This is a genomic window from Enterovibrio makurazakiensis, from assembly GCF_050336585.1.
GTDB lineage: Bacteria > Pseudomonadota > Gammaproteobacteria > Enterobacterales > Vibrionaceae > Enterovibrio > Enterovibrio gelatinilyticus.
On record NZ_JAKJSE010000040.1, the window covers coordinates 1 to 47,063 of the forward strand.

Annotated in this window: 46 protein-coding genes; 19 read left to right on the forward strand and 27 right to left on the reverse strand. The window is 47.3% G+C overall.

The genetic code is table 11. The features are described from left to right. Positions 1-3 precede the first annotated feature (3 nt). Both L4D06_RS23790 and L4D06_RS23795 read left to right on the forward strand, forming a co-directional pair. Complete coding sequence (locus L4D06_RS23790; protein ID WP_429741946.1) at positions 4-648, forward strand: lysophospholipid acyltransferase family protein; 645 nt, start codon at positions 4-6, stop codon at positions 646-648. Positions 649-774: 126 nt separating this feature from the next. Beyond that, positions 775-1,527: a TSUP family transporter gene (locus L4D06_RS23795; protein ID WP_429741879.1), complete on the forward strand. Its 753-nt coding sequence runs from the start codon at positions 775-777 to the stop codon at positions 1,525-1,527. Between the two features lie 152 nt (positions 1,528-1,679). Here L4D06_RS23795 and L4D06_RS23800 read toward each other — a convergent pair whose 3' ends face one another. Then, positions 1,680-3,230, reverse strand: coding sequence for a hypothetical protein (locus L4D06_RS23800; protein ID WP_429741881.1), 1,551 nt, complete (start codon positions 3,228-3,230; stop codon positions 1,680-1,682). Positions 3,231-3,433: 203 nt separating this feature from the next. After that, the gene (locus tag L4D06_RS23805) at positions 3,434-3,979 is read right to left on the reverse strand and encodes a peroxiredoxin family protein (RefSeq protein WP_429741883.1); all 546 of its coding nucleotides are present in this window, start codon (positions 3,977-3,979) and stop codon (positions 3,434-3,436) included. Positions 3,980-4,238: 259 nt separating this feature from the next. On the opposite strand from L4D06_RS23805, the gene L4D06_RS23810 reads away from it, so the two are divergent. From L4D06_RS23810 to L4D06_RS23820, 3 genes are all read left to right on the forward strand, one after another. Continuing rightward, positions 4,239-5,162: a DoxX family membrane protein gene (locus L4D06_RS23810; protein ID WP_429741885.1), complete on the forward strand. Its 924-nt coding sequence runs from the start codon at positions 4,239-4,241 to the stop codon at positions 5,160-5,162. A 144-nt stretch (positions 5,163-5,306) separates the two neighbouring features. Further along, positions 5,307-5,822 carry an RNA polymerase sigma factor gene (locus L4D06_RS23815; protein WP_429741887.1) on the forward strand — a complete coding sequence of 172 codons (516 nt, stop codon included), beginning with the start codon at positions 5,307-5,309 and terminating at the stop codon, positions 5,820-5,822. A gap of 2 nt (positions 5,823-5,824) precedes the next feature. Continuing rightward, positions 5,825-6,412 carry a hypothetical protein gene (locus tag L4D06_RS23820; protein ID WP_274165888.1) on the forward strand — a complete coding sequence of 196 codons (588 nt, stop codon included), beginning with the start codon at positions 5,825-5,827 and terminating at the stop codon, positions 6,410-6,412. Between the two features lie 148 nt (positions 6,413-6,560). On the opposite strand, the gene L4D06_RS23825 is transcribed toward L4D06_RS23820, so the two are convergent. The 6 genes from L4D06_RS23825 to nrfB all read right to left on the reverse strand — a co-directional run bounded on the left by L4D06_RS23825 (position 6,561) and on the right by nrfB (position 13,431). Next, entirely contained in the window at positions 6,561-8,309 is a 1,749-nt protein-coding gene (locus tag L4D06_RS23825) for an FG-GAP repeat protein (protein WP_429741889.1), read from the reverse strand. Positions 8,310-8,669: 360 nt separating this feature from the next. Continuing rightward, positions 8,670-9,098: a cytochrome c-type biogenesis protein CcmH gene (locus tag L4D06_RS23830; protein ID WP_429741891.1), complete on the reverse strand. Its 429-nt coding sequence runs from the start codon at positions 9,096-9,098 to the stop codon at positions 8,670-8,672. Positions 9,099-9,102: 4 nt separating this feature from the next. Further along, positions 9,103-11,049, reverse strand: coding sequence for a heme lyase CcmF/NrfE family subunit (locus L4D06_RS23835; RefSeq protein WP_429741893.1), 1,947 nt, complete (start codon positions 11,047-11,049; stop codon positions 9,103-9,105). A 131-nt stretch (positions 11,050-11,180) separates the two neighbouring features. After that, positions 11,181-12,146 (reverse strand): cytochrome c nitrite reductase subunit NrfD, encoded by a 966-nt coding sequence (gene nrfD / locus L4D06_RS23840; RefSeq protein WP_429741895.1) that lies wholly within the window; start codon positions 12,144-12,146, stop codon positions 11,181-11,183. Continuing rightward, positions 12,143-12,832, reverse strand: a complete 690-nt coding sequence (nrfC, locus tag L4D06_RS23845; RefSeq protein WP_274165883.1) for a cytochrome c nitrite reductase Fe-S protein — start codon at positions 12,830-12,832, stop codon at positions 12,143-12,145. Before nrfC ends, nrfD begins: the two co-directional genes overlap by 4 nt. Then, positions 12,829-13,431: a cytochrome c nitrite reductase pentaheme subunit gene (gene nrfB, locus L4D06_RS23850; protein WP_429741898.1), complete on the reverse strand. Its 603-nt coding sequence runs from the start codon at positions 13,429-13,431 to the stop codon at positions 12,829-12,831. The genes nrfC and nrfB overlap by 4 nt, the downstream gene beginning before the upstream one ends. Before the next feature lie 481 nt (positions 13,432-13,912). Between nrfB and nrfA the strand changes: the two genes are divergently transcribed. Next, complete coding sequence (gene nrfA, locus L4D06_RS23855) at positions 13,913-15,331, forward strand: ammonia-forming nitrite reductase cytochrome c552 subunit (protein WP_429741948.1); 1,419 nt, start codon at positions 13,913-13,915, stop codon at positions 15,329-15,331. Between the two features lie 68 nt (positions 15,332-15,399). On the opposite strand, the gene L4D06_RS23860 is transcribed toward nrfA, so the two are convergent. From L4D06_RS23860 to L4D06_RS23895, 8 genes are all read right to left on the reverse strand, one after another. Beyond that, positions 15,400-15,978 (reverse strand): TPR domain-containing protein, encoded by a 579-nt coding sequence (locus tag L4D06_RS23860; RefSeq protein WP_429741900.1) that lies wholly within the window; start codon positions 15,976-15,978, stop codon positions 15,400-15,402. A 196-nt stretch (positions 15,979-16,174) separates the two neighbouring features. After that, positions 16,175-17,890: a BatD family protein gene (locus L4D06_RS23865; protein WP_429741902.1), complete on the reverse strand. Its 1,716-nt coding sequence runs from the start codon at positions 17,888-17,890 to the stop codon at positions 16,175-16,177. Between the two features lie 114 nt (positions 17,891-18,004). Beyond that, a complete protein-coding gene (locus tag L4D06_RS23870; RefSeq protein WP_429741904.1) occupies positions 18,005-19,915 on the reverse strand; it encodes a vWA domain-containing protein in 1,911 nt (636 codons plus the stop codon). Then, the gene (locus tag L4D06_RS23875; RefSeq protein WP_274165878.1) at positions 19,908-20,873 is read right to left on the reverse strand and encodes a vWA domain-containing protein; all 966 of its coding nucleotides are present in this window, start codon (positions 20,871-20,873) and stop codon (positions 19,908-19,910) included. Before L4D06_RS23875 ends, L4D06_RS23870 begins: the two co-directional genes overlap by 8 nt. After that, entirely contained in the window at positions 20,866-21,369 is a 504-nt protein-coding gene (locus L4D06_RS23880; RefSeq protein ID WP_429741906.1) for a DUF4381 domain-containing protein, read from the reverse strand. The genes L4D06_RS23875 and L4D06_RS23880 overlap by 8 nt, the downstream gene beginning before the upstream one ends. Before the next feature lie 25 nt (positions 21,370-21,394). Then, positions 21,395-22,372, reverse strand: coding sequence for a DUF58 domain-containing protein (locus L4D06_RS23885; RefSeq protein WP_274165876.1), 978 nt, complete (start codon positions 22,370-22,372; stop codon positions 21,395-21,397). Further along, positions 22,369-23,325: an AAA family ATPase gene (locus L4D06_RS23890; RefSeq protein ID WP_274165875.1), complete on the reverse strand. Its 957-nt coding sequence runs from the start codon at positions 23,323-23,325 to the stop codon at positions 22,369-22,371. Before L4D06_RS23890 ends, L4D06_RS23885 begins: the two co-directional genes overlap by 4 nt. A 249-nt stretch (positions 23,326-23,574) precedes the next feature. Beyond that, positions 23,575-24,081, reverse strand: coding sequence for a DUF3087 domain-containing protein (locus tag L4D06_RS23895; RefSeq protein ID WP_429741909.1), 507 nt, complete (start codon positions 24,079-24,081; stop codon positions 23,575-23,577). A 295-nt stretch (positions 24,082-24,376) separates the two neighbouring features. Between L4D06_RS23895 and L4D06_RS23900 the strand changes: the two genes are divergently transcribed. Continuing rightward, entirely contained in the window at positions 24,377-25,333 is a 957-nt protein-coding gene (locus tag L4D06_RS23900; protein ID WP_429741911.1) for a hypothetical protein, read from the forward strand. A gap of 82 nt (positions 25,334-25,415) precedes the next feature. Here L4D06_RS23900 and creD read toward each other — a convergent pair whose 3' ends face one another. Continuing rightward, on the reverse strand, positions 25,416-26,852 hold the full coding sequence (gene creD, locus L4D06_RS23905; RefSeq protein ID WP_429741912.1) for a cell envelope integrity protein CreD: 1,437 nt from the start codon (positions 26,850-26,852) through the stop codon (positions 25,416-25,418). Between the two features lie 212 nt (positions 26,853-27,064). Between creD and L4D06_RS23910 the strand changes: the two genes are divergently transcribed. Then, a complete protein-coding gene (locus L4D06_RS23910; protein ID WP_429741914.1) occupies positions 27,065-27,433 on the forward strand; it encodes a hypothetical protein in 369 nt (122 codons plus the stop codon). Between the two features lie 140 nt (positions 27,434-27,573). Here L4D06_RS23910 and L4D06_RS23915 read toward each other — a convergent pair whose 3' ends face one another. The 3 genes from L4D06_RS23915 to L4D06_RS23925 all read right to left on the reverse strand — a co-directional run bounded on the left by L4D06_RS23915 (position 27,574) and on the right by L4D06_RS23925 (position 31,651). Further along, positions 27,574-28,257 carry a hypothetical protein gene (locus L4D06_RS23915; RefSeq protein ID WP_429741916.1) on the reverse strand — a complete coding sequence of 228 codons (684 nt, stop codon included), beginning with the start codon at positions 28,255-28,257 and terminating at the stop codon, positions 27,574-27,576. A gap of 47 nt (positions 28,258-28,304) precedes the next feature. Beyond that, positions 28,305-31,241 carry a vWA domain-containing protein gene (locus L4D06_RS23920; protein WP_429741918.1) on the reverse strand — a complete coding sequence of 979 codons (2,937 nt, stop codon included), beginning with the start codon at positions 31,239-31,241 and terminating at the stop codon, positions 28,305-28,307. A 269-nt stretch (positions 31,242-31,510) separates the two neighbouring features. Beyond that, on the reverse strand, positions 31,511-31,651 hold the full coding sequence (locus L4D06_RS23925; RefSeq protein ID WP_274165867.1) for a hypothetical protein: 141 nt from the start codon (positions 31,649-31,651) through the stop codon (positions 31,511-31,513). 501 nt (positions 31,652-32,152) lie between these two features. Between L4D06_RS23925 and L4D06_RS23930 the strand changes: the two genes are divergently transcribed. Further along, the gene (locus L4D06_RS23930) at positions 32,153-33,754 is read left to right on the forward strand and encodes a trypsin-like serine protease (protein WP_429741920.1); all 1,602 of its coding nucleotides are present in this window, start codon (positions 32,153-32,155) and stop codon (positions 33,752-33,754) included. A gap of 121 nt (positions 33,755-33,875) precedes the next feature. Here L4D06_RS23930 and L4D06_RS23935 read toward each other — a convergent pair whose 3' ends face one another. Next, positions 33,876-34,169 carry a DUF6506 family protein gene (locus tag L4D06_RS23935; RefSeq protein WP_429741922.1) on the reverse strand — a complete coding sequence of 98 codons (294 nt, stop codon included), beginning with the start codon at positions 34,167-34,169 and terminating at the stop codon, positions 33,876-33,878. A 256-nt stretch (positions 34,170-34,425) separates the two neighbouring features. On the opposite strand from L4D06_RS23935, the gene L4D06_RS23940 reads away from it, so the two are divergent. After that, positions 34,426-35,139 carry a phosphatase PAP2 family protein gene (locus L4D06_RS23940; RefSeq protein WP_429741924.1) on the forward strand — a complete coding sequence of 238 codons (714 nt, stop codon included), beginning with the start codon at positions 34,426-34,428 and terminating at the stop codon, positions 35,137-35,139. Between the two features lie 33 nt (positions 35,140-35,172). Here the strand turns inward: L4D06_RS23940 and L4D06_RS23945 are convergent, their stop codons facing one another. Genes L4D06_RS23945 through L4D06_RS23960 form a run of 4 tightly spaced genes read right to left on the reverse strand, consistent with a single transcriptional unit; the run spans position 35,173 to position 38,567 of the window. After that, positions 35,173-35,748, reverse strand: coding sequence for a hypothetical protein (locus L4D06_RS23945; RefSeq protein WP_429741926.1), 576 nt, complete (start codon positions 35,746-35,748; stop codon positions 35,173-35,175). Next, a complete protein-coding gene (locus L4D06_RS23950; protein ID WP_429741928.1) occupies positions 35,748-36,329 on the reverse strand; it encodes a hypothetical protein in 582 nt (193 codons plus the stop codon). The genes L4D06_RS23945 and L4D06_RS23950 overlap by 1 nt, the downstream gene beginning before the upstream one ends. Beyond that, entirely contained in the window at positions 36,326-36,871 is a 546-nt protein-coding gene (locus L4D06_RS23955; protein WP_429741930.1) for a sigma-70 family RNA polymerase sigma factor, read from the reverse strand. Before L4D06_RS23955 ends, L4D06_RS23950 begins: the two co-directional genes overlap by 4 nt. Positions 36,872-36,890: 19 nt before the next feature. Then, complete coding sequence (locus tag L4D06_RS23960; RefSeq protein WP_429741932.1) at positions 36,891-38,567, reverse strand: vWA domain-containing protein; 1,677 nt, start codon at positions 38,565-38,567, stop codon at positions 36,891-36,893. Between the two features lie 242 nt (positions 38,568-38,809). Between L4D06_RS23960 and L4D06_RS23965 the strand changes: the two genes are divergently transcribed. From L4D06_RS23965 to L4D06_RS23995, 7 genes are all read left to right on the forward strand, one after another. Further along, a complete protein-coding gene (locus L4D06_RS23965) occupies positions 38,810-39,163 on the forward strand; it encodes a hypothetical protein (protein ID WP_274165859.1) in 354 nt (117 codons plus the stop codon). Between the two features lie 145 nt (positions 39,164-39,308). Next, on the forward strand, positions 39,309-39,524 hold the full coding sequence (locus L4D06_RS23970) for a hypothetical protein (protein WP_429741934.1): 216 nt from the start codon (positions 39,309-39,311) through the stop codon (positions 39,522-39,524). A 160-nt stretch (positions 39,525-39,684) separates the two neighbouring features. Continuing rightward, positions 39,685-40,110, forward strand: coding sequence for a GNAT family N-acetyltransferase (locus L4D06_RS23975; protein WP_429741936.1), 426 nt, complete (start codon positions 39,685-39,687; stop codon positions 40,108-40,110). Between the two features lie 408 nt (positions 40,111-40,518). Continuing rightward, a complete protein-coding gene (gene nusG / locus L4D06_RS23980) occupies positions 40,519-41,034 on the forward strand; it encodes a transcription termination/antitermination protein NusG (protein WP_274165856.1) in 516 nt (171 codons plus the stop codon). Positions 41,035-41,435: 401 nt separating this feature from the next. Beyond that, a complete protein-coding gene (locus tag L4D06_RS23985) occupies positions 41,436-42,092 on the forward strand; it encodes an alpha/beta hydrolase (protein ID WP_274165855.1) in 657 nt (218 codons plus the stop codon). 197 nt (positions 42,093-42,289) lie between these two features. Continuing rightward, entirely contained in the window at positions 42,290-42,763 is a 474-nt protein-coding gene (locus L4D06_RS23990) for a 2TM domain-containing protein (protein WP_274165854.1), read from the forward strand. A gap of 157 nt (positions 42,764-42,920) precedes the next feature. Further along, a complete protein-coding gene (locus L4D06_RS23995; protein ID WP_429741950.1) occupies positions 42,921-43,106 on the forward strand; it encodes a TOBE domain-containing protein in 186 nt (61 codons plus the stop codon). A 144-nt stretch (positions 43,107-43,250) separates the two neighbouring features. Here the strand turns inward: L4D06_RS23995 and L4D06_RS24000 are convergent, their stop codons facing one another. After that, the gene (locus tag L4D06_RS24000) at positions 43,251-44,546 is read right to left on the reverse strand and encodes a hemolysin family protein (protein ID WP_429741938.1); all 1,296 of its coding nucleotides are present in this window, start codon (positions 44,544-44,546) and stop codon (positions 43,251-43,253) included. Between the two features lie 212 nt (positions 44,547-44,758). Between L4D06_RS24000 and L4D06_RS24005 the strand changes: the two genes are divergently transcribed. Both L4D06_RS24005 and L4D06_RS24010 read left to right on the forward strand, forming a co-directional pair. Beyond that, positions 44,759-45,352 (forward strand): LysE family translocator, encoded by a 594-nt coding sequence (locus L4D06_RS24005; protein WP_429741940.1) that lies wholly within the window; start codon positions 44,759-44,761, stop codon positions 45,350-45,352. A gap of 66 nt (positions 45,353-45,418) precedes the next feature. Next, positions 45,419-46,240: a helix-turn-helix transcriptional regulator gene (locus L4D06_RS24010; protein ID WP_429741942.1), complete on the forward strand. Its 822-nt coding sequence runs from the start codon at positions 45,419-45,421 to the stop codon at positions 46,238-46,240. A 154-nt stretch (positions 46,241-46,394) separates the two neighbouring features. Here the strand turns inward: L4D06_RS24010 and L4D06_RS24015 are convergent. Beyond that, positions 46,395-47,063 (reverse strand): ammonium transporter (locus L4D06_RS24015; protein WP_429741944.1); only part of this gene is annotated, 669 nt, incomplete at its 5' end.

The following is a 47,063-nucleotide window of genomic DNA, read 5'->3' on the forward strand; positions in this document are numbered from 1 at the left end:
ATTATGTTGTCAAAAATACCAAAAGTGTTGTTTGTTATGTTGGTGGTGAAGCCTTTGGTGTTTGTAGCACTTGGCTTAAACGTTATTAACAGAGACAAACTACCCCAAAATGGTCCAGCAGTGCTTGCGGCGAATCATAACAGCCATCTTGATACGCTGGTTTTGCTCGCTTTGTTTCCAATTAGTCAAGTTCACAGAGTTCGCCCCGTTGCCGCGGCTGATTACTTTTTATCAAATCGATTTGTTTCTTGGTTGTCACTCAATGTGATTGGCATTATTCCCATTAAACGGATGAATTCAGGTGCTGATAAAGAAAAGTTGTTTGATGAGTGCCATCGAGCGCTGAGTAATAACGATATTCTGTTGGTATTTCCTGAAGGCAGTCGAGGTGAGCCAGAAGTGATGAGTGGATTGAAGAAGGGAATTTACCATTTAGTGAAAGAGCATGATAAATGTCCCATTCTTCCCGTTGTCATGAGAGGTCTAGGGATGTCTCTTCCAAAGGGGACGGCGATGTTTGTACCGTTCAATTGCGATGTGGTTGTTGGTGATCCGATTGACGAATTTCAGAGCTCTGACGCTTTCCTTGTTGATATGCAGACAGCTTATGACGCGTTAAGTAAACATTGTGTGACTCAACTGCTTTAACTTATCTCGCGTTGTCACCTATTCACTGGCTGTTGTTGTCTACTGAGGTTTGTAAGTGAATTAAGTAAAGAAGATGTAGGCAATGCCTTGTCCATTGCGATGCGATTATCTCCGAGGGGTTGAGCTATGGAATTGGCTAACGAAATCCTGTTTTTCTTGTTTGTGACGGCTATTGTCGCTGGGTGTATTGATGCGTTGGCGGGTGGGGGCGGGCTTATCACGATACCTGCCATGTTGATGTGCGGAATCCCCCCTGTTTCTGCCATAGCAACCAACAAAGTGGGCGGTGTCGGTGGCACGTTATCAGCGTCTTTGCACTTCATCAAAACCGGAGACATTCAGCTCAGTGAAATAAAGTGGATGATGCTGACAACATTCCTTGGGGCGTTTTTCGGCGGAATGGTGTTAACCATGGTTGATAGTGATTTCCTATCGCTTATTGTTCCGTTTTTGCTGATTGGCTTTTCATTGTATTTTCTGTTCTCACCCAATCTAGGAGACGTCGACCAAGAAAAGAAAATATCGCCTTATGCCTATACGCTTGTTGTTGCTACCGCCATTGGATTCTATGACGGATTCTTTGGCCCCGGTACTGGCTCATTTTTTGCGATATCCCTGGTGTTTCTGCTGGGGTTTAACTTAGTTAAAGCGACCGCACAAACTAAAATCCTGAACTTCTGTAGTAACTTAGCTGCCTTGTTATATTTTATTTATGAAGGGAGCATTATTTGGGATGTGGGCTTACTGATGTTCATTGGGCAGGTCATTGGGGGGAAAGTCGGCGCGAAATTGGTGCTATCTAAAGGCAAGCAGCTTATAAAGTTCGCCATGATCGTCGTGACGATAGGGATTTCGACCAAAATGCTGATACTAGACTGATCTGAACGTGTTTTTGTATAAAAGGAATAAAGTCCCACACACCGCGTTGCGAAGCCCTCATTGGCGAGTCTGACCATTTCTAGTCTAAGAATCGATTACAGAATGTAAGCCACAGTGTCGTGGATAACCCGTTTTTGTTTTCCACCAACGGTTCAACATACAATCTTGTCAGGGCCAGGTAGGGCTGTGGGGTCAAATAGATATTGGTCACTGATCAGGCGCGAGGCTGGGTCAGTATAATCTGGTGGGGCGGATGTTGCGTTGGTGACCTTCTCTGCACCTGTTGTGTCGCTGGGGGCAGAAAGACTGGCTATGGCTTTGGGATTACCGATCATTTTAAACAAGGTGAACAACTGACGGTAAAGAGCTCGTATGTTTGGGTCATGTTTATTGTAGTGAGAAACAATTTTGTCGAGTAATTTCGGGTCTTGGGTGAAAGCGGCATATGCTGATGCGAAAAATTCATCGATGCCTTTCCAAGGGTGTCCGCCAGCACCTGACCAGACAGTGTCATGAACTGGGATGATTCCAGAAGCGCGTCGGTCGATGCCACTCTCCGAAGATTCATAAGGCGGCGGTGATTTTGGGTCAAACTTTTTCTGGGGCAGATCGGCAGGTTTTGTATTTCTCAGTTTGATATAGATATCTGCAACTTGCAGTATCAGGTTGTCTGGTACCCTTTGCGCTGGGTCATCATGCCTAGCAGTGGCGTGGTGCTCGAAGATGCCATGTGATGCTTCGTGGGCTGCCACGTCCACTATGTCGGTTGACAATGCGTTGGATGACAGGAACAGGACACCTTTTTTATCCATTGTCCGAAACCTATCAGACACATCTGGGGCGATAAAAATGTACTTGATCTTAAAAGTGGATGTGTCGGGGATGTTGCTATTCAGCTTTTCGACGGTAACCATCACTTCCCTTAGTTTTTTTACTGTCCCCACAAGATTGGGGTTTGGATGCTTCCCGCAATGGTAAACTTTCGACTTAGTTACCTCCGTTAGCTCCAAACCGAGGTTTTCGTTATACGTCAGGACGTCTTCTACTTTGAACTCGCTATAGTTCATCATGATCCTCAACACCAAATCGCCACTCCTTAGCTCTCCAACTATTACTTGGTGACCAATGTAAACGTCGTCCCAAGGTTTGTGTTGTTGCGCTGGGTATGCCAAAAGAGTAGGAACTGGGGCGTAGAAGGCTGACATGGGAGTGTGATGGGCTGTGGATGCCAATTCTTCAGCATGGCGCCTTGCAGCAGCGGAATTGTCCATTGGGGCGTGGCGTTGGTGGATGGCATGCAGATATTCATGGCGGAGTATGTCGGCTTGGGTCGAACGCTCCGCCTGAAAGAACATGGGCGAAAGCCCGACCTTTCCCCGATCTGCCCAAGCCGGCGTGTCTGGTGGAAGCCAAGCGGGAGGGCGGAGTAAAAACGCTGGAGGGCCAATCCTCGACATCACAGACATTCGAGATGCCTGTTGGGTTGGTGGGACGCCATCTCCCCCTTGCGCCCCCTGTGTTTGTCGGCCGAGAATGTTGTTTTGAGACAACCATTCTAACGCTTGTCCCCCGACTGCACGTAGCGGAAAAGAGTATGAATGTTGCCTTTCGTTAACGCCTCGTTGAAAGTGGAGTGGGCCGTGAGACTTTAACGGTTTAGCCAGCTTGGTGGATTGGGGTTTGTCGGCGAAAGTCCTCATCATTGATCTCCTTTCGTCAAATCATTGCTGAGAACCTAACTAAAGCATAAAACGCGTCAGACGGAATGCTCTTGATTACTGCGTCTCGTCATCGTGACCGTTGTCTCGTAGTGTTCTCGAAAGAGAAAAGCATTTAACAAAAATGCGGCCTATTTTGCCCCAGAACACCCTGTCTAAATTGGCAGGTCCTTGGCGTCAGCGCGAATTCAAATACGACAACCTTCATCATCACATCGTCCTGACGATTCATCGGCATCCTCGGTCTGTGTTTGGACCGATTTCTCATCTAACAGCGAGCCAATAATGGCTCCCAGTTGTAGCTCATTGATTGAGCCAAAGTGGTTAAGTCGCAATCTACCCTGTCGGTCAATGACCAAAAGCGTAGGCGTGCCGCCAAATTGATACGCTTTCATGGTTTCAGGCACGTTGCTGTGCTGACTTGGTGTGTCTACCGCAACGGGAAACGTCAGGCGGTATTCATGGATAAATGCTTCTAATGCGCTAGGTGTCATCACCTCATGGTGTTCAAAGACCGAGTGCAGACCAATGACCTGAACATCATCGCTACGAAAAGACTGCTGCAAGTTCTTGGCAAGTGGTAGCCCATGAGAGACACAACCTGGGCACAGCATTTGAAATACATAGACAACAACTACCTGACCTCTGAAGTCCGCAATTTTAATGTTTTTTTCAGTGTTAAACGATTTTGTTGCGTTGATCTCAAAGGGTCTACCAACGTGATTGTTCAACATACTCTACTCCTTAGAATCATCGTTAATGCATGACTAATTGTTTCGATGCGAAACAATCTAGCGTGTCTTATGTGCTTTTGTCAAATTGGGTTTTGGTAGCCACTTGGTTTGATGCTTCTCACAAGGTTGCTCCAATGTGGTTTCCAAATTGACCGCGAAAAAAAATGAATGGAGATGCAATCAAAATCGTGACTGGCTCGTTAGTGAAGGGAAACAGCATGTTTTCACATGTGCCCAATTCAATAACTCAGGATTTCCTATGAACAAAAACAGTACGCTTTTCGCAAACGCTGCCTTCGCATTACGTATCGGACTCGGGTTGGTCTTTGTTATTGGAGGTCTTTCAAAACTGAGCCTGCTTCTTTCAAGCTCAAAGCAAGCCGCTATGGTGGCTAACTACATGGGAACGACAGGGTATATTAATGAGCTGTTTCAAGATTATTTGTTCAGTAATGGCGTGCTCACACCGTGGCTCTTCTTAACATCACTATCCTCGTTTGAGCTGTTTTCAGGCGTCGCCCTCATTGCGGGGTTCATGGTGCGTCCATTGGCGTTGCTTTACGGGTTTTTGCTTTGGACGTTTGTGTTCTCATTGCCAGTAGACACTGTGCCTGGCGCGTCTGTGGGCGTGAAAACTTACACCTCACCTGCGATGTTTGTGCAAATTCGAGATATCACCTTATCCGGCATGATGTTCGTGTTGTTTAATCTAGGCGCGGGGGCAAGAAGCCTCGATGCGCGTCGAGGTCAGGGCGACGTTGGAGAGGCGCCAAATTGGGATGTGTTGGGGTTGCTGCTGCGTTTCTCGCTTGGGGTGACGTTTATTATTGGTGGCTTTTTCGGTGCGTATGCAAAGATTCCATCTTTCGCAACGTACCAGTTAGTTTTAGCGGCAATAGGTTTGGTGCTGATTTTTGGTCAAGGCACATCGCTAAAGGCAGCAGCAGGTGCGGTGGTGTTAGTTATGGCATGGTATATGTTGCAGAAATTCAGCGTCGACAAAGGTGTGATCGCGAATCTAAATGGCGTAAAGCGGGAATTTGCATTGGCTGCTGCGGGTCTGGTTCTGTTGAGATTGGGAGGCGGCGTGCGCTTTACCTTGTTTGATTGTGTACGAAGAACAAAAGAAACCTTAGGCTTTCAAACATCTCAGCCTGAGATTGGTTGTCAAAGCAAACAGTGATACTCACTCGCGGTGTGGCGGTTTACTACTCCTCACCCGACGTCATTGAATTACGAGAGAGGGATATTTCCTTTTCATGCTTGAAAGCGGGTGGACGTATCAGGCACCTGCTTTATCAATTTTGTCATGTGAAGGACACTCGCCATGCTGAATTTTTTTAGAAAGCGTCGAAGGGTTGTTTTCACGGAAGCTTTGCTCAATCAGCTTTATCGTTATGCATTTTCTTTGTGTCACCACGAACCTCAAGCATATGATTTAGTGCAAAGTTGCTGTGAAAAAATACTAAAGAATGAAGATGAAGCCACACATACCAAAGCGTACATGATGCGTGTGATCCGAAATGAATTTGTTGATCACTGCCGTCGCAATCAGCTAGAGCTGATCACGTCGTCTGAGTTCATTGAAGGTGATGAAAATGACAGCTATGCGTTTAATGCGCTAGAAAAAATGACGATTGACGAGCAACACGTTGATATCTTGCTGAACAGTATGTCCGCAAAGGAGCGGGAGCTGCTTTATTTATGGGCAGTAGAAGGGTTTAGCATCCAAGAGATTGCCACCTTAACGGATATTCCAAGAGGAACATTGCTTTCACGTTTGAGTCGAATGAAAGCCCGCTTGGCGGATGAATTTGGTCACATGTTAAAGCAGGTATCGTAGCCATGACTTATTCAAAAAATCGTGACGCGTTAAAGTCGCAACTCGCCAAACATTACAACGAAAAATCCTTAACAGCGGCACAAATAAGTGCTTTGAAGGAGTTGGAAGAAAAGTCATCAGATAAAGAAACATTGCCCAGATCATATGTGTGGGGAACTGGGATGGCGATGGCAGCAATGTTGATGCTGGCGGTGAGCGTTTGGACGTTCTGGTATAAAGGGTATGATTATAATGCCATTTCGGCCGAGATTGCTTACAACCACAATAGCCAGATGCAGATGGAAATACTAAGCAATTCATTTGTGGATATTGATTCTTACCTCAACCGTTTAGATTTTGCATTGATCACGCCTAAGCAACTTCCCGTAGATAAATGGACCCTGTTAGGGGCGCGTTATTGCAGTATCGACGGGAAAATCGCTGCTCAGTTTCAGGTGGAGGATTTGGACACCAAGCGGATTTATACTTTTTATCAAGCAAAACTGCCGCAAGGGGTTGATGCAAATTTGAATAACGTGGTGATTGATATTGATGGTGTGAGTGTCGCTTTGTGGGAAGAAAACGGCCTACTCATGGGATTGGCAAAGTAGCCTGAAGCGTTGCGCCGAGCTTAAATGGTACAATGTTATTGCGAAGCATTGTTATGCGATAGCATTGATTGTGAAAAAGAGACCGTTTCGCAGGCAGAGTACTTACCTGTCACCCAAAGCAGGTAAGCATACCGCTCTCGTATGGTTGCTAAAACAAATAGACAACGCCAGATTTAACATCGTTGATTGGCGCACTCGGCGCACTTATCAATAGTTCTTTTTGTAAGGCGCTAAAGGCGATAGCTTTTCCAAAGTAAGAGACATCTTCGGTGTTAGGTGATTTTAGGTAGTGGGTTTGTAGCCAACTGCCATTTAATTCGAAAATATAGGCGGCACCTGCATTATTGGCGGTATTTCCGTTGTCGCTAGGGTCTATTCCCGAGCTAGAAGCATCTTCATATTGTGCGCCTACCGCGAGCCAATTGCCATTGTTGCCTATTGCTACTGAGGTACCGAATGCATCGCCGTCCTCTGCATTTGAAGCGACCAAACGAGCATGATGCAGCCAGTTTGAACCATCATAATGCCAAAGATGCACTGCACCCATTAAATCCAACCCTGTATTGTCGGTAGATGCCACATCAGATTCATTCGATACTCCAATAGCGATAATGTCGCCTGTATGTGAAATGGCAGCGGCATTGCCAAACCCACTAAATTCAATGGGAAAGGTGGATTTGAGATAACCTTCTTCTAACCAAGTATTGTTGGGTTGTTCACGATACACATAGGCTGCGCCGACGTTGAACACAGAATCATCCGTTGGTGCACCAGTGTAAGAGTCTTCCCCTGTTGCTGTTGCCAATAGCACGTCCCCCAATTTGTTTAGGCGCACTTTTCTTCCAAATAAATCTGAGTTATCGGCGTTCGAGGCTTTAAACCGCCATTCAAAATCCCAGGTTCCGCTGTTATGTTTATATAAATACACACTGCCACTGTTGGGAGCTAGGTCGTTTGCTGGAAGGGTATTTGTAATCGTGGTTCCGTCGGAGTCTTCGTTGTATGCACCAATGGCAAGCACTGTCCCGTCGCCAGAGATCGAAACAGAGCTAGCAAAGAAGTCGCTGGTGGTGGGGGCGGGGTTTTCAATGACGCTTGTATTGCTCCATGTTGTACCAGACAAAGTAAATATGTAAGCGGCCCCAGCATTTGTGGTAGCAGATATTGTCTGTTTCCACGCACCGATAACAATCACAGTGCCATCATCGTTGATATCGAGGTCAAAACCAAAGCCCGTCGTTGGATCGGAAGCGGGAACTGACGATGTTAGCAACGTTTGTTGTGCCCAGCCGTCATCGCCACGTCGGTATACGATCACTTCGCCACTGTTAACGTCAGGATCAGAACTGATCAGGGTCGATATGATCATGGTTAGCCCGTCTCCACTAACAGCCATAACATGACCATGGTTTTGTCCGATGGCGGGATTTTGTGGTTCGTAGTGCCCAATGATGGTATCGAATGATTTGTAGACAACCTGAAGTATTTCTCCATCGACCGTCTCTGAATTAATGCGTGCTTGCACGTAATACCCATCTTCATCGGATGCTGGTATCAGTGTATCTAAATACAGGGTATAGCTAAGAGGACTTTCGAGTGGGTTAATCGCTGATTCATCGTCGAATGTATCTAGAACGCGGGTGGTAGTTAAAGCGTTTGAGGGGTTAATTACGGCAACTTGCTCACAGGTTCCCGCATTGTCTTTGCACAACACATAATCGTCAGCACTGGCATTCGCCCATGAGAAATTGAGTGTTTTGGTCGAGCTAACACTGACAGACAGTGCCAAATCCTCAGCAGTGATAGAAGTACCAGGAGTTGCGCCCGTTAATTGGCTGTTATCACACCCAACCAGCCATCCTACAAGCGCAATAGATAAGAGTATCTTTTTCCACATCTTGAAAACCACACCTGAAAAAGTACCGAATTAATAATGGGTTATGCCTTTTTACGAAAAGGCTTACATTTAATTATAGGATAATTTATTGATCATAATGGGGCGGTAAAAGTGTGAGCATTTAATGGGGAGCAAGATAAAGGGATAGTAACAAATGGCGGTAGGCTCTAAGAAAAGCACAAGCTCTTGGTACGCTAAACCAGTGATCTACTATTCTGGCAAGGCTGCTTTTCAGTTTCAGGTGAAAATTTAACGGGTGGTGCATATTTTACGTGTCGAGTTCGATCTGTCCGTTTGTATTATTAAGGATAATCATGATCTTAAATTGTTTATCTTGCTTATGTTTAGGCCATTTCATGTTCATTCTTGGCGAGAATGGCGGAATATAAAGAAACCGAAGCCAAACAATATCAATAATGGGGCGAGCCAAAGCGCGGCTGTTCCTGCTGTGAAGGGAGGCTGGTAATGCACCATGTGTCCATACTGGGAAACCATATTGCTGACCACTTCTTTTTCTGTCGCGCCAGCTTCAACCTGTTGATATACGGTCAGTAGCAAATTCTGTGCTACGGTCGAATTGGACTCAATGAGGTTCTGGTTTTGACATTCAGGACAGCGAAGCGTTTTTCCCAATTTTAGCGCCAGACGTTGATTTTCAGCCGAAGAAAACTGAAAGGTTTCGGCATTGTCTTGCTGCAACGGTGTGGTGTCGGATGTGCTCGCTGCTGATGAAAATGAGGTGCAAGAAAGCAATAAGCTGAATAGTGAGAAGAGATATATCTGTTTCATCGTCTTAGTGAATCCTCTCAGAGAGTGGTGAGGGTTCGCTTTGTCCAACGCGTGCAAGGCGCGCGCGTTTGTAGTGATAGACAGCCCCCCATAAACCTGCGATTAGCATCATAAATGCGCCAATCCAAAGCAAGTGAACGTACGGCTTTATCTGGACTCTTACTGCGAAAGTATCTGAATCAAACTTGCTGCCAAGCGTGACATACACATCGCTAAAATTATCTCTGAGTACGCCCGCTTCAGACATGTTCATTGTCCTGACGGTGTAGTGACGTTTTTCAGGGGTAACATGACCAATCTCAGTGCCATTTTTTGACACAGACAAAGTGATGCGCTCTGCGGTGTAATTGGGACCAATATGCCATGAACTTCCCTGATGAGTCACGGTGTATGGCCCTAAATAGACGTGTTGGTTCCCCTGCATTTTTGCGCTTATTTCACTGCCAAAACCATCAAGAAGCGCCGCCCCCATTATCGTGATGGCAAGGCTCAAATGCCCGAGTGTCATTGCAATAGGCGCCATAGTCCGCGAACTGTTAAACCAGTGGTAAACGGTAGCGATGATTAAGGAAAATGAGGCGGTCAGCGCAGCCGATACCATCAACGAGAAGGGGGCTTGGTAGTATTGGGTCCCTAGATAGGTGATCACACATCCAACAAGCAAGGAGACCGTTATGCCTATCCGCATTTTATGTTTTGACAACCCACGAGCAGTGCTGAAGGTGGCAGCGAAGGCAGAGACTACAGCCAAAGGGACGAACAACGAGTTAAAGTAAGGTGCTCCCACAGACAGTGTGCCGAGTCCCATTGCGGCATAAATCATGGGATACAAGGTGCCAAGCATCACAATTAACATCATGGCGCACAGCAAACTGGCAGCTACCATGAGCCAGAATCGTTGAGGGTGCCAACGTGATTTCTCGGCATCTTGGTGGGAAATATTCGCGGCCCTCAGCGCAAAAAGCAGCAACGCGGGGAAAAGTAACACGGTTAAAATAATCAGCAACCCTGTGCCTCGCATCGGGGCCGAGGCAAACGCATGCACTGACGTCAGTACGCCTGAGCGGACGATAAACGTGCCTAATATGGTCAGTGCGAATGTCACTATGGCGAGCAGAAGCGTCCAACTGACCAGCGTGTTGTTTCGGGCTGTCGATACCAAGCAATGTATTAACGCGGTGGCGGTTAACCAAGGCAGAAGTGAAGCGTTTTCGACCGGGTCCCAAAACCACCAGCCTCCCCATCCTAGTTCGTGATAGGCCCACCAAGAGCCTATCGCAATACCTACCGTTAGAAATGCCCATGTAACCAGTGCCCAGCGCAGGCATGAATCAGCCCATGCTCTGGCGGGTGTTTGAGTGAGAAGTGCAGCAATCGCAAAGGCAAATGGCACAGCAAAACCAATGTAGCCCAAATAAAGCAGTGGGGGATGCAGAATCAACCCTATGTCTTGCAGCATGGGGTTGAGATCTCTGCCTTCCAATGCCGCGGGTAGTTCTCGTAAAAATGGGTTGGATAACCAAAGGCAGTAAATACCTAACAGTGTCACGATGGTACTGAGAACAAACCGCGCTGCATTGGCATAATCTTCGGGCAACGTCTTGTTGTTAGCCACCAGTGCCGACCAGCCAGAAAGAGCGAGTACCATAAAGAGAAATGACCCTTCATGCCCACCCCAAACCGCGGCCAACTTGAAGGGGGTAGGTAGTGCGCTATTCGAATGTTGGGCAACATATTGCAGTGAGAAGTCGTCATTGATAAAACTGAAGGCGAGGATTGCTGTTGCTGTAAAGAGGCAAAAAAACGCAAGGGTTGCGAGCCAAGGCGTCATGCTCGCCGTTTCCTTGAACGTGGTATTCGGAAAGCAGAGGCTCAACCCACCGAGCACAGAGGAAGAAAATGCGGAAGTGATACCAACAATAAGAAGACAATGACCAATTTCAGAGAGCATAGGCAAGATAACTTTTTGATAAATAAACCCAGAGAACCAACTCAGGAAACTAAGGTGAATGGGTTCGTTAGGTAACTCGCTTTACCTGAGGACATTGTGACTAAGCATCCTCAGGCAAAGCCGATGTTGTGTTAGACCGTGGTCATTTGTCCTGCGTACAGAATAAATGTGCGTAACATCAATACCCCAATCAGGCTCAATGTCGTGACGACGGCAAGATAACTGGTGCGGTGTTTAACGCCGCTCGGACTTACCGCGTTTAGGACTAATGGCAAAACCATTCCGAGCCCGATAACCCCGTACCAGAACCAACTGGACCAAAATCCTCCTCCTATCGCTGCTAACACAGCCACTTCTTTCTGCCCTCCGCCAAAATACAGCCCAGAGAAGAACGCAAAGATAACGAACAGTTCGAATAACACGACGGGACGCTCAAAACGATGGACCCATCGCACAGACGCGCTGTTCATTGGCTCTTTGAATCCAATGACACCGACAAGCAAACACGCCGCTGCGCCAGATGAAAGGCTTGAGAACAGAAATAGGATTGGCAACACAGGATTATTGAGCAACGGATAGGTTTTGAGAGCCGAAAGCAGAAAACCTGTGTAGGCCGCAAGCACAATGGCAAGGATTGCCAGTGTGATTTCCAGACCGTTTTCAAATCGACGGCAGGCCGTTAGCAGTGCATTGGCACCAGGGATCTTGTCTACCCAATGACCGACAATACGTTGAATGTCGTTCAGGAAAACACCGGCTAGCCACGCAAACAACACCATCATATAGACTTGGAACAACACCACGCCCATGGACATCACAGACGTTGGGTTGAAATAAATCATGATCTTCCAGAACTCAAGTGGTTTAGTGAGGTGGAAAACCAAGATAAGTAAGCCAACAATGATGCCCATAGGGGCAAGAATGGCGGTGGCGCGAATAATGCCATTTTTTGCCGCGTCACCTTCAATCACATTTCGTTTAAGGTAAACAGCTATCATAGCCGCGCCTGCAGACATGCCTGCAAGGAAAAGGTATACCGCAATGATCCAATCCCAGACCAGTGAGTCAAACTGAAAAGCATTAGCGAAGGTGCTCATGACTTTATCTCCCCTGCATTGTGCGGCACTTTATAGAGCTGAGGTGCAGTTCCAAGGTGGGCTTTATCGCGGTAAACCGTCTTCTGTTTTAGCAATTGAGAAACCTGACTTTCAGGATCATTGAGATCGCCAAAGGTGAGGGCTTTCGTTGGGCAAGACTCCACACAAGCAGGCAGTTTTCCTTCTGCCAGGTTGGTGTGACGACAAAAATCACATTTATCAGCCGCATGGGTTTCGGGGTGGAAGAATCGAACTTGATAGGGGCAAGCCGCCAAGCAGTATCCACAGCCGACACATTTGTCGGCGACCACATCTACGATTCCTGTATCAGGGTCTTTTATCGCTGCACCTGTCGGGCAAACGTAAACACAAGGGGCATTTTCGCAATGCTGACAAGAGACACGGGTGAAGCCGTATTTCGTATCTGGGTATTCACCCACAGGCTCAGTGCGAACAATCTCAAGTCGTGACACCCCTTCGGGAACATTATTGACCGTTCGGCACGCATCGGTACACGCGGTGCAACCAATACACAGGCCTTCGTCATGCACCATTCCATATCGAATGCTGTTGATTTCGGTACTTGCGGCGAGAACAGGACGACTGATCATCTGAGTGCCCGCAACGCCAGTCGTAAAGATAACAGCCCCTGCTCCGGTAAGAAATTGACGTCTAGAACAACTCATTCTTTCTCCTCCCGTGCTTTGGTTTGGTCGGAATGGCAATCAACGCAGAGTTGAATGTTGTCTTTGCGCGTAATGCCTTTCATTGGGTCCTGTTTAGGGTGTACATCGTGGCAAGACGTACAGGTGAGATCTCTTGCATGGACATCATGTGTCCAGTTGGCTTCACGTAAATCAAGCGGTTCGTGGCACGCTTCGCATTGCGTGTTTTGTTGCAGGATCCACGCGAGTGACGCAGCAGGAATGTCTGTGCCTGCCATGGATTGAGAGTGGTCAAATTTGACAACATCTTTTGCGCCGTCACGGTGATCTTCAGTGATACCTGTGTGGCAGTCGATGCAGGTCATGTCTCGATTTGTGTGGGGGTTGATGGCTTCGCCGTGTGTTCCAGCGAGTTGGTTTTCCTCGTCTTTATGGCACTGTGTGCAAGCGTAATCGGGGTTTCTTTGAAATGTCACTTCATGCTGTTGTGAAACAGAATCTCCACTGGTTTGAGCAGATACTCCTTCGTTAGCAGTGGCAACAGTCAGCGATATGCCCCAAAGACAAAGCGCAGCAATGATGGTTGCGCTCCAGAAGGGGCTGGCTTTGAGATTGCTCATTGTTCACCTTTAACAGCGTTTCCGTCATGAGAGCAAAACTCATAGACCGAAGCTGCTTGATCAGAGTTACGTGATCTGCCGCAGGCTAAAATAGCCTGTGCATTCCTTGTTAACTCTCATTACATTTTTGCATACAGCCACAACGCCGTGTAAGGATATTAGATATCAGACCCACGATAGAATGAAGGTTCACACCTCTCGATTTAACAAAACAAACAAATTAAATACACCTTTAATGATGCACATCAATTTTGGGCTATAAACAAAAATCATTCCCATTAATAGGCTGAAAAATGAGGTTATGAAATTGTGAATGTCACCCAAGGATGAAATAAATGTCACAGATTATGTGTGGGAATTCGCTACACTATTTAGAACTCCAATTGCATTGTCTGCATACCTGAACTCACAACGCTGGTAGGACGATAAATTAAAAAATATTGGAGGCAATGCTGTGAGCATTCAGTCGGCAACTCGTATCATGTCTGCCTGCATCATGAGTGCGGTAATGGGGATCTCGATTCTTGGTTATTCCTCAACCGTATTGGCAGAGACATCCCCCCCAGACACAAAACGCATTGAAGTGCGTAATGACGTCTATCAATCTACCTTCCCTGAACAATATGACTCGTGGAAAGCCACTAGCGAGAGTAAGCATTTAGAGGATGCGCTCGCTGAAGATCCCAACATGGTCATCATGTGGGCGGGTTATGGCTTTGCAAAAGATTACAATAAAGCACGTGGCCACTTTTATGCGTTAGATGATGTTCGAAACACGTTACGCACCGGCGCGCCGAAAGATGCGCAATCAGGTCCGATGCCAATGGCATGTTGGAGCTGTAAAAGTCCTGATGTTGCTAGGTTAATCGAGGAACGCGGCGAAGACGGTTATTTTGACGGGAAATGGTCACGTCTTGGCGACGAAATCAGCAATACGATAGGTTGCGGTGATTGTCACGATACAAAAAGCGAAGCGTTTGAGCGAGGCGAACCAGCACTGAAGCTGTCACGCCCGTATGCAGACAGGGCCATGAACAGTATTCATCAACCGTTTGAGCAACAATCCCGTTTTACTCAACAGGCTCAAGTGTGTGGACAGTGTCATGTTGAGTACTATTTCTCAGGGCCGACCAAAGCGGTCACCTTCCCTTGGGCGCAAGGTACCAATGTCGATCAAATGGAAGATTACTTTGACGCGATTGGCTTTAAAGATTGGACGCATAAATTGTCTAAAGCGCCGATGCTGAAAGCGCAGCACCCAGAGTTTGAAACGTGGCGTGATGGTATACATGGCAAAAACGATGTCGGTTGTATTGACTGCCACATGCCGAAAGTACAAACCCCTGAAGGTAAGGTGTACACCAGCCACAAAATTGGCAACCCATTTGATCAGTTCGAAAATACGTGTGCTCAGTGTCATACACAAAGTAAAGACACCATGTTGGAAATTGTGTCGACGCGTAAAGCACAAGTGCTGAACATGAAGCTTACGGCTGAAAAGCATATTGTGGCTGCGCACTTTGAAGCAGCAGCAGCGTGGGATGCGGGTGCTAGCGATGTTGAAATGGAATCGATCCTTCAAGATATTCGTCATGCGCAATGGCGTTGGGATTATGCGATAGCGTCACATGGCGTTCATATGCATGCCCCTGAGATTGCATTAAAAGCCTTGGGTACAGCTGTAGACCGTGCAGCAGATGCGCGAACCAAGTTGGCTCGCCTACTCGCGACGAAGGGCATCACAGAGCCTGTTCAGATACCGGATATTTCTACGAAAGAGAAAGCGCAGGCAGTATTGGGTATGGACATGGAAACCATGAACACGGAGAAAGCAGAGTTCTTGAAAACTGTCGTTCCTCAGTGGGATGAAGATGCAAAAGTCCGTGAGGCGTCATATTAATAGGGCTAGGTCTATCGATTAAGCCGATAAAGTGAGTGAAAGCCAAGGTCAGCGAAAGCTGGCCTTTTTTACATCATACGCTTGGCTTGATGTATGGATGTGATAATAGCCACGCGGTCAATGTCGGGGTGATTGGCATCAAGAATGGTCTCCCAATGTTCGATCGCCAATGGGTATCTTGCTGACAGGAAATGATCCGATGCGATAAGCATGTGTGCGGAAGCATTATTAGGGTCGCGTTTTAGCGCTTCATTTAACCAAGTTTGTACTTGGTCATCGAATCGTTGTTTGTTGGCGTAATAGCGAGCGGTGGCTTGTGCAGAAAAAATATCTGCAGCTGGATCGCTTGATAAACGCTCCGCGTAGTGAAACACCGTTGAGGCGTTATCAAACTCTCCCCTTGCCATGTATTCATGGCCCAGTTCAAACCACAGCTTCCCGTTTTGCTTGTCGGCTTTTAATTGGGTTTGAAGGGCATCGAAACGAGGTGTAACGAAGGATTCTGATTTCGGCATGACGAAGTTACTTGGTGCAGAAAACAGCTGTGACGGTTCACCCAAATGAAGGTAAACCATACTGCTGATCCCTAATACAAAGGTACCTACTATGATGGGTACTCGTCGTGATGTGTGTGTCTTTGGAGTCATAGGCGCTACTGCCAACACCATACAGAATGAGATTATGGTCGCGCCAATTGAATTGAGAATCAATGTTTTGTGGTCGGTATTGATAACTCGCGAGGGTTTCGTTTTTGCTACGAGAAATTTGACGGTAAACCGAGCCGTTATTTAACAAAAAAACCGGACGTTTCTGTCCGGTTTTTAGAGGGTTAGTCAAGCAATTCTAGGGGGTTAACTCGCTGAGTGAGTCTCCCTTCTTCGTCGCTTTTTTAGCACTGTCTTTGCTCACTGTCTCGGCTTGCGAGAGTAATGAGAGCAATTCGCTGTTATCCCAGCTTTCTGCTTGTGGGCGGTATCGACTTGCCATCATGGCGCTAATTTCAGCGTCAATACCCTCGCGTAACTCGAAGGGTAAATGGCCGTTTTTCCAGTTGCGATAGTGGGTAGAGACTGCCACGGCATCGTTAGCATTCACCGCCGTTTTCAATGCCAGCAGAGCATTGCCTGTGCCTTTTATTGATTGGCGAGCGGTAGCATTGTTTTGTGGCACGATAACCTCAGGGCGGCGCAAGTACATGCCGAGCGTGCCTAACCATAAAACGGCAAAAAAGCCTGTCGCCCACGGCCAGTATCCAGCAGTGATGACCACGTTTTCGCTATTGCTTGGTGCTGGTGCTGATGGCGTTAACGCAACATCTGGCATGATAGGTTGCGTGATCGGCGTATTCTCTCCCGCTTCGATTGACAACGTCAGGCCCTCAATCTTGCTGGTTTCTGGTTGCTTGCGTGAGGTGTTAAACCAATTGATAGACAACGGCGGTAGGGTCACGTCTCCTGCTTGGCGCGGGATAATCACTTGTTTTACCGTCATCACGGTGTAATCACCGTCTTCGCTGTATTCCGGTTTATCTGAATACACGCTCACGCTGGTGGGGTAATCCAAATTGAGATTTGGCATCGCGCTTTGGGCGATGTTTTTGATCTTCAATGAAATCACGCGATTAATAGGTTCGCCGACTTGGGCGTTGGTACTCTCACTGAGTGTGTTTGGCTCCCAACGCTGAGTGAGATCAAGATCGGGGGTTGGTAGCCACAAGCCTTTATAATCCGCAGGCTTTGGCGAGATGTTGAGTGTTAGGCTATTCGCTTGGCGACTGATGGGCAGGCCAACAGACGATCCCCAACTGTTTCCTTTCACTTCCGTGCCGCTGAATACGGCACCTTCGAGGGTAAGCTCGCCAGCTTGTGTTGGGGTGATTTGATACTGGCGACTGATCACCACGTAACGGCGTCCGTTAACGACCGCCTCTGCTTGCACGTCATCCCCAACTTGCGCAACATCCATCCCTTCGCCGAACGGTGCTTGCAACGCAGGGGAGTCTAGCCGAGTGCCAATCATTAAGCGCACGCGATAGTTGAAGGTTTCTCCGATATACCCGTCGTGGCGATCAAGAGTAGCAATGACCTCTACTGCTTGTGTATCACCCTGAGCGCCTTTGTCTCCGGCATCAACAACCTGAACTGTGATCGGCTCTGTGGTCATGTCATCAATAGTGAGTGACGGAATGGTGACATTGCCCACGCGTTTACCTGCAATTGCCACACGCCAAACGGTGGTGCGCGAGAAATTACCATTGATATAAGACGTATTGCTGCTGACGCTCGGTCTGCCATAGATAAAATCTTTGTCTAATGGAGACAGATCAAGGGCGTCGTTACTCACACTCTCATCGACAGAGACGGTCAGTTGCAGTGCATCACCTAATGCGATGACATTTTTCGATACTGTCGCTTCAGCAACTCCCGCAAATGCCACGCTTGGCAATGTACTTAACGCCAATACAGCGATAAGCATGGCGGCTTTTGCTGGTCGCCACAGTACTTGCAGAGACCGTACCAGCAGAATCGGGGACATCAGCGAAAATCTCTGAGGTTTCATGTTTTGCTCACCCATTTATTTCTTCACCAATTGGCTTGTTCACTAATTTGTTTAACACCAGCTTGCTCATGGCTTGGTAGCGATTGACTGGTTTGCTTATTGGCATGACCGTGATCACCATGAATTCTCCGCAGGCTTGGGCATGTCTTTTTCACGCGCTTGAAGCATCAGCTGGGCGCGAATGAGCGCGGCAGTATCATCGTTCACTTGCTCGAGCTTTTTCAGCACAGGGTGGTTGGCGGTTAGCGCATCGCTGCCGCTTCCTGATTCGCCAGATTCAGATGCTATCGCAGCGGGCTGATCGCCTTCTTCCTCGCTCTGCTCAGTTGTTCCTTCCCGCCCTTCCTGCTGCTCTTGCTCACCTTGTTGCCCTTCTTGGTCTTGTTCACCGTCTTGGCCTTGAGCTTGTTCTTGCGGGTCAGAATTGGCTTCGCCTAGCTGTGCGTCGTTGCCTTGTTGCGATTCGCCATCTTGCTGGTTGGCATCAGCGTTCTGCGACTGGCTTTGATCCGATGACGAGCTTTGTTGATCAGACTGCTGGTCTTGCCCTTGTGAATCTTGGGGCTGACCTGATTGGTCACCATTTTGTGGTTGATCATTTTGCTGACCGTTTTGCTGATCTTGAGATTGGTCGCCTTCACCGTCTTGCTGCTGGTCGCCGTTTTGATTCTGATCTTGTTGCTGTTGCTGTTGCTGCTCTAGCGCCTTCTTCACAACGTCCAAGTTGTGTTTTGCATCTGCATTGTTGGGATCTTGCTTCAGTAGCGATTCGTAGGTTTCCTGTGCGGCTTCTAAGTCGCCCGATTGTGCAAGGGCATTGCCGAGGTTGTATTGAGAAACCGGATCGGTCAGCGTGGATAAAGTCTCAATCGCGCCATTGAAATCGCCCGCTTTGTATTGAGCGATCCCTTTCCAAGAAGGAGAAGTAAATGTGCTTGCAGCTCCTTGATAATCCCCAGATTCGAACTGTTCGTAAGCCTGCTGGTCATCGGTTTTAAATGCCGCCGCAGAGACGGGTTTAATTGGCATTACAACAAACAGAGCCACCAATACCACACCTTTTCTAAAGCCAAATAGCGATAGCAACATGATAGGAATGATCAGCCAAAACCCATCGTTAATGCGCTCTTCGATGGTTTTGTTTTTGCCGTCCGCTTTTCCGTCGAGCGGTTTGGCAGTGAAGGCGACTAAGTTATCGACATCGCGATTTGAAGCTTGCCAAATCTGCAAGATTCCACCGGTTTTTTTGGTGATAGCTTGCAAGGTATTGAGATCGAGCTTGGCGATAACTGGCGTGCCATTTTGTTCCAGCATTTTTCCGTTGGGTAGCTTGATTGGTGCGCCTTGTTGGGTGCCAACTGCTAATACGGATACGCGATAGTCACTGCCATCTAGTACTTTAAGCGTGGCGTTGGATTCGCTTTGGCTCAATCCATCGGTGATCAATACAATGTCACCTTGCGCATATCCGGCTTGTTTCAATAAATCCATCGCTTGGGTAATACCTGCAGCAGCATTGCTACCGGGGATTGGCATGATTGCCGGAGACAGATTCGGGATCAGGTTTTTTAGCGTGGCAGCATCTTCGGTGAGTGGGCTCACGATATACCCGTCACCCGCATAGGTCACCAAACCTGTGCTGCCTTCTTTCCATCCCGGTAACATGTCGAGCGCTTTGAATCGTGCTTGCGAGAGACGATTAGGAGCAATATCGGTGGCATACATGGAACGTGACATATTCATGACTAACACACGAGCGCCGGCAAGGTTTACCGCGGGTAGCTCGGTCTTTTGCCAGCTAGGGCCAGCCAATGCAATGACAGAGAGCACCCATGCAGAAGCCAATACCACAGTGGGCCAGCGCTTGGGTTTATTGTTAGTGGTTTGGTTGCCTGACAGCAGCGCCGAGAGATGCGGCGCGATCAATCCCGATTTTTTGGCTTTCCCTTGAACCCAAGGAAGGAGTAAGGCGAGCGGCAGCAGTGCCAGCAGCCATGTGGGATGCATAAACGTAAAATCAGCCATGACGTCTCCTTAGTACAACGATGACGACAGACAACGCCAGTGCAAGCCCAAGCGGGAAGCGGAACAGCTCGTCTCGTGGTCGCCATGTTTGTTGGACGGTCGAGATAGGCTCTAACTGGTCGATGAGTTGGTAAATCGTTTCTAGCTCTTTTCGGTCGCGGGCGCGGAAGTATTCACCGCCGGTCATTTTGGCGATCTCGGTGAGCGTTTTTTCATCCAAGTCCTGCGAAGGATTCACGCGACGAGAACCAAAAAAGCTGCGCTGAATCATGCTGTCTGCACCGACCCCGATGGTATAAATGGTCACATCGTTGTCTTTCGCCAGTTGCGCTGCCTCCAATGGGTCAATCACACCCGCGGTGTTTGCGCCGTCACTGAGCAAAATAATCACTCGCTGCGGGGCTTGGCTATCAATGAAGGTTTTGGTTGCAACACCTAGCCCTTCACCAATGGCAGTGCTTTCGCCAATCAGTCCTAACACGGCGCGTTCGAGTTGTTGTGCCACGGTATTGCGATCAAGCGTTAGCGGCGTTTGCAAATAGCCATGATCGGCAAACAGCACCAAGCCGACACGGTCGCCTTCGCGTTTAGTGATGAAATCCGCAAGCACATCTTTGACCGCAGACAAGCGATCTGTGGTGCTGCCGTTGGACATCACCATGTCTTCCATCGCCATTGAGCCGGATAAATCGACTGCCAGCATCATGTCTCTATGCTCGGGTTGGATTTGTATTGGGTCGCCATACCAAATCGGTCGTGCAGCTGCGACCACCAAGCTGACCCAAAATAAGGTCATGATGATGGGCCTAAAACGGCTGCGCTGGTGTTGACCACCCAAACCTGTTGGCAAGCGCGGCAAATGAATGGCAGCAGGTGTAGGAACAGGCTTGGCCAGTTTATAAACGAGCAAGGGCAAGGGCAGCAGAATGAACGCCCACCACCAGACAAACTCAAACATGGTTTGCCTCCTTGCTGTTGATTACGTTCAACGAAGCTTTAGGCGGTAGCGCATGCTTGAGCCAATGTGCCGCCAAGGTTCTGCACTGAGCCAGTTCGCTATCTGTTAGCCCCTCTTTGGCAAAGATGCCTTTTTGCCACAGTTCGTCATGAGCCATAAAGCTGTGTTTTGTGGCGGGCAATTGACTGTCGAGAAATGCCAACCATGGAGTGCCTGTCAGCTTCGCGACATGATCGCGATCGAAATAGCTCAAAGCAGCGCGTTTTAGCAACGCGTTAATCTTGGAGAGAGAGTCTGATTGCGTGAGTTCAACGAGCGCTTCATTTCTAGCTTGAACGCGTTGCGCTCTTTTGCGCAGTAAAATGGCAGCCAGCAATACCGCTGCTAATAACGCGACAATCAGTAACCACCAGCCCCACGCGAGCGGCCAGAGCCCAGGGGCATTCTGGAGCTGTATGTCAGCCAGTGGTAATGCATTTGAGGGTGAGTTCGTCATGGTTATGACAATGCCTTCATCGTGTTTAACCTAGTGTTGTGTTCGTGGCGCGCACACTGGCGCGTCGCGTGCTGCCAATCTGCTGCAATAACGGCTGTGAGGCGCTGATCGTATGCAGAGGTATCGCCAAGGAACGTGCCATGTCAGCAATGAATTGCTGGTGGCGCTGGTATTGCTGCGCTAACCCTTCTCGGGTTTTACGGGCAGAAAAATCCAGCCATGCCGTGTTGCGATCGTCAGAGACCCATTCATGACCACGAAACGCGGTTTGCCCTTGTTCGAGAGGATCGGATATCTGCACAAACTGAATACGATTGTGCTGGCGAAGCTGACTCAACCTGCGTTTATCGTGCTGTGAAAGGGCGTAAAAATCACTAATAATGGCGATCTCGCTGCCTTTGGGGCACAAATGATGCAAATGGCGAAGCGCCGCTTGCCAACCTTCGTTGGATGCAGCGTGACTTTCCGCCGCCAGCATTTCTTTATGGGATTCCATTAGCGCATGGATGATCTGCAATGTGCCTTGTCGTCTTGCCGTAGGCTTGCATTCGCGCACTTTGATTCCGTTGTAAATTACCGCGCCAATGCGATCTTGCTGGCTGACCACCAACCAACTGAGCAAGCTGGCAAAATGGGTGGCTTGCACCGATTTGAGCATAAGTTGCGAGCCAAACTTCATGCTGGCACTGAGATCAACCATCAGCATCACGGGCTGTTCACGCTCTTCGGTAAACAGCTTGGTGTGGGTTTTTCCGGTTCGTGCTGTTACCCGCCAATCAATGGCGCGAATGTCATCGCCAGATTGATAAGGGCGCACCTCGGAAAAATTCATGCCTCGCCCTTTCTGGCGACTGCCGTGCTGACCGCTTAACTGCGACCAAATGCTTAACGCAGGCGGAAGCCAGCGCACTGCTTGTTTCTGGTAATGCAGTAGCTCAGCCAGACCCACGTTGACGCCGTCACAGTGTGGAGGCAAAACCGCGGTGGTGTCTGTCAGGCTCATACGCTGGCGACCTGCTCAATCAAGTGTTTCACCACGCTGTCGGCGGCAATGCCTTCGGCTTGTGCTTCATAGCTTAATAGCAAGCGGTGACGAAGCACTGGGTAGGCCATGGCTTGAACATCGTCGGGGGTGACGAAATCTCGACCTGCTAACCAAGCGTGTGCACGGGCACAGCGATCAAGCGCCAAGGTTGCTCGAGGGCTGACACCCATTTGCAGCCACGCGGTTAAATCATCGCTGTAGCGATGAGGTTCACGAGTCGCCATGATCAAACGAATAATGTATTTCTCAACATCCTCAGCCATGTGAATGCCAAGGACTGCCTGACGCGCCTCGAAAATACTGTCCTGTTTCAGCAGCACGGGTTCTTGTTTTTCCACGCCTTGGGCTTCGCCGCGATTAAGACGAAGGATCTCAAGTTCGCTATCGGCGTTGGGATATTCCACGTTCAGTTGCAGCAAAAAACGGTCAAGCTGAGCCTCTGGCAGGGGGTACGTGCCTTCTTGCTCAATGGGGTTTTGCGTTGCCATTACTAAAAACAGCTCTGGCAAAGCATAGGTCTTGCGACCTGCTGTGATTTGCTTCTCCGCCATGGCTTCAAGCATGGCTGCTTGCACTTTGGCGGGGGCACGGTTGATTTCATCAGCCAATAATAAAGAATTGAAAATCGGCCCTGGCTGGAAGGTGAATTCACCAGTTTCAGGGCGGAAAATGTCTGTGCCCGTCAAATCGGCAGGTAACAAATCTGGCGTAAATTGAATGCGGTGGAAATCACCCTCAATACAGTCCGCGAGCATTTTGACGGCGCGAGTTTTTGCTAGCCCCGGCGGCCCTTGCACCAAGATATGACCGTCAGCCAATAAAGCGATAAGAAGCTGTTTAACCAGTTCAGGCTGGCCGATAACCTGACTTTGCAGGTAAGCATTAAGGCGTTGAAATGTATCAGATAACATAGATATTCTTGTCCTTGGATATTCAAAAACAAAGGAAATTGACCTGTTTGAGACCGCGTGACGGTGCAGAGGTTCACTGTGAATGAAAATGGAGGTGATTGGGTCCGCTTTCAAGGGCTGAGGGAGGGGGAATCATTGATTTTTAGTGAAGTATCAGAAAGGCGGCCTCTACTTGTTGGTGTTCATTCAACGTTGTGTTGATGCTGAATCACCGTTGGAGGCAAACCTTAGAGTGCTCGGCGCCTTCGATCAAAACGCCTTTAGTGATTCTGAGCGATAGTTCGTAATATCTAACGTCACATTGTATTGCTGAGTCCATTCATCAAGCTTTGATTGTGCGTCATTGAGGCTGCTCATGGTGATGGTGTTGTCATCAAGTTGCCACAACTGGCGGGAGCCTGCGTAGCTAAATTGTAGCGCCAGCATGGCATCAGCATTGCCTTCTTTGGCTGCGGCAAGCAGTTTTCGGTTTTTACGATAGATTAGGTTTAACGCTTGTTTAAGATCCCAAACATAGGCCACTTCGCGCATTTTAGGGTGTGTTTTTAGTTTGAGTAGCGTTGCCACCAAGCCCACAGTACTGACAATGACACCGAGTAAGTTCCAGTGAAAATGGCTGCCAGATTCATCTGGGAAGAGGTAAATCAACGTCTGAGAGATCGCCAAGCTTGAGATTGCTAAGCTCGCGATACAAGCGACAATCACCATGTTTAAGCGTGAACGGTAAAGTGCTTTGTCGATCTTAATCAGTTGCATGTGTTATCCATGGTTCGTGGTCTGCCTCGAAGCATACACTCAAACAACCTGAAGATACTTGATTTCAGAGGCTATCAGCGCGTTCAATTCAAGGCAAATTCTTGTAGAAATAGTCATTCTATCTCACAGGAATTTTATTCACCTTTCAATACTTTGAATAAGGGATACTTTGTCTCAAACCGTATCCTCTCATTGTCAGCCAAAATAACAATGCGGGATTCAACACGCAGACTGTAGATACATTGGCGTGATTACCACGTAAACTGCGGGGATTCGTTCTCGTGTAAAAACCGCCATGCATACTGACTCACATTCATTAGACTCACACTCATTGATAGATATTCCATTCAACCTGCGTCATATTTGCTGGTTTTGTGGTGAGCCCGCCTCGAAAGTCCTGCCATTTCCTCGCCGAGCTAACAAAAGCGTGGAACATCCGATGCTGGCTCTACCTGCATGTAAAGAGTGTGATGCGTTTAGCCACCCTCGTGACATCAATTCGATTTGGCGGTTACGTGCGCATCTTAAACAAGCGCTTATCTCGAAATACACCAAGCATCTTGCCATCGGCGAAAACTGGACAAGAGAAGAGCTTGAAGATAGCGAGTTTTCAGGATCAATTCTGGGCGGTTTTGGTGAAAGTGCATGGCACATGTATGAAATCGCCAAACAGCGAATCGCGTTTGAAGGTTGGCCACTGATCGTCGACGGCCTTCCGTTAGACGACATGGATGACACAAGCGGTTTTGAATTCAACGGCATGCGCTATTCTTCACTCAGTACGTGTATTGAATTCTTTGTAAGCGGAACAAGCGTTGATAAAGAATTGCTCACACAATTGGTTGAGATAGTCACACCGACGCGATTTGATTACGCCTTGAAAATCGCCAAATTGAACAAACGAATTTCGCCTGCTCGTCGTACTCAAATCATCGACGATATTGCCGTTCAAGAAGCGGAAGACCGCGAAGCCGAACGTATTCGAACTGCCCAAAGCGTCCAAAACCAGTCCATTGTCGAAGTCACGGTGTCAGGCATTATCGCCCCAACATTCGCGATTCAATGGGCGATGGAAAAAGGCGCGCATACGCTCTCTGAACTTTGCCCACTTGAAGATGATTACTTTGATGATTTCCAACACCTAGGCGGCGCAGTCGCTTTCGCTACATACAACGGTTTGCAGTTGTATTTAGAAGCGAGAGAAGACGACGCGTGGGTCGAGGCCAATGATCCCAATAGGGATCTATGGTGAAATATATTGAGAAGGAGAGGGCGGCATTGTGGATTTCGAATCTGTTCTATAGCCATTATCCACCCTCCTTCCATTCTGACGGTTACCCTCCTTTCCGCGTCATAAACATCAAGGTCAACAACACAGCCACCAACAAACCACTGCCCATCAGTAAGGCGTAATCTTCGAGTCGCAGGATGGAATATAAGAGAGCATACAAACCTATAAGCATGGAAAGCATTATCACGCCTCTTCTCACGCTGCCCGTGGCACTGCCTACATACGCGGGAATGCTGACCAAAGGAATACTCGCCGCCGCCAAAAATGCCATAGTGAAACTCATGTGTTCAGAAAGTGCTAACAGCACCAGATAAAACAGTGTCATGGCAGCGCCGACCATGGCGTATTGCAGCGCTGACAAACTTTGTGTGTTGTCCTTCTTCACGCCGAGTTCAAACATCATCAAGACGATAAACGTCAGGGCAACAAATAGCAGGCCGTACTTGAGTGATCGCTCAATTTTTCCGTAGTGTGTGTTTGGCTGAAACAACTGAGTATAGGCATTGGCTTCTTCTAGATTCACGTTGGAAGAATCCACAAAAACTTGCGGATAGTTCCGGCTTAAATGGCTGATGTCCCATTCTGCCGAAAAGCCACCTTCGTTGATGTGTCGTACTGAGGGCAACGCGCCGCTAAAGCTTGGATGTGGCCAATCTGTATGAAGTTGGAATGTTGAACTCTCGCCCAAAGGCAAAAAGCCGATACCCTGCGAACCGCGAAGGCGAAGCTTAAAATGTAGCGTAAACGGCATTGGTGTTTCAGCCAAAGAGACAGGGCGATGAAAGCCCCTTTGTAATGCGTTCGTGTTTAACCCTGTTCCTGACATTAAACTTGCATCGGAAGTCGCCCCTTCACCCGTCACTTCAAACACATCGACGCCATCAATCGCCTTGTTAGCGGACAAACCAAATGCCAGTCGCGCTGCGTCAAAATAAAAGTGCTCGAGGTTTGTAATCGTCGGAAGGTCAAAAGCAAATTGTGCTTCTCCTTCAATCACGCTTTGATACACCAACGACTGGTAGATACCTCTTGTGCGAAAATCATGCGTCAAGCCCGACTGTAATGATAGGTTTTTCGGGAGAATGACTAACTCGTCGTGATGGCGAACACGACGTTCCCGCACTTCACCTTCAGTGGTTTCTACCTCTTGCACAACAATGTAGCTGTAAGGCAGCACCAGCACTGGCCCAGCTAAGGTTTGCTCACTTCCCCAAGACTGACCAATTTCATTTACCACATCTTTGTACAAATACTCTCGCTCATTCGCCATATCATGCACCATGGACAGCGGTACGATCGCCAGTAAGCAAAGGGTCAAAGCCAGCACGCCTTTTAATAGCAGAGAACTACGCGCATGTACTTCTGGTAAATCGAGATTGATGTTTAATCGGTTTACTCCCGTTTTTACTAATACAAATGCACCAAAACCAAAAATGGCGAGCAGCAAGAGGGCTAATAGCCCGAAGAGTAATTCCGTCATGAGTCTTCCTTGCGAATTGATGAGCCAGTGATAGTCGAGAAGACATTAAACCAAAGCAGCGAAGTCACAGGCTGGCAATGTGGTGATCAATTGTGGCGAGAATATGGCGAGCGGGATTGTTGAGATTGTGAGTGTTTGTGAACAAGCTCAAAAATAACCTCTATATCAGAGTGATATATTCTGCTTTCGATGACCTTTTTATAGGAAAAACCGTGAACAAAAACCAACAGTTCGGACGTGACATCGCTGAAAGGGTCTATGAACAGCTAATTCAAGGAAAAGCGCTTGATTACGTTCACTATGGTTATTGTGGTGTTGGTTTTGTTAGCGAGGGAGAGTTTATTCATTACACCCACTTCGATGAATGGCTGACTTGGCAGCTGGGTACCGAATATCAACCAGGCGGGGAGCATGTCGGCATTGTCAGAACATTCATTTCGAAATCTGAATTTGTCGAATGGCTTGCGATACAATCTGACCATTCCTTATCAGGGGCAGAGGCCAATGACGATTGGTATACGAATAATCAGAGAGTTACCAAAGCCCGATTGGAGTGGTTTTTGGCAAAGTTTGAAAGTTAGTGCCCAGTCTGACTCAGTTCCGAGTCGGCTTGTTCAATGCTTGAGGTTCGACTTCTAACTCGTTTTCCCACATCCCTACGCGTGTTCAATATCAAGGTCGCTTGTAGTTTTGATATATCTGAAATGTGTTAACAATCGATTTATTGAAAATACAGTGCAAACACCGTCACCGCACCGATCAAGCCGTTTATCGCCAAAGCGGAGACTGCCAAGAGGGGCAATGTGTTTTCTCGTTGTTTGGCTGTCCACTTTATTCTTATTTGAAAAGGTAGAAGAAAAGCGGCCAAAGCCATTTGAACCAGAAAAATGAGGGAAAGAGGCTCATACCACTGTAATGAGATCGTTTGGTGTTGAACAACCAGGAGTAATGCTCTGCCAATGGTTTGAGGAATGTTAAGAATGAATACGAAGATGAACCCACTTATCAAAGCACCCGCTGAGAAGATAGGGTTTTCTCTTACAACGGAATAGAGAGATTGTAATGTGACCATGACAACCAACCAAAGCAAAAGCAAAACAGCCAGATAAGTTAAGGCTGTAAATACCTGTATGGCGTTTTCTTCTAAACCAGCAAAAACAGCCAGTAATGCATGTAAACATATTACTGCCCCTGTTGCGCTGGCAATGACCTGAATAACGTGCTTCGACCATTGCAGTTTGGCCTTTTTAAGGTAATAACAGAGATAAACTGGGGTTCCTACACTGAGAACTGTTAATAGGATGCTTTCGCCTAGCCTGGACTGAAACTCGAACCAATAAAAAAAAGAGACCAGCAATAGTGATATGAAAAGTAGTATCCATCGACTTTCTTTCATTTTCACCACGACTGGTCTCCTGGGTATTTAGCGCCTATTGGTCATTTAAAGCTTGTTTACAGCAAGTTAAGCTCTGCAATTGCTTCATTTGCCTTTGCTGTCATTGCTTCAACATCTTCAGTTGGGATAAGGAAGCCGCTTAGTGCTGCGATCCACTGGTTGAACTCGGCGAGATAGCTCTGCGCGACAGGGAAGTCACTATTTGCGATATGAACATCTATGATATCAAGACGATAAAGCAGCATGCTTTCGATGGAATCAAAGATATCTGCCGCTTTCACGAGATCTCGCAATTCAGTCATCAAGCCATAGATGTCTATTGGGCTTTCTTCTACCGTCAGCACACAGTCTGACTGAACCATGTAGTCAGTACCTGAAACGTAGAGGTTGTAACATTTTGCCTCGACAGATCGAGCAACATTGAAGTTCACTGTTGCTAGCTGTCCGCTGAAATCGCTCAATGTACCTGCTACACGGAAACCCGTTTCGTCACCAAATTCTACTGATTCACTGCCAGTCCAACTGACGTTTAGCAGTTTCACATCGACCGCTTGGCCTTTATTGTTGGCGACTAGGATATTGGGTGATACGGATGAAATCACTGGAGTCAGAGCTGCTTTGAGTGCCTCTTCTAGTGCTTCGGCAAAGCGTGTGCTGTCACCGAATTTAATTTCAGGTACGTAATAGAAGTTGCCATTGACGTCATTAGTGAATGTTGAATACACCTCGTAGTCATTCAGCCCAACATACGGGTTATCAATGACTTCAATAACATATTCTGTGGGTGTCGAGCTTACTGAACTTGCGGTGACTTCGATATACAAGTTATCTGTTTCTAGCTGTTCAAAATCCCACATCCATTGACGGACATTATTGTAATTCGCCCTTACCCTATCTTGTGCTCTATTGGTTACTGCATCAGCTTCGACAACCCGCACGTTTAAGCTAACACCGAAATTGTTAAGCTGTTTAACGTTGAGGGTCTTTTTGCCTGCGCTCACAAGTACTCGGAAGTTATCAATACGGTCGGTATGATTGTCATCCTGAACAAATCCAATGTATCGCAACTGGTTCGCATCATTTTCAATCAAGACGCGTCCGTTTTCTAACCCAAAGTCAGACTCCCAGTCGAGACCATCAAAAGTTGATGAAGCACTAAATGCTTTAGGTTCAGCACGAAGTAAGCGAGGCTCTGCTTGCGTTAGCGCCATTCGAGCGCTTGCACTTGAACCGTCACAAGTCCGTGAGAGCAAAGTGGTCAGTTTCCCTCGTTTTTTCAGAATTTCACTTTTTGCACGAGCGAGGTCGGCGAGCGAGTTTGACGAAGCATCTGTAACAAAGATAACTGACGCTCCTTCAGCCATTGTTTCAGCTGCTTTGATAAGCGCTGCGCCTGAGCTTTCAGGACAATCACCGCCACCACTGGCGTAGATTGAACTGACCGCACTGATAATATCAGCGCGTTGACGCGTAATTTTGCGGTTGGCTACGTTATCTTTGAATGTGATCAATTGGTACATTGCTTCACCGTCTTCATAACCTTGCAGGAAGGCAGTCAGTTGGTTTTTAACCAGATTGATTTCACTGCTCATGCTGCCAGTATCGTCGACGACCAGCACCACGGAAGGCTTTTCACAGGTAGAAACAACGTCACTGCTTCCACCTGGGTGAAATGCTTCTACATCGACACAAAGCGGTTCTGACGAAGACGCTGACACATATTCGTCAAACGTGGCGTCAAATGAACAAATGCCATCGGCACACGCTTCCAGCCAAGGTAAAATGGTGGAAACAATGCGAGAGCCTTGTTCTGTATCATGGTAGAACGATAGGCGATAGCCAAATGGTTTATCTGAGGAAGTGATGTCTTCCCACTTCACAGAAATTTGGTCAACCGAAGACAACTCAAGCTCTCTTACTGGCTGTGGTAATGCGATAGGGTCACAATTGTCACTTTCACTGTAACCGGATGCCCAGCGGTGCGGGCCAAAATTGAGGAGCTCTTGAATTCGCTCTTTTGAGCGAGCTCGATCTTGGCTTTCAATAATAGGAACGCCATATTCTGGTAGGTTTATCGATGTACCATACATTTCTACGTTCGGATAAAGTTCGCAGTTTTTATATGGATTTTTCGCAAGATATGAGTCTTTTATGAACCAGCCATTTTGCGCCTTATCTACCCTCAATCTCGGGCCATGAGGCGCCTTGCTGTCGCCATTTGCTCCCCATGGTGCAGAGAAGTTCAAGACAGAGGTTCCCGGTGAGGAGTTCAAAGCAATAGCGTTGGGAGCGCTGACTGTTTCTTTCTCACCTCGGTGGTAATCGGTCGCTGAAATAGGAGAGCCAAACTTGGTTTCACCGCTATGTGCGTAGCTACCATGACCACCATTAGAAACGTAAATAAGTGGCGAACCGCTTTCTTTATTCACGTTGGACCAGTTGTATTTATTCGCTTCATAGTGGGTGGAATAGACCGCATCAACAGGCTTTGAGTCTTTATCAAAGAAATAGGCGACTGATTCCCAGTCAGAGATGTGGGTACCTAGCCAAATGTTATTGATGTAATAGAGCCAGTATTGTCTGGCGTGAGGGGTCTGATTCCAAAATGGATTGTAGAAGTCTTGAAAATAAACAGTCGGTTTCAGACCAGCCTTTACAAAGTAGGGAGGATAAAAGTCATGAATTCCAACCTCTGATGAGGTGAACCTATCTTTATCCAACGCCGCATTCGCTTTCGCAGCTGAGAGCTCATAGCCTGATGTGAAAATGTATTCATTCAGAATACTCCCACTCTCAAGGATTAACGAAGCGTCCATTGGGACGTAGTCGTGGTAGGGATAGCCATCAGAGTTTTCAGAGAAATCGACGTACTTTCCTGGAAGTAAAGATCGCGATTCCGATAGCTTTAGCGTTGGATGGGGCAAATCTATCGATGCCACTGTAACATTCGATAGCAACAACGATGCTGCTACGAAGTATTGGTTTAGCTTCATGGTTAGCCTTAACGTTAAAAAAATGCAGCCCAATAAACAATAAGTTGCATAATAAGACTAATTTGATTGGTGTAATTGCAGCCCTTCTCGATATAACTCTGACTAATTACATTTCAGCTTCATATCAATATGACTTAAAGCAAAATAACCTGATGGCCTTCCTCTAGGTGTGTGATCTGAACTGACGGTGTCCCCCTGCATGTAAATGGCGCTCTGACAAACACAAAAAGCACCGAATAGTCGATGCTTTTTGGTTCCGGTTGGGCGCTTTATTTTACTCCGTCACTGTTGGTTTTTTCTTGTGCTTTCTGCTTAACAGGAAAATACAAATACGGCGGGAAGTTAACGATAAATGTCATGAATCGTTTGATGAACGCTGTTTTTGGTTTGTTTTGAGTGGGTGTCGACATGCGCAAGCTCCAAGTGTCCGTTTATATGCCCGTGCAATAAATCATCATTACGTTATGTAAAGTCGAGATTTACCGCCTGTTTTCATTGAGGGCTGTTGTTGTTTTTCGGGCATGTTACGAGGGGAGTCAGCGCATGAATACCGAATTTACGTTCCATTACAGTAGATTGCAAAAACTCACAGTGCTTGGCAAAAGTTGCGGTAAATCGAATGACTTATGAGCAAAAAGGCACGAAGGCGAGCCTACATGAATGGCATTGTTGAGTGTTGGAAGAGAAAGCAGGTGACGAAAGGTGCTCTGCTTTTTTTGCGATGCGCACGCTCCCAGTTTTATTGCAACATTCGTTGATTTAACGTGAACGATTTGACAGGCATTTGTTGTTCCCTCCCCAAATTTTTGGAAATGTAATCGATATTATTTGGGGAGTTATAACACCACTCACAAATAGAAAAGACTCTTATCCTTCATGTTGTTAGCGCCGTGAATCCTCTGCTTCTTTTAATGAGGAGCGATAAAGCTCGCGAATATTGCAAGGGGCAACGATTGAAAAAAAACATAAAAATAGCGCTGACCATCACTATGATGGCGCCATGTCTTTTGGCTGCAGAGACAATAACACCCAACACTGCTGATGTATCACCACGTATTGTTGGTGGCACTGATGCTAATCCTGCGGATTGGAAGTTTTATACCCAGATAGTGAACCGAAACAGCAACCGGTCATTTTGTGGCGCAAGCTATATTGGCAACGGTTTCGTTTTGACGGCAGCGCACTGTGTAGACACGGACGCCCCAAATCATATTGCGGTTAAAATTGGTGGGACTCGTTACAACGGCACCGATGGTACCCGGCTCGATGTGTCACAGATATATATTCATCCAAACTTTAATACGACGAATTTGGCGAATGACATTGCTCTGCTTAAATTAACAAGTGCTCCTGCAGGTTTGACGGCGGTCGATATCGCGAGCGGGTCGCTGTATCAATATGCTTCAGATGGTGATTCCCTAACCGTTGCAGGGCTTGGGCGTACTGCAGAAGGGGGGAGTTCACCGACTGTTTTACAGGAAGTCGATGTACCGTTGGTCTCCGATGCTGAGTGCCGTCTGGCAGGCGGGAATTACACGTCTATCGGTGGTGTTTCATTTTGTGCGGGACTCCCTCAAGGTGGAATTGATTCCTGTCAGGGCGATAGCGGTGGCCCAATCGTGATCAATCGAGGCGGCAACGTAACACAGTTAGGCATTGTGAGCTGGGGAATAGGCTGTGCGCGTCCAGGAAAATACGGTGTGTACAGTGATATTGCGGCGCTTAAGACCTTTGTCGATGACATTGTTGTTGGTGGTAGCGACAAAGTTCACGTGGCATTTGACGAGAATACAGTCCTGTCAGATTTCATCGTTGGAGAACCCAAACAACACAGTTTCTCTGTCCAAAATGCGGGCTTTTCGCCCTTCACTGTTGATCGATTAAGCGTTTCAGGTACGGGTGTTGCGACACCTCCGGTTATTGCCAAAGACACGTGTTCAAACACGACGTTGCAAGGTAATGAGTCCTGTCTGGTCGCTATTGAGTTTGGTGCGTCCGAAGTGGGTACAGCAACGGCAACCATGACGTTTGAAGTTGATAAAACAACCACCGTTTACAAGGCCACAGTATCAGCAACGGCCAATCCTACCTCAGGTTACTGCTCAACAGATTGGAAGGAAGACACTGTATACCTTCCAAAAGACACGGCAACGTGGGGCGGAAAGCTGTGGAAAGCCAAATGGTGGACGCAGGGAGAACATCCTTCGACGAGCGGCCCGTGGGGGCCTTGGGAAGAAATAGGCGTGGCTGATTGCGGTGTCACCACTCCTGTTGAACCGCCTGTCCAGCCACCTGTAGAACCGCCAGTTGAACCCCCTGTAGAGCCTGAGCCACCAACTACTGGGGATAGCTATGTTGCGGGAACCCAGTATGTAGCAGGTGATACCGTGGTGAATAACAACGATATTTATGAGTGCAAGCCGTGGCCTTACAACCTTTGGTGTGGTGCAGCGCCAAGTGCTTATGAGCCGGGTGTGGGCACTAACTGGCAAGATGCTTGGATAAAACGATAAACGATATTTCAGCCCTCAGCACTTGAGGGCTTTTTACATCCTCATGACTTGAATGACATCTTCCCAAACAACATGAACCTTGCTGAATCCTGCATCTTCAGGCTTTTCGGGTATAAACATATTAAGCTGACCCACCGAGCTTTTCCGCCTCTTGCTCCGAGAACCCTACATACCCAATAGGAATATCGCTGTCTAACCTAGCGATGATCTTCTCGGCACTTTCTTGACCAAAACCACCGCAAAGCTCGACCACTTGAGCGCCATTGGTAATGAGCTGTCTGGCTGCGTTTATTGCTTCTTCATCTGAACTCACGCCGAGAATTTCTGAACGAAACAAAGGAGATTCAATCACAGACCGATGCTGATCGTTCTGGTAATCCGGTGATTTTATGATGAAGCCGTAGCGGGAAATCATGGGGTGTCCTGAGCTGTGTATGCTCGTACTACATTAGCTTGTTGCCGGCATTTGTATCAAGTTTCGCGCTGAGTGATGACTGGGGCGGATATATAACACTGTCAGTGATGTGTTCTTAGACATGATGTCACCTGAGCGTGTTTTAGGCAGTAATGCGCGGAGAATTCACCGTATTCTTACACGCTGCTGCTCGCACGCCTGTAGACTGAGCGTCCAATTTCATCTTGTCTTTAAAAAGCAAAGGGTCGCCCTATTTATGGTTTTTCAGAAAAAATACGGATTGATATGTACTGTATTGCTTTGCCTGCTTTTGTCTTTATCTGCGGTTGTTTCAACGCGCTTTTCGTTTGTCGGTGATGTCAATAACACGCTGGGTGCCATGTTTTCTTTTGTGTCATGGTCGGCGGGCTCAAAAGGGTTTTTGTTCACCACGGCAGTACTCTGTAGTATTCCATTTTTTCTTCGGTGGTCTCGCCCGCGTGTGTTGGTCTGTTTGTCATGTTTTGCCTTTGTGCTTGGCGCAAGCTTCGTGACTAAAACCGTACTGAAATCCGTTACCAAAGAGCCTCGCCCTTACACTTATGTCTTGCAGGACTTAGGCTCAGTTGACTCTGCCGCTGCATTCTATGCATTGTCTAGCAGTGAGCGAGTAGATGTTATTGATACGGTGAAAGAGCGCGTGAGTGACTGGCGATTGCCGCATTGGGAAGGGGAGACGAACTATTCGTTCCCATCTGGGCACACAATATTCGCTGCATGCGCGGCGATATTCTGGGGTGCGATTTTATTGTCTGAAGGTTATCGAGTATTCGCTGTGATGCTGGCAATGTGGGCCGGGCTAGTGGGCATGAGCCGACTTTGGTTAGGCATGCATTGGCCGATCGATCTATTTGGTTCGCTTGTATTCGCCGCAGGGCTGTGTTTCCTCGTTCCATTTTTTGACCGGGCATTAGCGCGGCTGGGTTTATAGAAAATCAAGCTAGGGTGATGTGAGGGGATTTAGCTAGACATCAGACAAACTAAGGTCCTCACGCAGAATATCGCAGACAATATCGATATCATCAATACAATCAAAAACAGTATCATTGCTAAAATGTCGAGCAGACTCTCTCGCTGCATCGGAGTTAATGTCGAGTAGGAATTTTGTATATTTACTTTCTTTTCCTGTCCAAAAACGAATCGTTCCGTAGGACGCACCATAATATCGTGTGACTTGGATTTTTGTTTCAGGGGTGAATTCAATAGATTGGATGGTGCCAGAGCGTTCAATGATTGCCCGCTTATTAGTCAGTGCATAGACGGTATTTTTTCGGATTAACCTGTCATGTGTCTTGTTGCCATATAAAAAGTAATAAAGGGTCAACGCCAGAACGAAAACTGCCGAAATACTCGATAAGCTGCTATTCATGTTTATGACTGCGGTGATAACTAATGGCAGTCCCAGCATGACCAAAACCAATATAGAACCTATATTGATGTTGTCACCTTCGCGACTGATCATTCCCTGACGAGGCTGCCCGCACCAAAGAACGAATTCGGATGCTTCTAGCGGCGTGTTGAGATGACTATCTGAATTCATCATTCCTCCTCAAGAAGACGTTTTAGATGCAATGGCAGTTCACTGAGTAACTCTGGCTGCTCGTCCAGTTGCTCTTTAAGCAATGTGATGGCTTTTTGTTTCTCTCCCTTTGCGAGCAGGCTTTCCACTTCTTTGAATGGGTTGAGTTTAACCTTCATCTTCGCGCTGGATTTGGCCTGAGGTGCGCGTTGGAACTCCATTGACCGAGATGCTTCGCTAGGCAGTGATTTCAGCATGAGTTGCTCTTCAACGGGAGCCTCATCGGCTTCAAGGGTGGCTTCAACCGCTGCTTCGATTTCTAAGCTGTCTGCTTGCTGGCGATTCTGCTTTTGTATTGGTGCTTCCATCAATTCAATATGAGCAGGAGATTGAAGGCTTTGGTCGACCCATGTCCACGGCGCGAGCAAGGCGATAAATCCCACGGTTGCGGCAATTCCTGCATACGTCCACCAAGGAATGCGCTTGCGAGTCTGTGCTTGTGCGTAGCCTAAAATACGATTATTCAAGGCTTCACTTGGGATTTCCGTCGCGCTTTCCTTGTACAGCGCGACGATGTCTTCATCTTTGAATGGCGCTGTCATTGTCGTTCTCCCAGTTTTTTCGTCAGGCAGTCTCTTAATTGTTCCATCGCGTAGCGAAGGCGGGTTTTCACGGCTTCTGCTTTCGCGCCGACGATCTCGCAAATCTGTGCGGGCTCAAACCCCGCTTCGTGGCGCAGTAAAAAAGCTTCGCGTTGCAAGGGCGCTAACAAGCTCATGCAGGATTTGATGGCTTGATGTTTATCGCCGTCCATGTCGGGTGTATCTCGCTGTTCATCGTTTTGGGATTTGGCGTAGTTGTCTGACGAAAGGTTTTTACGGTGCTCATCAATCACCAAATGATGGGCGATATGATAGAGCCAAGTGGTGAACTTGGCGGCCGGTGTGTAGCTGTCCCTTTTATCAATGACGCGATACCACACATCTTGATACAGCTCTTCTGCACGGGCGTGCTGGCTCGCGCCAAGCTGCCGTAGGAAGTAGCGGTAAAGCGGATTTTTGTGACGTTTGTAGAGTTCAGCAAAGGCGCGCTGGTCGCCTTCGCTGAAGTTCACCATCAAGTTTTCGTCGCTTAGACTGTTCATTAAAAACTTAGGCTGTCCATTAAAGGTTTTGAGCTATCTCCACCAGGGTGATAAATTCACCGCGGTAATTGTGAGGGTCGTCTCCTCGGTTTTCTCGGGCGATATCGGCAATTTGACTGTAGGCTAAACCATTCACGTAGTGATTGTCCTTGAGCTTTTGCGCAAAGGCAGCAACTGCGGTAGCAAACTGAAAGTCGGAGCTCGCTTCTGTGAAGGCTGGCTTGCCAGTATGGCTCTTCACTGGATACGTTGTGAGCTTGCTTTGATCTTCATTTGGCAGTTTATATCTGACTTTCACCTGTGCCAGTTCGTCACCAAAGCCTGTTTTTGTTGCTTGCTTTTGCTGATAGCGAAGGTCGTCAATACGGCCTTTGTTGCCCACAAGGGTGACCTCATAGAGCGCAGTGACAGTATGTCCCGCGCCAATTTCTCCTGCATCGACCATGTCGTTGTTGAAATCTTCGTCGCGTAGTTGGCGGTTTTGATAACCAATCAAGCGGTATTCTTTGACGGCATTCGGATTAAACTCCACTTGAATTTTGACGTCTGACGCGATGCTTTGTAGCGTGCCACTCATCTGACGCAACAGCACTTTTTGCGCTTCATGCAGGGTATCAATGTAGGCGTGGTTGCCATCACCGATATTTGCAAGTTGCTCCATCATGGCATCGTTGTAGTTACCACGGCCAAAACCAAGAGTCGTCAGCGAAATGCCATTTTCTCTTTCCTCTTCCACCAAGGTTTTTAGCGCGTCTAAGCTGGTGACTCCTACATTAAAATCACCATCTGTTGCCAATACTACGCGGTTGACCCCTTCGCGAATAAAACCTTCTTTGGCTTGTTGATAGGCGAGTTTAATGCCGCTTTCACCGTATGTACCGCCGCCAGCCTGCAGGCTCTTTAGTGCGTTGATGATGGTGGTTTGCTCGCTTCCCTTTGTGGGTTTAAGCACGACAGAAGCGTTACCTGCGTAAGTCACCACGCTCACGTTGTCATTGGCACTGAGGTTTTTCACCATCAGCGAGAGACTCTGCACCAGCAATGGCAGTTTGTTGGGTTGGTTCATTGAGCCGGAGACATCCACCAGAAATACCAGATTTGACGCTTTTCGCTCGCTAACTGGAATGTCATAGCCTTTGAGGGCAATGCGTATCAGTTGATGTTCTGTATTCCAAGGTGCGGGTGCGACCTCTGTATTGACAGAGAACGGCTGCACCTTGGTAGTTGGTGTGGCGTAGTGGTAGTCAAAGTAGTTGATGAAGGCTTCTTCGCGAATCGCATCTGCAGGAGGTTTATTTCCCATTTTGAGGTAACTGCGGACATTGGCGTAGCTGCCTGTATCAACATCCACTGAAAAGGTTGAAAGCGGTGACGTCGCCACCAGCTTTGTGCCATTGCTTGGCGTGTCTAGGTAATTATCTCGATTCTCTGGTTCAAAGTAGGAGTCTGCGATTGGCATTGGCATGACCGAAAGGTGATTTTGCCCAACACGGGCATAGGCCATTTTTGCCGCAGGACGAGATGGCATCACATGCATGACATCTGCTTCTTCCGCTACCTCCACCATGATCTCTTCTTGAATGATTGGAGTGGATGAATCTGCGATTGTTTGTGTGTTGTCGCTGGTGGATTCTGAACAACCGATGATCACTGTGAGAGCTGCAGCAACTGCAATAGAGACTTGATTTCGCTTCATATACCGTTCCTTTTTTCTGTAGGTTTTTCGGTATAAACGGGCGAGTCGCCGAAAGGGGTGAAATATTTTCTCACTTTTTTATGCGCCCCCCTAGAGGGTGTTCTGCGCATTAGACACTGTTGCCCGTGTATCCTTCTGGTATTATCAGTGCGAGCAGGGAACCTAGGTTGTTGTGAACTCATTGTTTTTGTGAAGCCTAGGTTGTTGTGTCCTGCCATTTTGCGATTGAGGAGAGTGAATACATGGATCAGAAAGGTCTGGAAAAATACCTAGCGTTAAACCGCATTGATTACAAAGAAGCGACAGATAACGATGGGTTGCTGATAAACCTTGGATTTCTGGTAGGGCGCGTGCATGTTAGAATCGATGAAGATGGTCAATCGTTTAACTTTAATGATAAGTCTCGTTGGGTCATTCAGGCTGTTTTGATGGCACTGATGCTGTTTTTCTTGTTTTCAAACTTCGACGTTTACTCCCAAACTCAACTTTATACTTGCATCGGCGTGACTGTCGCAATGTTTGGTATTTTTGGATACAAAGAGACGCGGATCAAACAGTTAAAGCAAGCGATTTCTGCAGATCATCAATCGTCGTAACAGCGTGCTCTGAGTCTGTAATAAATGATTCGCGAGATTGTCATATTTCTCTGCTAGCTTCGATATTAGGTTAGTGCCCAAATTTGCTGAATACTGAGCTTTCAGGTTGTTTGGGTACAAGGAAATGCCTGACGAGAGGTGCAGTATGAAGCTGGTAAATGTACTGAGCGGCGATGTCGTTAAAGAATCAGAAGACTTGGATGAGCTCAAAGCGCTTGGGATTTCCATGGCTATCGATGATGGAGTGGAGTCTCCCCACTGGGATCTGGATGATGCATCTAGTTATTCTCGTCCGCGCAAAAAATCCCTGCATTTGAGTGATGAAGAAGGCGCGTTATTTCGCATATTTTTGCCGAAATAGTTGTTTCTCATCGTTCAGAAAATGCCCTAATATATCTTCCCAATCAACCTCGCTGAATCCTGTATCTCCCGGTTGTTTGTGTATAAGTGAGAGCCATCATGTGGCTTTCATTTTTTATTTGCCTACCCAGAAAAACTGAAGTCAAACTCAAGGATGAATGATGGAATATCAAATCGTTGCCAATCCCACAGAGCAAGACATTCAGGATGTTCGAGCGGGGCTGCGTGCGTTTAACGACCCTTTTGTTGAACACCTCAAAGAGACTCAAATAGGCATTTTTGCGTTGGATGAAAATGGCGTTCGCATGGGCGGTATTATCTCGCGCCTATGGGGGAATTGGATGCACATCCTTTATCTCTGGGTCGATCCCTCCTTAAGCGGGCAAGGGGTGGGAACGGAGTTGATGCAGAGAATGGAAGCCCTTGCCATTGAGCAGGGTTGCAAGTCAGCCATGGTGGATACCTTCAGTTTTCAGGCTAAACCTTTTTACGAAAAGAAAGGCTATCAAAACAGAATGACACTGAACGATTTCCCCGCAGACGAACAGGCTCTGCATTTCCTCACCAAATCGCTGGTGGATGCTTAGCCATTAAATGGTATTTCAATCGCTTCATCATCAACATAGAATGACTGCGAGGTAGCACCAAACAAGGTGAGAATGACCGCAACGTTTCCCTCGTCATCGTGATGTCGACCAAGAGTTTTAGGCTAGGAAAAATCCTTCTCTCAACAACTCGCTAATTTTCTTTCCTCACTGAGTAACTAGCGATAGTATCGCGCTCATTATTGGTACCGTCGTTCGTGGGTGTCGAGCATTCCGCGCAACGATCTTGTATCGCAAAGCAAGTCTTGACTCTGTTGGCTTGTGTTTGCACCGATATATTGCTTATTGCTTATTGCTTATTGCTTATTGCTTATTGCTTATTGCTTATTGCTTATTGCTTATTGGCCTTTGACGGCCATTTCAACGCTTGGAATGTTAGGAGAGATAGCATTGCATTACTATCGTTGGTATGCGGTTTATACCCATGATCATTCAGAGAATATTCTGTTCGAACATTTGTCAGCAAAAGGGTATGACGTTTATTTGCCACGCCGAACTATCAGAACCATGGTGGGCATTAAAACCAAAACGACGTATGAACCTTTGTTTAAATCTCATGTTTTTGTGCGCACGTTGCCTGAAGGTTTACAGCAGGTAAAACTCGCACCTGGTTTCTCGCATTTGATCAGAAATGGCAACTACCTAGCTGCTATTCCTGAAACACACATCGTGAAAATTAAAACCATTCTGTATCACTATGATGATGTCACCTCATTGGCTAATAACCTTGTTAATGGTGCGACGGTGGCAGTGATTAATGGCCCTCTCAAAGGCATGACGGGTATCTTGGTTGATGGCGAAGGCGCACGACCTATCGCCATGGAAGTCGGGCAGCTTGGGCGCTCTATCATGGTGCCCGTGCCTATGGGTAGTGTGGTTCGCACTGAACTACCTACACCTGCTTAACTCTTTGTACGCTCGCACGTAATTTACGTGCGACGTAAGTCATTTGTTTTCAACACGGCTAAGAAATCAAATCTCTATCTCTTTAATCCGCATCCTTCTTCATCATCATCATGCTCTTATTCTGAAATATATATCCCCAAACAACCTGAAGATGCAGGATTCAGTAAACTCGCACTGATGGCCTCTGAAATCGAGCATCTTTAGGTTGATGGGGTATAACGTCTGCCAATGAATTGCAGAGAAGCTGTGCCTTCAACTCAGAAAGAGGTGACATATCCGCAAGGAGGAACCTGTATACTCGTCATTGAAAAAGAAGGAAGTGTGTAACTTCTTGTTCAATCATCATGGAATTCGCTTTCCGAAGTAAACCAACGTAATGACAAAAACAGGGATAGAGAAAAATGCTCAAATGCGTAGAAGTTGAACCGCAGATCACAGCCAGTGCAGCTGTTATTTGGTTGCATGGGTTGGGTTCAAATGGTCATGATTTTGAAGCCATCCTGCCTGAATTGCGTCTACCTGAAGATGCGCCAGTTCGTTTCATTTTCCCTCATTCGCCATCTATTCCTGTTACCGTCAATGGTGGCATGATGATGCCAGCGTGGTATGACATTCTCGAAATGGGTGCAGGACGTAAGCTGAATGTTGGGCAGTTGCTTGATTCAGCGTCAGAAGTGTCTGCTTTGATTGAGCGTGAAATCGCGCGTGGTATTCCCGCTGAACGCATTGTTCTTGCTGGCTTCTCGCAAGGTGGTGCCGTGGCCTATCAAGCGGCGTTGAGCTTTCCGAAAGCATTAGCTGGATTGCTGACATTGTCTACATACTTTCCAACCTCTGACACCATTGAATATGCGAACGCAAATCGCTCCATTCCCATTGAAATCATGCATGGCAGTTACGATCCTGTGGTTCTTCCTGCGATGGGTGAAGATGCACGAGATGATTTGATGGCCGCTGGGTTTGCACCAAATTGGTCAACGTACCCGATGGAGCACCAAGTGTGTATGCCTCAGATAAAGGATATTGCCGAATGGCTCTCAGCGCGTTTGGGCCTGTAGTTTTCGCGTCGGTTTCTATTCATTACTTATGAGTCGGCTTTTTGTCGCATTGCTGTCGTCTAAATTTGAAACCTTGTATGCGCAGTGCTAAATGTATGTTTTTAAAGTATTGTCGGGTAAGTGACACTACCGTGTCGTGGTGAATGTCCTCCTGTTTTTTGTAGATTTAAAGGGCACACAGCAGAAAGGATTAAATGATGATTGTCAGAAAACTTAGGTTACAGCGAGGTTGGTCTCAAGAACAACTATCTGAAATGAGTGGGTTAAGTGTTCGTACCATTCAACGGATTGAGCGCGGTGATAAACCGGGACTGGAATCATTGAAATCTTTGGCTGCTGTTTTTGAACTTCAAGTATCTGACCTTCAAAAAATACCGGAGCCCGACATGACTGCAGACGTTAAAATTACGGAAGAAGAAACACAAATTCTTAACCAAGTTCGAGAAATCAAAGGTTTTTACTCGCACTTGATCACCTATGCCGCTGTCATTACAGGGTTGTTCATTTTGAACTACATGACCAGCCCTGAGTACATTTGGGCGTGGTGGCCAGCGTTAGGTTGGGGTATTGGCATTGTTTCCCATGGTTTAAGCGCGTTTGAAGTGTTCAATTTCTTTGGCCCAGAATGGGAAAAGAAGCAGGTTGAAAAAAGGCTAGGGCGTAAGCTGTAGCATTCTAAATGCCTTTATCTTAAAACGAAAAGATCAGCATGTTGCTGGTCTTTTTTTTATTTAGCTACTCGTTTTGACTTCTTTAAACAGCAAACACGTCAACCGCTTCACCTAACAACTCGGGCAAGCTCGCCGGTGGATAAAATGACAAGGCATTATTGATGTGACTGAATACCTAGGTGCAGATATCTATGTAGTTGTTGATTGCGATGATTTGGGCAAAGTGATTGTTCGCACCGCTGTTGAAAGTGAAGTGGGAGCGGGCGATCATCTTGGTCTCCAGTTCCACGCCAACAAGCTTCATTTTTCTGATGCTAACGGACACTTTGTTTTGTTGTCGTGATCATCTGCGCGAGGGCCTTTCGAGTTGGCATTAGCGTGAATACACTCCTTTGATAACAGTATTTTTCATTCGGTTCTGTTATCCATACCCGGCATTTCCTCCTTGGGTGCCGGGCTCTTTTTTATCCTGACCTTTCTTGCCTATTTAGCTAACTGCTTCGTCAATTTGGATGTTCTCAGAGACTTTTACGCGTGCAATTCGGTTGTGGTTGATTAGCAAAACCTCGAACATCCATCGATCGTGATGAATGATCTCACCTTCAACAGGAAGATGCCCAGCTCGCCACGTTAACATGCCGTTGAGGGTTTGAAAGCCTTCCTTCTCCTCCCCGTTTACGCGTGGCACATTGAACTTGCTTTTGAATTCACTGATAGGGATCAGCGCATCCATCACCCAGCCACCTTCAGGCAGCGCTTTAGCCCATTGTTCTTGAGGGGACAAAGACAGTTCGCCAGCGATAGCTTCTAGTAAATCATAGTGAGTCACGAGACCTTGGATGTCGCCATATTCATCAACAATGAAGGCCATTTCTGCACTATGCATTTGTAAGTGATTGAGTAAGGTGAGTCCCTTCATAGACTCGGGAACATATAAAGGCTGTTTGAGAAGTTTGCCAATCGTGATGGTTGATAGCTCGTTGGCTGTACTCAATAGCATTTTGGCTGATACCGTACCGATTACGCTGTCTAGGTTACCTTGGCACACAGGAAATACACTGTGCTTGGTACTGCGTATTCGCTTAAGTATCTGAGTGATCGGTTGATCGATATCGAGGAAGTCGATGTCACGTCGTGGTGTCATCAAAGAGCCTACGAGTCGGTCATTAAGGTGAAGAATATTGTGAATCATCACTTGCTCTCGCGGCTCGATAGCACCGGACTCTGAGCCTTCATTGACGATGGCTTGAATATCATCTTCCGTGACGAGGTCATCGTTGTTTTGGTCGACTCTAAGCAGTTTAAGTAGCATCTGTGTTGAGGCGCTCAGTGCCACTACAAAAGGACGCGTGATAATAGATATCCAATGGATTGGGAACGCAACCACGATAGCGATGGTTTCGGCGTTAGACTGCGCGATGCGTTTTGGCACCAACTCACCCACTACAATCGCGAAATAGGTAATTCCCACCACCACACACGCCGTCGATAACACGTTGGCGGTTTCTGCATCCATGCCGTTTTGAACCATCAGTTCAGCAAACGGCACCGATAACGTGGCTTCACCGACGATACCGCTAAGTAAGCCGATCACGGTAATACCGATTTGAATGGTAGAGAGGAAGGTGTTTGGATTTTCTTTCAGTACGAGAGCAACCGCCGCTGCTTTACTGTTTACGGCAAGCTTTTTGAGGCGACTGGTTTTTGATGCGACCAGAGCAATTTCTGACATCGCAAAAAGTCCATTTAATACAATTAAACCAACAAGTAAGAGGGCATTCATATACGACCAATTCACGTAATTAACAGCGCTCAGGATAATCCGCAAATCACCTTTGGAATGTGATTCAACGAATAGATTTGACGCATCATGAGAAGGTTTTAATCAGCCTTGCTGATCAACAAGTTAAAAGAGCTCGTTGACCTGCTGCAATATCGTTCAATACCCAGACGCTGATTTGCCATACGCTGGTTCAATCGAAACAGGAGTACGATATGGAAAGTGTAATTTTGGCGATGGCGACCTTTGCTTTCGTCGGTGCGGTAACACCGGGCCCAGTGAATATTCTAGCGACCAGTACGGCAGCGAATTCGGGGATGTTGGAGGCAGCAAAGCATGTTTTGGGGGCGTCGTTGGCCTATGCATTTGTGGTGTATTGTTCAGGCAGCGTGATGAACGGTTTGTTGCAAGTTCTACCCAAACTGGAAGGGGTCATGCAAGTGGGGGGAAGTGCGTACCTTTTCTACTTGGCGTACAAAATCTTCACAGCGCCCACAACGTCTATGAAAACCTCACCATCAATACGATCGGGATTGATGACCGGGTCGCTAACACAGTTACTCAATCCGAAAGCGTGGTTGGTCGCCATGTCTGGTGTCGGTTTGTTCGTGGTTGGGCGCGGCGATGAGGCGCTATATCTGCTGATTTTCACGAGTGTGTCATTGGTTTTGTGCTTGGTGGGTGTCGGTGTTTGGGCAGCGTTGGGGACGGTGCTCGCTACGCGTCTCGAGAATCCAAAACAGCAACGTGACTTTAATCGCGTGATGGGTGGGTTGTTGGCAGTTTCTGTGGTAATGATATGGACATAAGGAAAATCGTTCTCGATAACATGTGTTTAATTGTTCACCAAACTGCTCACCAAAAAAAGGACAGCAATGAAAAAGGACATCAGTGCCAGTTTCAAGCAAAGCACCGTGCTGCCTTGGGTAGAACTGAGAGTCGCTAGCCAAAGCCATGCTTGTTATGAAGCGCATTCTCATGACGAGTTTTCGTTTGGCATCATTAACCAAGGGCAGGCCAATTATCGTAATCGTCAACATAGCCATCAAATTGGGCGAGGCGATGTGGTGACGATCAACCCGGTCGATGTGCACGCCTGTAATCCACATGAAGGCACTTGGTCTTACAGCATGTTGTTTGTTGATACGCTTAAAATGGGTGACGTGCAAAGAGACGTGCTTCAACGAGATACATCAGACTACACCCCTTTTTTGCACGATGTAGAGCGCCATCCCGATATTCAACGACGGTTTCAAGCCTTATTCGAGGCATTACAATCTGATTCGAGTGCATTACAAGCGCAAGTGTGCCTGTTTGATTTCATCGAGGCCATGCTGGGTAAATGGGGACAAGAACAGGTAGGTCGAATGACAAAACAGCCGCGATTGATGCAAATTCGTGAGAGGCTGTTAGATGACATTGACCACACCCATCAACTCGAAGATTTGGCGCAAGAAGCGGGTATGAGTCGTTATCAACTGCTCAGAGCATTCAAAAGTCAGTTTGGTTTGCCGCCGCATGCATACTTGATGGATGAGAAAATTAAGCGTGCCAAAGTCATGCTGAAATCGGGCAATGATATTGCTGATGTCGCGCTACAACTTGGCTTCGCGGACCAAGCACACTTTCAGCGTCAATTTAAAAAGAAACTCGCCGTTACGCCAAAATATTATCAATCTCATTTCTTGCCAAAATAACACGGTTAACCGCACATCACAGCGACTTTCAAGAGCAAGTACCTACTGAACTTGGCTTAACTTGTCGAGTATTCGCCTGAAACAAAAAAGCCCATTTCAGATACTGAGATGGGCTTTTTGATCATGTTTCAATGGGTGTGTTTAAAGCGTGTAACTAGTCTTCTGATGTTGCAGCAATTTTGTGAATTGCCAAATCTGCGCCGTTGTATTCGTCTTCTTCTGTCATACGAATACCTGCGGTTTTATCAACTGCGGTGTAAACAATCCAACCACCGACGAAAGCGATGACAACGCCTGCAATGGTACCAATGAGCTGAGACATAAAGCTAACGCCACCAAGGCCGCCCAGTGCTTCTAATCCGAAGATACCAGCAGCTAGGCCACCCCACATGCCACACACACCGTGTAATGGCCAAACACCCAGCACGTCATCAATCTTGAAGCGGTTTTGTGTCAAGGTGAACAACCAGACAAACAATGCGCCAGCAACACCACCCGTGAATAACGCACCAATTGGGTGCATAAGATCAGAACCCGCACATACAGCAACCAGACCGGCTAGAGGGCCATTATGTAGGAAGCCTGGGTCATTTTTACCGACGATGAGTGAAGCAACAATACCACCAACCATTGCCATCAAGGTGTTCACGGCGACCAAACCGCTGATGCCGTCCAGCGTTTGCGCTGACATGACGTTAAAGCCAAACCAGCCGATGGTCAGAATCCATGCACCGAGGGCAAGGAAAGGAATGTTAGAAGGTGCAAATGCAATCAAACGTTCGCCCCGGTAGCGACCTTTACGCACACCAAGGATGAGTACGGC

Coding starts and splice junctions, on each gene's coding strand:
- L4D06_RS23900 (WP_429741911.1), top strand. CDS start 24,377: ATGCATACTGACTCACATTCATTAGACTCACACTCATTGATAGATATT.
- L4D06_RS23825 (WP_429741889.1), bottom strand. CDS start 8,309: ATGTGGAAAAAGATACTCTTATCTATTGCGCTTGTAGGATGGCTGGTT.
- L4D06_RS23875 (WP_274165878.1), bottom strand. CDS start 20,873: ATGTTTGAGTTTGTCTGGTGGTGGGCGTTCATTCTGCTGCCCTTGCCC.
- L4D06_RS23880 (WP_429741906.1), bottom strand. CDS start 21,369: ATGACGAACTCACCCTCAAATGCATTACCACTGGCTGACATACAGCTC.
- L4D06_RS23955 (WP_429741930.1), bottom strand. CDS start 36,871: ATGAACAGTCTAAGCGACGAAAACTTGATGGTGAACTTCAGCGAAGGC.
- nrfA (WP_429741948.1), top strand. CDS start 13,913: ATGTCTGCCTGCATCATGAGTGCGGTAATGGGGATCTCGATTCTTGGT.
- nrfD (WP_429741895.1), bottom strand. CDS start 12,146: ATGAGCACCTTCGCTAATGCTTTTCAGTTTGACTCACTGGTCTGGGAT.
- L4D06_RS23975 (WP_429741936.1), top strand. CDS start 39,685: ATGGAATATCAAATCGTTGCCAATCCCACAGAGCAAGACATTCAGGAT.
- L4D06_RS23830 (WP_429741891.1), bottom strand. CDS start 9,098: ATGAAACAGATATATCTCTTCTCACTATTCAGCTTATTGCTTTCTTGC.
- L4D06_RS23860 (WP_429741900.1), bottom strand. CDS start 15,978: ATGACTCCAAAGACACACACATCACGACGAGTACCCATCATAGTAGGT.
- L4D06_RS23970 (WP_429741934.1), top strand. CDS start 39,309: ATGAAGCTGGTAAATGTACTGAGCGGCGATGTCGTTAAAGAATCAGAA.
- L4D06_RS23930 (WP_429741920.1), top strand. CDS start 32,153: ATGAGGAGCGATAAAGCTCGCGAATATTGCAAGGGGCAACGATTGAAA.
- L4D06_RS23990 (WP_274165854.1), top strand. CDS start 42,290: ATGATTGTCAGAAAACTTAGGTTACAGCGAGGTTGGTCTCAAGAACAA.
- L4D06_RS23790 (WP_429741946.1), top strand. CDS start 4: ATGTTGTCAAAAATACCAAAAGTGTTGTTTGTTATGTTGGTGGTGAAG.
- L4D06_RS23885 (WP_274165876.1), bottom strand. CDS start 22,372: ATGAGCCTGACAGACACCACCGCGGTTTTGCCTCCACACTGTGACGGC.
- L4D06_RS23805 (WP_429741883.1), bottom strand. CDS start 3,979: ATGTTGAACAATCACGTTGGTAGACCCTTTGAGATCAACGCAACAAAA.
- L4D06_RS23795 (WP_429741879.1), top strand. CDS start 775: ATGGAATTGGCTAACGAAATCCTGTTTTTCTTGTTTGTGACGGCTATT.
- creD (WP_429741912.1), bottom strand. CDS start 26,852: ATGACGGAATTACTCTTCGGGCTATTAGCCCTCTTGCTGCTCGCCATT.
- L4D06_RS23835 (WP_429741893.1), bottom strand. CDS start 11,049: ATGCTCTCTGAAATTGGTCATTGTCTTCTTATTGTTGGTATCACTTCC.
- L4D06_RS23935 (WP_429741922.1), bottom strand. CDS start 34,169: ATGATTTCCCGCTACGGCTTCATCATAAAATCACCGGATTACCAGAAC.
- L4D06_RS23920 (WP_429741918.1), bottom strand. CDS start 31,241: ATGAAGCTAAACCAATACTTCGTAGCAGCATCGTTGTTGCTATCGAAT.
- L4D06_RS24000 (WP_429741938.1), bottom strand. CDS start 44,546: ATGAATGCCCTCTTACTTGTTGGTTTAATTGTATTAAATGGACTTTTT.
- L4D06_RS23865 (WP_429741902.1), bottom strand. CDS start 17,890: ATGAAACCTCAGAGATTTTCGCTGATGTCCCCGATTCTGCTGGTACGG.
- L4D06_RS23895 (WP_429741909.1), bottom strand. CDS start 24,081: ATGCAACTGATTAAGATCGACAAAGCACTTTACCGTTCACGCTTAAAC.
- L4D06_RS23890 (WP_274165875.1), bottom strand. CDS start 23,325: ATGTTATCTGATACATTTCAACGCCTTAATGCTTACCTGCAAAGTCAG.
- L4D06_RS23950 (WP_429741928.1), bottom strand. CDS start 36,329: ATGACAGCGCCATTCAAAGATGAAGACATCGTCGCGCTGTACAAGGAA.
- L4D06_RS23815 (WP_429741887.1), top strand. CDS start 5,307: ATGCTGAATTTTTTTAGAAAGCGTCGAAGGGTTGTTTTCACGGAAGCT.
- nrfC (WP_274165883.1), bottom strand. CDS start 12,832: ATGAGTTGTTCTAGACGTCAATTTCTTACCGGAGCAGGGGCTGTTATC.
- L4D06_RS23940 (WP_429741924.1), top strand. CDS start 34,426: ATGGTTTTTCAGAAAAAATACGGATTGATATGTACTGTATTGCTTTGC.
- L4D06_RS23925 (WP_274165867.1), bottom strand. CDS start 31,651: ATGTCGACACCCACTCAAAACAAACCAAAAACAGCGTTCATCAAACGA.
- L4D06_RS23965 (WP_274165859.1), top strand. CDS start 38,810: ATGGATCAGAAAGGTCTGGAAAAATACCTAGCGTTAAACCGCATTGAT.
- L4D06_RS24005 (WP_429741940.1), top strand. CDS start 44,759: ATGGAAAGTGTAATTTTGGCGATGGCGACCTTTGCTTTCGTCGGTGCG.
- L4D06_RS23800 (WP_429741881.1), bottom strand. CDS start 3,230: ATGATGAGGACTTTCGCCGACAAACCCCAATCCACCAAGCTGGCTAAA.
- L4D06_RS23820 (WP_274165888.1), top strand. CDS start 5,825: ATGACTTATTCAAAAAATCGTGACGCGTTAAAGTCGCAACTCGCCAAA.
- L4D06_RS24010 (WP_429741942.1), top strand. CDS start 45,419: ATGAAAAAGGACATCAGTGCCAGTTTCAAGCAAAGCACCGTGCTGCCT.
- L4D06_RS23870 (WP_429741904.1), bottom strand. CDS start 19,915: ATGGCTGATTTTACGTTTATGCATCCCACATGGCTGCTGGCACTGCTG.
- L4D06_RS23985 (WP_274165855.1), top strand. CDS start 41,436: ATGCTCAAATGCGTAGAAGTTGAACCGCAGATCACAGCCAGTGCAGCT.
- L4D06_RS23810 (WP_429741885.1), top strand. CDS start 4,239: ATGAACAAAAACAGTACGCTTTTCGCAAACGCTGCCTTCGCATTACGT.
- nrfB (WP_429741898.1), bottom strand. CDS start 13,431: ATGAGCAATCTCAAAGCCAGCCCCTTCTGGAGCGCAACCATCATTGCT.
- L4D06_RS23945 (WP_429741926.1), bottom strand. CDS start 35,748: ATGAATTCAGATAGTCATCTCAACACGCCGCTAGAAGCATCCGAATTC.
- L4D06_RS23960 (WP_429741932.1), bottom strand. CDS start 38,567: ATGAAGCGAAATCAAGTCTCTATTGCAGTTGCTGCAGCTCTCACAGTG.